The following is a 42,732-nucleotide window of genomic DNA, read 5'->3' on the forward strand; positions in this document are numbered from 1 at the left end:
TCTATTTTTGAAACACCAGCAGCTATCGTGGACTTTATTGCGAAACAACGAAATTAAACGAAACCGACCAAACAAGGACTATAAAAACATACAAGCCTTATAAATATTTTAACAAAAGCAAAAAATTTGTCAACGAAATTGAGAACTTATTGACCGCAACATTTGCGGGCTAGGTTCTGGACACGAGGAGAGAAATTATGATAAGCGATATCATTATTGAAAAACTGGACACATCCCACCTAGCCTATATGAATGGCAAACTGGTAGTAAACTTTAAAGCATTGTTCATGCTAAAAGCCAGCTATACGTATGCTTATTATATCTACTACAATGACCAAATCATCGAGCGCCAGTGGTATCAACCAATCGACAAACAACAAGTGACGGTGAACTACCAACCAATCCGGAGCGGTGCTTATAAAATCCGCTTGTTCTTGAAAAAAGACGATATGGTGATTATTAATAAATTGACCAATATGCTAAACGTCGATGTGACGAATCAACAAACGGTAACGACAACTTTAGAAAAAGAAGAAATCTACTACAACGACAATCCCGTTAAATTCCTATTCCAACGAGCTAGAACTCCCTCGGATAAACTGTTGATTTCCTTCTCTGGCCTACACTCGAATGAATTCTGCGGCGGGGCTCCTGTTTATAACCACTTCCGAACATTATGGCCGTGTGACGTGAATAAACTTTTCATTTTAGACGAATACAAAGGGCAGTTTTGCTATTACATGGGTCACGATTGCCGCTCAGATTACGAACGCTCGGTGATTGCGCTTATCATGACCAAAGCAAATGAACTCGGTATTTCATCACGAAACATCATTGCATCAGGCTCCAGTAAAGGCGGCGCTGCATCTCTATATTTTGCGATGAAATATCATTTCGGAACCGCAATCGTTGGCGCACCACAAGTTTTCATCGCCCAATATTTAAAACAGCTCGCTGTGGATGGGCCTTATGTTCATGTACGTAAAGCGTTGGACAAAATGTTAGGGGAAGATAAGGAGACCGGCGAAAAATATTATGACGAACTAATTATGAACCTTGTCGACACAAATACAACATTCCCAGCATTCACTTTTCACGTCGGGCAGGGTGATTTTCATTACAAACAACACCTACAACCACTTCTGCAAAAACTCGATAAAAAAGGAGTCGCGTACGAGCTAGATTTACAAGATTACAGCGATCACAATCAAACCGGACAGTATTACGCGCCATTTCTGTTCGAAACAGTTTCTAAAATGATTCAAAAATAGGAAGAAGTGAACGAGAAGTGAGAGAAACGGTTCAAATTTTAAAAGAACAGGTTCAACATTTCCATAAAATCACTCGGATTGCTAGGTACGATCAGCGAGCAGCATATCAGAGTCACTATTTGGGAATGGTGTGGGAAGTGCTTAGTCCGACGCTCCAAGTGCTTATTTTATATTTCGTGTTTGGCATTCGGATGAACGGCGCGGGATCGATGGCAGAAGGAGTTCCTTACATTGTTTGGATGCTCGCTGGCGTAATACCTTGGTTTTTCATCAGCGCTATCATCATTTCTGGTGCAAACTCGATTTACAGTAACGTGAGTTTGGTGTCGCGCGTGAAGTTTCCAATGAGCATTTTGCCATCCATTACAATTTTTAAATCCTTATATAGTTACGTGACAATGCTCGTCATACTACTCGGCTTCTTATTTCTCAATCACATTTACCCGACGATTTATTGGACACAGTTTTTCTACTATTTCGCGTGTATGTGCTTGTTCCTATACGCCGTGTCGCTTCTGAATGCAACGATCACGATTCTATTTCGCGATTATCAACTCATGATTGGCTCCGTGATGCGTCTCCTGTTTTTCGTATCGGGTGCCGTCATGGATGTCGCCGCGGATCCCGATTCCCTCATGACTAAAATTTTAAAACTCAATCCGATTGTGTATATCATCGAAGGATTCCGCGATAGCTTTTTCTCACGGCAGTGGTTTTTCCAGGAACCTTGGTGGACCGCCTATTTCTGGGGAATGACACTGTTCGTGCTCGGTGTAGGATCAGTATTACATCTACGCTTTAAAGACCGCTTCGTGGATTATTTATAGAGAGGAAGAACAAAGATGACAGAAAGCATGGTGTCCGTCACGCACGTATCCAAACAATATAGCATGATCACAAGCCCTGCAAAACAGCTCCGTGGTCTATTAAAATCAAACCGCGAGAAGCCAACGTTTCTTGCTTTGCGAGATGTTTCTTTCGAAGTTGGGCCCGGAGAAACGGTCGGCCTCATCGGGCTAAACGGCTCCGGCAAATCGACGCTAACCAATATATTGGCGGGTATCATCCAACCGACGCATGGCAAAGTACACACGCGCGGCGAAGTATCTCTGCTCGCAATCGGAGCTGGCCTCAAACCAACACTTTCTGGCATGGAGAACATTCGAATGAAATGTCTTATGCTCGGCTATTCCAATCAACAAATTGCTGAGATGATTCCAGCTATTACCGATTTTGCCGATTTACACGACTTTATCGATCAACCCATCAAGCGATACTCCAGTGGTATGAAAGCGCGGCTAGGTTTTGCAATCGCCGTTCAAATCGACCCAGATATCCTGATTATAGACGAAGCTTTATCCGTCGGGGATACGACTTTTTACACAAAATGTACCGACAAAATTGAGCAGTTTCAAGAAGAAGGCAAAACGATTTTCTTTGTCAGTCACGCGCTTAGCCAAGTCCGCACTATGTGTGATCGAATCATCTGGCTTCATTACGGTGAAGTAAGGCTCGATGGACCAGCCGAAGAAGTAGGTCTAGAATACAGCAAATTTGTTCACCATTTTAATAAATTATCCAAAGAAGAAAAAACGGAATACCAACAAAACCTCAAGAAACGTCAAAATAATACCAATCAAATAGATACACCGCGCACTTACAAACAAGACAAAGCAAACGGCGGTTTTCGTCAGTCGACAATTGTTTACCTCAGTATTCTCTGGACATTTACCATTTTCAGTGCTATCGCAATGGAATCTGGAATGTTTTTCACGAAATTACAAGAAATAATCGCAAATATTCTCCAATTTGGAGGATAAAGAGCATGAGATACGCAAGCTTATAATAAATGAAGGAGGCAACAAACATGAAAAATCGAGTTTTGGTAACAGGTGGCGCAGGCTTCATCGGTTCCCATATTTGTGAAATGTATATAGAAGAAGGTTACGAGGTGCTTTGTGTCGATAACTTATCTTCTGGTAAGGTAGACAATATTTGTCTCTTGCTTGCCGAAGAACGTTTCACTTTTGTGGAAGCCGATATTAAAGATAGCGCTAAAATGATGGCTATTTTTGAATCATTTCGACCGAATATTATCAATCATCACGCAGCACAAAAATCGGTTGTCAGCTCCATCGAAGACCCCATTTACGACCTAAATATCAATCTTGGCGGCCTACTTGTCCTACTCCGATGCATACAAAAATTTCCAATCGAAAAATTTATTTACGTCTCTTCTGGTGGTGCCTTAAGCAAAGTAATCGAAGGTACTGAAAAATCAAAAGAGAGTGATACCCCACAACTTCTATCCCCATACGCTATTACTAAATACGCAGGCGAAAAATATTTAGACATCTATGCAAGCACTTATGGCTTTGAATATACTGTTTTACGTTATGCTAACATCTATGGACCACGTCAAATTCCAGATGGTGAGTGCGGAGTTGTTCCGATTTTTGTGAATAACATCTTGGCGAATAAGCCGTCTGTGTTAATGACGTATGCTGATATGCCAAAAGGTTGCACACGGGATTACGTATATGTTGGGGATGTGGTAGAAGCGAACCGATTAGTTTCTGAAAAAGCAGTCAATACTGTTCTTAACATCGGAACAGGAGATGAGATTGCGATTTTAGACATTTACAACACGATTTTAGATGTATTTGAAAAAAAATGTTACGATTACGGTGGAAGGGCCACGTGCAGGAGATGTTAAACGCTCTGTTTTAGCTAGTGACCGCGCGAAAGAACTAACGGGATGGACCAATAAAGTGAGCTTGAAAGAAGGACTGATAGCTTTAAAGCAGTCCTTGCTACAGCAACAAGTATAAAAAGAGAAATAGGTTACGTGAAAATTAAAAGGAGGCATTCATTATGCTACAAACATTTGGTGTTGAAATCGACGAAAATTTCCTGGAAATATTACTGTTTTCCAATAAATCATTTGATAAATATTCCAAAAAGAAAGTACTACCAGCTAAAACAGTTATTGATTCCACGGTGACAGATAATCGTTCCTTTATTTATATAGAGAAAGGGTTAACCAAAATTGTGGCAAGTCATAACACGAAAGAAACAACTATTTCATTCTCTGGAGATGGCGAATTTATAGGGTTTGCATCATTATTATCAAGAGGATGCAACCAGTTTGAATTAGAAACGATTTCTGAAACGACGGCATATTTTATCGATCCGTACTTCGTTTTAAATGTTATCGATGAATCAGGTTGGGGGACCTCAATTCTACTAAAAATCATTGAAAATCTAACACAATCCGTGAACTATTATGGCAAATTTAATCTATTACCAGCGAAAGCAAAAGTAGCAGCATCTTTGTTGCACTTGGAATCTAAAAAGTTAGGCAAATCAGAAGGTCATTTACTAAAAGAAATTTGTCAACATCATTTGGCTAGCTATTGCCAAATCACACGCGAGTATGCAACGACGATACTGTCCAAGTTTGAAGAGGAAGGGCTCGTCAAGCTAACGCCTAAACCAATTACAATTTTAGATATACAAGCGCTAAAAGAAATGGTCGGCTTTGAAGTAACTGGATCGCTGCATTAATGGATAAAGAAAATAAAGTTTAGAATACAAGCCCGGAAGCGTAGCCCATTTTCGAGGTACGCTTCTTTTTATAGGAAAGGTGAGTAGTAATGCAGATTTTTGAAAGGAAAGAAAAGAAGTACATCTTAAGTGAGGAGAAATATATCTTGCTGATAGACAGAATTTCTGAGCACATGAAAGAAGATAAGTACGGCTTACACACGATTTGTTCGCTTTATTATGACACAAATAACTACGATTTAATTAAGCGATCGAGTGAAAAGCCGACATTCAAGGAGAAGTTCAGAGTTCGCACATATGGGGTTCCAAGCATTGATCAGATGGTCTATTTAGAAATTAAGAAAAAACTAAAAGGAATTGTCTATAAACGAAGAATTTCGATGCGCCTGAGTCAAGTGGACGCGTATATGAAAAGTAATGAAGAGCAACAATTTGACGACAGACTAAATCAACAAATCAGCAACGAGATTTTTTGGCTAAAGAAAAAAGAGACAATCGCGCCTAAAGTTATCATTTCGTATGATAGAAGAGCTTTTAGCGCATACAAAGAGGACGAGTTTAGAGTAACATTTGATGCGAAAATAAGGTGGCGCAACGACGATCTCCAGTTGGCAAATGGTCACGATGGGGAACTTGTGGCACCAGAAATAGATGTATTAATGGAAGTGAAATCACTACATGCCTATCCTTTATGGTTTGTAAGAATACTTTCAGAATTGGATCTTTATCCATCTAAATTTTCCAAATATGAGCAAGTATATAAACGATATTTAACGAATCAGAAAGTAGGAGTTTTGTAATGTTAGAAGATGTAGTAGAAAGTTCAATGATGAACGTAGATGTGTGGCAAATAATAATGTATAGTGGGGCTTCGGTTCTTTTAGGGGTTTTGGTTGCGTGCGTTCATATGTACCGCAACACGTATTCGCAAAGTTTCATCGTAACGTTGACGATTTTACCAATCTTGGTGCAATCCGTTATCATGCTTGTCAATGGGAATGTTGGTACAGGTATCGCTGTTTTGGGGGCATTCAGCTTAATTCGGTTCCGTTCTGTAGCAGGCGGTGCGCGCGAAATTAGTAGTATTTTTTGGTCTATGGGAATTGGCCTCGCGACTGGAATGGGATATCTTATGTACGCGCTCATTTTCTCTGCCTTTGTTGCGATTGTTCTGATTGTTTTAACACGCACCAAATTCGGTTCAAAAAGTAAAGTGGCTGAGCGAAGCCTTCGTATTTCGATTCCTGAGGATATTGATTACGCGAATCTTTTCGATGATTTATTGCAAAATTACGGGTATGAGATCTCGCTTGAGCAAGTTCGAACAACGAATATGGGGAGTTTGATGGAGTTACGTTATTATATTAAACTGAAAAACATCGAGCAAGAGAAAGAGCTTATCGATGCTATCCGAACTAAAAATGGGAATCTACCAGTTATCTCAGGTCGCGTTTCAAGTATTAAAGCAGAATTATAATTTTATGTAAATGTGAGAGTCTAGGATTATAGCCTAGGCTCTTGTTTTGCAAGAATAGGTGAAAAGATAAATTTGTATATAAAAATCAAATAATTAATGTTTTCTTTCTGTTTTCTATACTTTCTATTTAATTTTCTCAGATAGAATAGAGTTTGTGACAAATAAATAAGAGGAGTTGAAAAAATGTTTTTCAAAAAAAAGTTTATTAGGACTGATGTTACTTTTTGCGGTAACGGCAACGGTGGCGTGCGGTATGGCTGACAAGGATGCGGCAGCTACTAACACCAAAAAAGAGACAAAGCAGGAAACAACAATGGCAAAGGCTAATGCGGAGTTGAAAAAACTAGAGGAGAAGTATGGGGCAACGTTGGGTATTTACGCTGTCAACACGGCGAATAATCAAAAAATCAGCTATAACGACCAAGAACGATTTGCCTACGTGTCTACTTATAAAGCGATTGCTGGGGGATTATTACTTAAAAATTTAACAGCAGAACAGTTGAATAAGCGTGTCTATTTCTCAAAAGAAGATTTAGTCGATTATTCACCAGTCACAGAAAAGCACGTAGAAAGTGGTATGACGGTAAAAGAAATCATTAACGCAGCCATGACATATAGCGATAATACAGCAGGGAATATCTTATTCCACCAATTGAGTGGTCCTAAAGGCTATCAAAAAGAGCTTGCAAAAATTGGAGACAAAACAACGCAGGCAAATCGATTTGAACCGGAATTAAATGAAGCTGTGCCAGGAGATAAGCGTGATACAACGACTCCTGAGGCGATGGCGAAAGTATTATCATTCCTCGTAACAAAAGGGAATATGGCATCTGATCGATTCGATTATTTCAAGCAAACATTGATTGATAATACGACTGGCGATAAATTAATTCGGGCTGGTATTCCAGAAGGTTACGCGGTTGGAGATAAAACTGGTGCTGGGTCATACGGCACAAGGAACGATATCGCGGTCATCTATCCGAAAGACAAGGATGGCAAACCGTTAGTATGGGTTATCTATTCCAAAAAAAGCGGGCAAAGACGATGAATACAACGATCAATTGATAGCAGATGCTGCAAAAGTACTTAGTAACTATTTTTCTTTATAATGCATTTCATCAGATTGAGAAAAAGGAAACGCGTGTTTTGCGGGTTTCCTTTTTTTTTTCTGGCGTCGAGCTAGAAAATTGTTATGCATGAATCTATAACCATTTTGGGATAAAAAAAGAAATCAATGTGGTGCGGTTTAGGACCTTTTTATGGTATTATTAGAGATGAAAATAATAGTGAGAATGAGGATAGCGAAAGGGGATGCGGAATATCATTTACAGTTGCATTTTTCACACTATTTACAATTAGTCGCTGATTGCACATCATCGTAAAAAACATAATAAGGCTAGAACAACTCGTAAATCTTGAAATGATGCTATTTTTGATCAGGAATATTTATTGGAGGGGTTGTAGTCTTTTTTTTTCGGGAATAGATAGAATAGTTGACTGATCGTTACATAAACCACCAAGACACGAATTGTAAGATTACTTTAATAATGCCATTATTTTAAAGATAGAATCACGAATTTGGAAACAGAGTGTGGAGGTAATCAGGATGAAATGGATGGAAAAAGAAATACAAGCCATTTTTACAGCGCTAAATACGAACGCTGACAAGGGGTTAACAGGTGCGGCTGCGTCGACGAAAAAGGCGGAGGTTGGACCGAATAAATTTGAGGAAGGGAAAAAAGAGACGCTACTAGCCAAAATTGGGCATCATTTGCTGGAAGTCACGACGATTATTTTATTGGTGGCCGCGGCGATTTCACTTTACTTGGCGGTTACGACGGGTTATGGTTATCCGAAAGTCATCGTTATTTTGGGAATCGTGGTGCTGAATATGGTGCTGGGAATTTACCAGGAAAACAATGCGGAGCGGGCGCTTGAGGCGCTTCAGAACATGAACGCACACATGACGCTGGTGGTTCGCGATGGCGTGAAGCAAGAAATTGACGCGACGGAATTGGTGCCTGGTGATATTATTGAGCTTGGCGCGGGGGACATGATTCCAGCGGATGCGCGGATTATTGAGAGTAGCAGTTTGCAGGTCGAGGAATCCGCGCTGACCGGGGAAAGTTTACCAGTGGAGAAGGACGCGAACGCGATTGTGAGCGAGAAGTCGCCGCTTGGAGATCGCTTTAACATGCTATTTTCGGGATGTTTGGTGACGGGAGGTCGTGCGCGGGCTGTCGTTGTAGAAACCGGGATGCATACGGAAATGGGGAAAATTGCGAGCCTGATTAATGCAACGAAGAAAACGGAGACACCACTGCAAAAACGCTTGAAGGAACTTGCGAAACGGTTGAGTGTTGTAGCGCTGGTCGCTGGTGTGCTAGTGTTTGGGATCGGATTGTGGCACGGGGAAACGATGATTGAGATGCTGATGATTGCGGTATCGCTTGCGGTTGCTGCGGTTCCAGAGACGCTTCCGGTTATTGTGACGATTACGCTAGCTTATGGCGTGCAGAATATGGTGAAGAAAAACACGATTATTAGACGGATTCCAGCTGTGGAAACGATTGGGAACACGTCGGTGATTTGTTCGGATAAAACGGGAACGTTGACGCAGAATAAGATGCGGATTCAGCAGATTTGGTCGGTGGGCGTGACGCCAAAACCGGTGGAGGAAACGTTTGATGCGTCGGAAAATGAGCTTTTGGAAATGCTTAGTTTGTCGAATAATGCGACTATTGAAATAGCGGATGGTGTGGAGACGATTATCGGGGACCCGACGGAATCTTCTATTATTCGTTTGCTGAATGAGAAGGGCCTGACGAAACGAGATTTGGAGCAGAAATCACCACGGGTATTTGAATTGCCGTTTGACTCGGAACGGAAGTTGATGACGACGATTCATGAAGTGGAAGGTGGATTCCTCTCGATTACGAAGGGAGCTTTTGATCGGATTCCGGTTGCTTTTTCGGAAGGATTGCTGGAGCAGGCGCGTGAGATTCATGATCGGTTTGCGGAGAAGGCGTTGCGTGTTATTTCGGTGGGCTATAAACGCTATGCGAGATGCCAGAGGATTTGACGGCGGAGGCGCTGGAACATGATTTAACTTTTGCGGGAATGGTTGGGATGATTGATCCGCCGCGACCTGAGAGTAAGCGCGCGGTTTCGGAGGCGAAGCAAGCGGGAATAAAAACAGTAATGATTACGGGAGACCATATTGTGACGGCTTCCGCGATTGCTAGGGAAATTGGTATTTTGGAAGAGAGCGACAAATCGATTACTGGCGCGGAACTTGCCGAGATGTCTCAAGAGGAACTGGAACGCACGGTACGCGATTATGCGGTGTATGCGCGCGTGAGCCCTGAGGATAAAATTCGGATCGTGCAAGCGTGGCAGAAAAATGGTGAAGTGGTGACGATGACGGGAGATGGCGTGAATGATGCGCCTGCCTTGAAAGCAGCTGATGTTGGTGCTGCGATGGGAATCACCGGCACCGACGTATCGAAAAATGCGGCCGATATGGTCATCACGGATGATAATTTTGCGACGATTGTGGATGCTGTGTCGGAAGGTCGGACGGCGTATGAGAATATTCGCAAAACGATTTACTTCTTGCTCAGCACGAACTTTTCGCAGATTTTCATTATGTTCATTGCGATTACACTCGGATGGGGCGCGCCAGTTGTAGCTGTACAATTACTACTTATTAACGTGGTCGCCGATGGGATTCCTGGTTTTTGTTTAAGCCGTGAAAAAGCGGATACCAACGTGATGGATCGTCCGCCGATGAAGAAAAACAGTGGTATTTTTGCCAATGGTTTAGGTGTGAAAGTCGCGACGCAAGCGGTTGTGTTCACCGTTGTGACCTTGATTGGATTTTATATTGGAAGATTCGTGGATATTAATTCCGAAATTGGCGCAAGTGCTGAGGTCGGGATGACAATGGCGTTCGTTATTTTAGCTTGGTCGTCCGTATCTCATATTTTCAACGTTCGCAGCGACGAGTCTATTTTCAAAATTGGTTTTTTATCGAATAAGCCACTATTCTTTAGTGCCATGCTATCGATGGTGATTATTTTGCTAATGGTTGTGATTCCGCCAGTTGCTAACATGTTCTACCTTGTGCCGCTAAGCTTGACGCACTGGTTGCTAGCATTCGGACTATCCGTTTTCCCATTAGTATTTGTAGAAATTCAAAAAGCAATCAAAAATCGCAAGCAAAAAGGAGACGAGAAATATGCGTAATGACAAACAAAAAGTGATTTTAATAGGTGCGGGAGATGTTGGAGCAAGTTATGCCTTCGCGTTAACGGCACAAAATATTGCACGTGAAATCGGCATTATTGATTTAAATGTAGGCAAAAAAACAGGCGATGCACTGGATTTATCGCACGGTTTGGCGTACACATCACCGAAACGAATCTACGTTGCGAGCTATGATGACTGTGCGGACGCAGATCTCGTCGTGATTACGGCAGGTGCGGCACAAGCTCCAGGCGAAACACGGCTTGATTTAATTGGAAAAAACTTAAAAATCACGAAAGCCATTGTGGATAGCGTCATGGCAAGTGGGTTTGACGGACTATTTTTAGTGGCATCAAATCCAGTGGACGTCTTGTCGTATGCTGTTTGGAAATATTCTGGTTTACCAAAACACCGCGTCATTGGATCAGGAACATCTCTTGATAGCGCGCGTTTCCAACAAGCACTCGCTGAACTTGTCGGCGTCGATGCCCGCGACGTGCAAGCCTATACACTCGGTGAACACGGCGATAGCCAATTCCCAGTTTGGTCCCACGCCAATATTGGTGGCTTGCAAATTAAAGAATGGATGAAAGATCATCCGGAAATTACGGACGCTGTTCTAGACGAGCTATTCCATAAGGTTCGTGACGCAGCCTACGAAATCATCGAGCATAAAGGTTCGACTTATTACGGTATTGCGATTTCATTGGCCCGCATTACAAAAGCAATTTTTAACGATGAAAATGCTATTTTGCCACTTTCGGTGTATTTAGAAGGGCAATATGGTCACAGCGATATTTATATTGGATCAACAGCGGTCATCAATCGCGAAGGAATCAAGTTTATTATCGAAATGCCGCTGAACGAAAAAGAACAATCAGATATGGACAAATCTGTTGGGGAGATAAAAGCTATGATGCATGACTTCTTCTAATCGCTCCGCGGCTCAGTGGAGCGAGAAACGCTCATCTGCGTCGTTAAAGGCTCCGTTCCGGTGCTCATGTACAAGTCGTACACTCCGCTCCGGTACTCGCCTTTGCCTAGCAGCTAAGCATTTCTCGCTCCACTGAGGTTTGGTGGTGGTGGCAGGAATTAGCGTAGAAACACGATTGCGTCGTTAAAGGCTCCGTTCCGGTGCTCATGTACAAGTCGTACACTCCCGCTCCGGTACTCGCTTTTGCCTAGCAGCTAAGCATTTCTCGCTCCGCTCGAGGTTCGGTGGTGGGGACGGGATTTAGCGGGAGAACACGATTACGTAAGTTAAAGGCTCCGTTCCAGTGCTCATGTACAAGTCGTACACTCCGCTCCGGTACTCGCCTTTGCCTTAGCAGCTAAGCATTTCTCGCTCCGCTCGAGGTTCGGTGGTTGGGACGGAATTTAGCGGGAGAACACGATTACGTAAGTTAAAGGCTTCGTTCCGGTGCTCATGTACAAGTCGTACACTCAGCTCCGGTACTCGCTTTTGCCTAGCAGCTAAGCATTTCTCGCTCCGCTCGAGGTTCGGTGGTGGAGACGGAATTTAGCGGGAGAACACGATGACATAGACCTAGATAGACGGGGGAGTTTTGCATGGAAGAGAAACATGAGGTTGGAGAAAAGTCGAATTTGGAGGGACAGAAGCGGTTTTTGATCAGGTTTTTGTATCTGGCTAGTATTGTTGTCATTATTTTTCTTTTTATTAAATATGTTTTGCCGCTGACGTATCCATTTTTGATTGGGTTCGCCTTGGCGTGGATGTGTATGCCACTCACTCGTATGCTTGCACGCAAAACGAAATGGCGTAATCGCAAGGCCTGGGGATTAATCGTCATGTTGCTGTTCTATGCTGTTCTCAGTGCCTTGCTCATTCTGGGCTTGTTAGAGCTCTTTAAGTTGCTTGGCAGTTCTATCAGCAGCATTCCAGGCTATTATCAGAACGATGTCTTGCCAGCTTTGCAAAAAATAGAGGACTGGGGCGCGGATTGGATCGATAACATTGCGCCAGATCTTGCACAGCAATATCACGATGTTTTTCATGCCGTTATTGCCAAAATTGGTCGTTTCGCACTTTCGCTATCGGGTAGTATCGCTAGTTGGATTGGCTCAGTGACACTTTCATTACCAAGCATCTTCATCTTCTTTTCCTTTAGCATGTTGTTCTCCTTTTTCATCGTTTGGGACTTTGACAAAGTGGGGGCGTTTATGCGGAAGCAACTGCCAGATCGCGTGAATGCGACCGTGCAAAACGTGCATAAACATTTCAAAACAACGACAGTGGAGTACATCAAGGCCTACCTTATTATCGCGGGTATTACGTGTGTTGAGCTTGCCATCGGTCTCACGATTCTAGGCGTCCCGAACGCGATTTGGATTGCTCTAGGGATTTCCGTTTTTGATATGATTCCCGTATTCGGAACCGGCGGTATCATGATTCCTTGGGTTCTCCTCGCATTCATCAACGGCGATTTTGCCTTTGCAATCGAGTTACTTATTTTATACATCGTTATCACCGTTATCAGAAACATCATCGAACCAAAGATTCTCGGTACAAAATTAGGCCTGAATCCAGTTATTGCCCTATTTACGCTCTACATTGGCTTACAACTATTCGGTATTATCGGCCTGATTCTCGCGCCAATCATCACGGTTATCGTCAAAGATTTACACGATGCCGGCAAGTTCAAGCTTTGGAGATATTAATAAGCGTTGCTGCGTTCTGTCACAAGACGCAGCAACTTTTGTATAGAACAGGACAAAAACGTCATTTCCATGTATAATTAGGACAGAAATAAGAAAAGGGAGTCATCATATGCAAAAATTAATCCAGTTTAGTGTCATGTTAGTCTTATTTGCCCTTGTAGCTTGGTTTTTATTCACATGGTCAGGAGCCATCCTCACCTTTGTAACAATCATTGGAGAAATCGGTGCAATTATTATCGCGGTACGCCTAGTTCTATGGGACCAACGAAACACAACATCGAAAATCGCATGGCTAGCAGTCGTTTTTTTCCTGCCAGTTTTCGGCGTTATTCTTTATCTATTTTTCGGTAGAAACCCACAAAATCGGATTTTCACAGCAAACCAAGTGAAAGAAAAAGATAAGCTAATCGAGGCAATACATAATTTGCCAATCCCGCAATCCGAAAAAGAACTACCAGAACTATCAAAAAGTTTATATTCATTAACTGATATTCGGCCGATTAATGGCAACAAAGTAACTGTCCTAACCAATGGCTCGGAAACATTTCCCTCCATTCTAGCAGCGTTGCGAACGGCTACAGATCACATTCATATCCAATACTACATTTATCGCCAAGACGAGATTTCCACTGAAATTCGCGATATTTTGATCGAAAAAGCGAAAGCCGGAGTAACCGTCCGCTTCATGTACGATGGCATGGGCTCGGCGCATTTGAAAGACGAATTTTTAGAACCACTAAAACAAGCGGGAGCAACCGTTTATGCCTACGATCCAGTACGTTCCATCTGGATTGCGCGCACGGCTAACCTCCGAAATCACCGCAAAATGATTATCATTGATAGCAAAATCGGTTTCACTGGTGGTCTCAATGTAGGCGAAGAATATCGTAGTAATACACCAGATTTCGAGGTGTGGCGTGATACGCACATAAAAATCGAAGGAACTGGTGTCCTCGAGTTACAAGAGTCGTTCCTATTTGACTGGGTTTACATGGAAAATCGAGCGGGTGCGTCAGACGAATTTATTAGTGAAGCTGGAATCGCACGCTATTTAAGCGCCGAACCAGCCGAAGACGCAGATGATTGGGTTCAAATCGTATACGGTGGTCCCTACGATAAAGAGAAGTGGGTGCGCGATTCGATGCTTGACCTCATGGATTCCGCGAAGAAGTCAGTCTGGATAGCGAGTCCTTATTTCGTACCAGATGAAGAGTCATTGGCCGTTATCCGCCGCGTATCAATGAGTGGCATAGATGTTCGTGTCATTGTTCCAGGGAAAGGCGACCGCGGCGTTTCTTTTCACGGAAGCAATGCCTACATCCAAACCATGATTGACGCCGGTGCCAAAATGTATTCCTACCGTGATGACTCATTCATCCATGCAAAAGTGATGTTGATAGACGGTGAACGAGCAGCAGTTGGAACCGCGAATTTTGATATCCGAAGCTTCCGCCTAAATCACGAATTAATGGTATTCTTATATGATCGCAGTAATGCCGTTGTGCAATTAGAACGAGATTTCAATGCCGATTTCTTAGAAAGTCATCTATTCACGGAAGCGGAAATGAAGGCGAAATCCAAAACACAACGAATGAAGGAAACATTAGCCAGTTTATTATCACCAATATTATAAATAGAAACTGTCAACCTTTTTGTAGTGAAAACTAGATTGGTTGCCAGTTTTTTATTGAGCACAAAAAATATCAATTATAACTATATTTGTAAAAATACTCCAACGAAATAGGTCAATAAATGGATGACTTAGAACCTTTAAATATGTTATAATCCATATGACTTCTAAATTGTATTAACTGAATTAAAATCAGTCTATTACCTATTAATTATCAGTTAAATATAATTTACATTACTAATGAGTCATGCTTTATCTTGATATATACCGAAAATAAAAAACTGGAGGATACATATGACAACACAAGTGAAAAAGTTAACATTAATAGGCCTGATATTGATGATTTTTACATCGGTATTTGGTTTTGCGAACAGCCCATCGGCATTTTATTTGATGGGATATGGTGCTATCCCTTGGTATATCTTCTCAGCAATCTGTTTTTTCATCCCGTATGCATTGATGATGGCGGAATATGGATCCACGTATAAGAATGAGCAAGGTGGAATCTTCTCTTGGATGAATGATAGTGTTGGGCCACGATTTGCTTTTATTGGAACGTTTATGTGGTTTGCATCGTACGTTATTTGGATGGTGAGCACGTCATCTAAAGTTTGGATTCCACTCTCTACATTCATTTTTGGTGGTGATAAAACACAAGAATGGCGCTTGTTTTCACTGACACCGACACAGACGGTTGGAATATTAGCCATTGTATGGATGATTGTCATCACATTTTTTGCCTCTCGTGGCTTGAAACAAATTTCAAAAGTAACAGCGGTTGGAGGGATTGCGGTTACAGGGTTGAACTTAGTTTTACTTCTTGTTAGTGTCCTGATTATTATTCTCAATGGTGGAGAATTTGCCCAGCCAATCACAGGCTGGTCTTCCTTTGTTGAATCGCCAAATCCGTCGTATCTCACACCACTTGCTACACTTTCCTTTGTCGTATTCGCAATTTTTGCGTATGGTGGTATTGAAGCGGTTGGGGGATTGGTTGACCAAACGAAGAATCCAGAAAAGAACTTCCCGAAAGGCGTTATTATATCTGCGATTATCATCTCTGTTGGCTATGCCCTTGGAATTTTCCTTTGGGGCGTGAGTGCGAACTGGTTACAAGTCCTCAGTGGTAAAACGACAAACCTTGGTAACATCACATATGTATTAATGTACAATTTAGGCTTCGAACTTGGAAATGCCTTTCATTTGACTGTGGCAACAGCAACTTCTATTGGAACATGGTTTGCGCGTATAACCGGTTTATCCATGTTCTTAGCATACACAGGAGCATTTTTCACATTGATTTACTCTCCACTTAAAACATTGATTCAAGGAACGCCCGCAAAAGTATGGCCGAAAAAAATGACACAAATGAACAAAGCGAACATGCCCGAATTTGCAATGTGGACGCAATGTTTAGCGGTAATTATCATTATTTTGCTAGCCTCATTCGGCGGTGACAATGCTTCTGCCTTCTACAATAAACTGACACTAATGGCAAACGTATCAATGACATTACCATACTTATTCTTAGCCTTCGCATTCCCATTCTTCAAAGCGAAGAAAGGACTGAACAGGGAATTCGTTATTTATAAAAAGAAATGGCAGACATATCTTGGTACCGTCGTTGTCCTTATTGTTGTAGGGTTTGCTAATGTCTTTACAATTATCAATCCGTCATTAAGTGGAGATTACAGCAGTACAATTTGGATGATAGCGGGCCCAGTTATTTTTGCACTCGTTGCCTATATTTTATATGAATCTTACGTGAGTAGAATAAAAAAAGATAGATAATAAAAGCGGCGTTACGACTCCAATCTAATTAGAGTTGCAACGTCGCTTTATTTTTTTGAAAAACAAATCACAACTTTTGCTTGGCTAATTCATACATTATTTGTTATAATTGTAAAGCACGATAGATATAGAAAAATGAAAACAAAGGATGGTGCTATTTATATGCAATCACGGGATGCATTGAAAGATGGCGAGCAAGACACAGTATGGGCGGAGTGCTCAGAAGCATTTCAAGTAATCATCGATCGTATGCGGGAGCAAACAGAAGAACAGCAGCAAAGACTCCAAAAAACAATCGATATGTTTAAAGAGAGACAAAGAGAATTACAAGAAGAGATGGATAAGTAATGTTGCATAGTTTATGATGAAAAAGCTGGGATCACTACAAGGTTTCCAGCTTTTTTGCTGTCTAAAAAAGAGCGTAAAAAAATGGGATTGCAGTGAGCTTAGCACTTTGGGCTGTATACACTAAAATAGCCCACATCAATCCATGTGGGCCGTGTAAATACGATATTAATCTAGATTATTTGTTGAAATCGTCGTTTTCTTACCATTATTGATAATCAATGCAGTATGAGCTTGAATATTGCCAGTATTAGATTTGAAGTCTTTATTTGAAAAATTGGCAATCACTTGTAAACCAGGACCGAATTCTGTTTTTTGGACAAGACGGTTTGCATCAAGTGTTTGGAAATTCGTCATTTCATGTCGCAACGCTTCTTGTTGGAACGGTGTCCATTTTTTCATATTGGCAGTAATATCAACTTGATGTAGCTTCCAATTGGCCTCATCTAGATGGAACAATGGCGGTGTGTTATATAAATATTCCTTGAGTCGACGCTCACCAGTTTGTCCCTTGATTTTGTAACTATCCCACTCCCAATGATGCGTTGTGATAACCGAGCGATTATACACCAGTTTGAAAAGTGGAATCGAGTACACTGGACTTGTGTAGATTGGCTTATATTCCTCTTTAATCGGAACAATCTTACTGTATCTCGTCGGAATTGATCCATCCATCGAGGCATATTTCCCGATAAAATAAGGGCTGTCCTCATTCTCACGCATATCAGGATCATCCCATTTAATAACAGGTGTCTCCAAACCGTGCGCAAAAGCAATATTGGAGGCAGCGTAATCATTGCCCCCTTCCGAGCCGATAACAAATCCTTTTTTATTTAAATAATCGAGGCGTTTCATTCGAGCCACCGCATCTTCTTTTTGCGTTGTAGGATGCGCTTTGGCGAAATCATCATGTAGCTCACCCGCAGCATCGACGTCCATAAACCATGAATTAAAAACGATTCCTTCTGCCAAAATCCCATCGACACGTGCTTTGACAGCATCAAAAACGAGCGTTGGGTTCAATTTACGTCCTTTACCGAGAAAACCTGTAAGCTTCTCGCCTTGCTCGTTTTCGACAGTAGCATCCTCATATAGCTTCGGATTTGGAAAGGAAGCCGTGTTCCAATCGATACTCGCGTTTTGTTGAATGGATTGATAAGAATCGTATGGTCCCATGAGATATCCAGCCTTAGCCGCTGTATCTACGGAAGTGGGATTCATCAGGCCGTTCACCCAGTTTGGAAGGCCAATCCACGCTTTTTTAATGCCAGCCTGCTCCATTTCTTGAATGATTTGAGTCGAATTAGATTGACCCCATTCGTCCACAGGTGTAGTTAAGCCGTTGATATGAGCACTTATGAGGTGTTTATTCAAATCATAGCGTTCTTGCTCATTCAGCTTTGTGACACCTTTATCGATGTACTTTTTAGCTGTCGCATCTGGATTTTTAAATATAGTAGGATTGTATAGTTGCGGCATTTGAAGAATGTATTGGAACGAATTCAATATCATATTTTTTTCATATGAATACATTTCGCCATTTTTAATATTCGCTAGGGCCTTTTTATACTCTGCTGACCCGTCTTCACCATACTTATCAAGTAGGTCTGCCATCCACTCAAAAAGCGGATCATCGATGGAAGTCTGCAATTTGTTCCAATGCATATCGTCACTAGTTAGAACACGACTATTCCAAAGATAGGCATGGGGCGCTCCGTATAGTTTCTTTATCTCAGGATTTTTCTTCTCTTTTTCAGCCAGCGTGGTGAATTGATGCTGGTCTTTTATATAATTTTGATAGTTTTTCGCAATCGCTACAGGATTATTATCTGTGATGAAAATACGATAGTTGTAATCCTTCTCTTTGTTTACAGATGAGAATGTATGGTTAATGCTGAATTGAATAGCTGGATCGGTATGGAATAAAATATCATTGTTGAACGTATCAGGCATGATGTAGGATACAGCAAATTTCTCTTTATTCAATGTGAAAAACTTCATCGAAAAATATTCGTTCATCGTTTGCTCGTTATCCGTGGTGAAAAATTTCTTCCAAGCGGGATCGTTTTGGGGAATCTGCTTTCCTTCTGAAATAGGAAGCGTATAAGTAGGTGCATTGACGCGGGGCCACTCTAGGTGAGATGTCTTTGAATTCGTGGAATGGGTTTTAACATCCAGTGATTTTGCTTGTTTTTTGATTGTGACATGAAGCTTGTCAGCGGGATAATCCCAACTGGTTTCTGTCGCTGTTTTTTTTGAGATTGGATACTTTGCGTTTGGCTTGAGGTTCTGCAATTGTTTCGGTGGTACCATCTTTGGTTACTTTTAACGTGAATGTTTCAGGAATGGCCTCATACGTGAAATCACCCTGAGCGTAATCGATTCGTTTATTGTTTTCTTTGTCGATTTGCGATGGTGTTTTAGCATTGGATTTGTGTGAGCAGGCAGTTCCGATTATCAAAAACAGTGCCATACTTACGATCATCATTTTTTTCATATCTCTATTCCTCCTTGAGTTGGTTCGAGGATAACTATAGCATCTGTATGTGACGTTAGTTTGACGATATAAGATTATTTCCCGGGAAATAAGTGATATAATGTGAGGAAAAGGAGTGGTATGAAACTATATCATTATGATGCATTTAGTGATGTTCGGGAAAAAGGGAATCTAGCAGGTGTTGTGTTGGATTTTTGTGGTCATGGAACGTTGGCGGCGATTCATGCATTAATCGAGCATCTTTTTTTGACTGAAAAAGAGGAAATACGGGTAGAGACTAAAGTGGGGATTTCAGATGTGAAAGTTAAGTATTCCGGAGATGGCTAACATTGGTTGACGATGTAGCAAGCACCAGCTTTTTTTTGAAACTTTTAATGGTTCGCGTGCTGATTTAAAGGTAGCCATTTGTTTAAAAGAGAGCGAGTTATCCGACGAGTTACCGATTAAGGAACTAGCGAGTTTTAAAGCAATGAAATCAAATAACGCAAAATTTCCTCGTATTCTAGAAGAGATGCCACCATGGATGCCAGACATTTTTCCTCTCCGTTTTCTGGAACAACAGAAAATCCGGTGACAGGAACGGCGTCAGGTGCTATGGCGGCTACTATGTTAAGTATATCGAATCCAGTTTTAGGAAGCCGCTAGATATTATGATGGAGCAAGGGATGGAAGTTTGGCGTGATGGTAAAGTCATGGTTCCAATTTATAAAAAGAAACTAATTATGCGATTCAAATTACAGGAACGGCTGTTTTGGTGGGGGAAGTAGGAGAATTCTACTAAACTCTGTTATAATGAAAGACGTGTTAGCTATTATATAAGATTGGGAGATGAAAACGATGTTAAAAAAGCTTAAAGGGCTTAGTTTCACACAGTGGGTTGCAATCTTTATTTTTGTCTCAATGGGGATTTCGATGGTTTTTATTACAGTTGAAATTTTTATAGCGCCAGTAGAACAAACGCCGGGGCAACCGAAAGTGACACTGCGAAGCGACTATATTTTCTTACTGTTTGAGTGTGTATTGGGAGTCATGATTTTACTATTACCGACGATTTTATCCCACCGATTTAAATTTGAAATACCAGGTTTGGTCTATATTCTATTCTTAGTTTTTTTTGTACGCGTCCATTTATTTAGGAACGGTTCAAAAATTCTATTCCACAGTTCCTCATTGGGATAAAATTCTGCATACGTTTAGTGGTGCCATGCTTGGTGCTATTGGTTTCTCATTTGTTAACTTGCTCAACAACGACAAGCATGTTGTGATGAAAATGAAGCCAGGATTTATCTCTATATTTGCCTTTTGTTTTGCCGTTACATTGGGTGCTTTTTGGGAGATTTATGAGTATACATTCGATGGTTTAATGAACCTAAATATGCAACGGTATGCGATGTCTAACGGTACACCACTCGTTGGTCGCGCGGCCTTAGCTGACACGATGGGCGATATTATTGTGGATGTCATTGGCTCACTTGCCTTTGTCCTCATTGGTTACTGGTCACTGAAAAAAGGTCGACCATGGATGAAAAATTTTGAGTTTAAAAAGAAGAAACCAAAAGAAGGAGTGGCGAAATGAAGATAGAACACGTAGCAATTTGGGTAGCGGATATTGAGCGAGCGAAGGCTTTCTATACGACCTATTTTGAAGGGGAATCCAACGACAAGTACACGAACGAAGCGAAGGGTTTCTCTTCCTATTTTATTAGCTATCCTACCGGTGCTAGGCTTGAAATTATGCAGCGTACAGATATCGTAGACGCTAAAGAAAAGCCGTTATTAGGTTGGGCTCATATTGCTTTTTGTGTCGGTAGTAAAGAGCGTGTGGATGCCTTGACGAAGCAACTTCAAAACGATGGCTACACATTAGAAAGCGGTCCAAGAACAACGGGAGATGGCTATTATGAAAGTGTTATTTTGGATAGTGAAGGTAATCAAATTGAGATTACAGCTTAATGAAAAAAAGACGAGGCGTGATTTTCTGACGCATCGTCTTTTTTGTTATAGTGTAAGTGGTTCATCATCGAAGACTAGTTGTCCTGCTTCCATCCATTCACTGCAAAGCGTATTAAATGTTCTGATGCTTAAATTGGCGTAATTAGCGAGCAGTGTCTTGGAGAAATAGTTAGGAATGAATAAAATACCATCATGATATTCACCAAAGAGACGAGCCACATCTTTTAATAGAACTAACAAACGGTGATTCGCCGTTTCTTGTAGTAGCAATGTTTTACTAAATAGCATTTCTTCTTTTTTATGATTGTTTGCATATAGAAATAGCCAGCCCTCTTGGAAACTGAGCAAGGTTGTTAGCATATTGGCGCGGTCGAACTCATAGACAGTAGTAGGTTGAAGGACTTTTATCGTATAGTAAGAGTCATCATTCGTATAAGGATTAGAGAGACCTACTATATTTTTCTGCCCTAAAAAACCAACGATGTTTTATCTTTATTACATGAAAGCGCACCACTCTTGATGAAATAAATATGTTTAAAAGGCTGGTTTTCTATAGAGAGAGTCGTATTTCTTTTCAAGGTGCGTCTCCTATAGGGGACACGATGCGTGAGTAAGAATTCTAAAAAATGATCGTAATCGAATTTTCCTTTTTCTATGTTTTCTAGGTGAATTTCTTTTAAACTCTTGATTTTTTCTTCCATTTATTCAGCCACCTTTCTTGATATCCTTATTATAACACCACGTTATCAGGCGTTTATTTAGTGAAATGGTTATCTAGGAGAACAAACACAACGATAAAATAAATCTAGAGTTACAAATCTAGAGGGTATTCTTTTGCAAAGTGTTCTTTGTGACAGATATATATTATTTTTGGATGGATCAGGGGGGGATTTTTTATTCTATTAACGCTATATATGGTGAGGAAATGTAGTTTTATGAGAATAAAGAGGGAATCTACTTATTTTTTTCTTGTGTTCTATGTGTGTTATAATGTGTTCATTGATGAGCAATCAGAGGGGAGAGAATAAATTTGGCAAGAATAACAAAAAAACCAAAAAATCTACTTCTACACTCGATATGTATTACGAGGAACATATAGATAGCTTCGTCGATTTGAAAACATATTTATCTGAGGTAGAGGTTCATTGTATCAAAAAAATGATTGAGAAAAATAATGGAAATATGACCCAGGCTGCGACTCAACTAGGTATTCATCGTTCGATATTGTACCGAAAACTAAACGGGTACGAAAAGAAAGAATAAACACTTACTAATTGTAAGCATGAGAATGGACTTTTGATGGGGAATATGTTGTAATGTTATTAGTTACAACGAAAGGGTGACCTATATGGAGATTGGAAAAGTTGTTTTAAAAAACGAAAAGCAGGCATACGTTGGCGGCATTTTATAAAGAAATAATAGGATTGAAAGTGATAACAGATGAGGACGACAAAATAGAACTAGGAGTCGACGGAAAAGTACTTTTGGAACTGGTAGAAGTGAAACGAGGAAAAGCGCCGAAACAGGCGAAAACAGGCTTGTATCATACGGCTTTTCTGTTGCCCAGTAGACAAGAACTAGGCAGCTTTTTACATCATTTATTGGCAAGTAACTACCCGATAGATGGTGCTGGGGATCATATTTATAGTGAAGCATTGTATTTCCGTGATCCTGATGGTAACGGTATTGAGGTATACGCAGATCGGCCTAGAAATGAATGGGAACGAGATGAACTAGGGAATCTACCAATGGCGACAAATGAAGTTGATGGTGATGGGATATTGATGGCGGGTGCTGAACTCGAATGGAATGGAGCCCCACGTGATACGACAATCGGACATATCCATTTACAAGTCAGTAATTTGGAGGAAACGCGACAATTTTACCAGACGATTTTAGGATTCAAAGTGACAACAGAGATTCCATCTGCTCTATTTTTCGCGGCGGGAGATTACCATCATCATATTGGTACCAATGTTTGGGCTGGACGCGATCTACTTGAGTTGGAAGAGTTGGAGACAGGCCTTGCTTATTTCACGATCCAGTCGGAGGAACTAGGGAGACTGGAGAATCAGTTGATGGAGAAAGAGATAGCATTTCAAAAAGGGTCTCAAAATGTTCTTACGCTAGAAGATCCAAATGGAATTACAATAAAAATTGTGTCTAATACAAAAAGCTAAGCATCGAAATATGATGCTTAGCTTTTCTTTATAGCCAAAATTTTGCTATAATTGATTTAAGAATGCTTCCAGTTCTTTTGGCGCGTTGTTGTTTTCTTTAGTAGCCAGTGTGCAAGCCCAAGTGCAACTTGAATGAGTACGAAAGCTAAGATACCTAGATTCAGATAGAATAGAGCGGTTTGGGCTTCTGGGGGAAAAGCTCGTTGGACGAATAAAAAAGCCAAGAAAAAAACCAGCGTTTGCTCCAAGTGAGACCCAGTAAACAGAGATTTTCCCAAGCTTACTAATGACAAATGATAGCGCAAAGAAAAAGATAGCGAAACAAAAACCAATCCATATCATTTGTACGGACACCATGACGCTCACCTCGCATTGTTACAGATTTAATATTATTAATAATAATTGTAACACAAATGAAATATTTTGTAAAGGTTGCATAGAGAATTGTTAATTGGTAGGGGGAGAACACGAGGATGATTGAATATTATAAAACGCAAGAAAATGATGAAGTACGTCAGATTGACGGTTACCAAGTAGGATGTTGGGTTCATGTTGTGGCACCGACCCCAGATGAAATTGACTATTTATCGAAAAAATTAGAAATACCAAAGGATCATATTTTAGACCCGCTGGATAAAGAGGAGCGCTCACGAATTGAATTAAAGCATGTGGAGGAGAACTTCAAGCATTCTCTAGTTATTGTGGATTGTCCGATTGAGACGAAGGATGAGATGGACTATCTTGAGTTTAAGACGATACCAATTGGGATTATTACCACAAAAGAGGTTGTCGTAACGGTGGTGTTGAAACAATTGCCGATTTTGGAGGATATTATGGATAGGCGTATGGAGCAGTATAATACAGCGAATCACATCCAGTTTATGCTGCAAATTTTGTATGCGGTATCCTACTACTTTTTGAAATACCTCAACAGCTTGATTGAACATATGCATACTCTCGAAAAGAATATTCGCCAGTCTATGCAAAATGAAGAGTTATATGCTTTTATGGCGACCCAACGGAGCTTAGTTTTTTTTTGCAACGGCACTTCAATCCAACAAGGCTGTTTTGGATAAAATGGTGCAAGCGGAACACTATACGAATAACGAGGAGAACAAAGAATTATTGCAGGATGTCATTATCGAAAACAAGCAAGCGATTGCAATGACGGATACATATACGCAAATTGTTAGTGGGATGTCTGACACTTTTTCGTCTGTGATTGCGAATAATTTAAATGGGGTGATGAAATTTTTGACGTCGTTTACAATTATTTTATCGCTACCAACGATTGTGGCGAGCATTTACGGGATGAATGTGAAGCTACCGTTTTCAGATCAGAAATATGCATTTGGACTAATTATGGTTGGGACATTAATTATTACAATTCTTACGACGATTATATTCTGGCGGAAAAAGTACTTCTAAATGGGGACTTCGAGAGGAACTGATCTTTATGGAAAAACAAAACTATGAGAAAAAAGCTTATGAAACAATGAAGGAGAAGATTTTGAATGGGCAGTTGCGAACCGGGGATCGTGTGCCTGAAAATACGATTGCTAAAGAGCTCGGCATCAGTCGGACACCGGTGCGTCGTGCTCTAGTCATGCTGGAAACGGAGGGCTTTTTAACGATTGAGAGTAATCGGGGTGCCTTTGTTTGTGAAAGTAAGGTAACGGTGGGTAAGTTCATCGAGATGTTGGAAATGTTGGAGGTTCTGACAATTAAGACGATGGATAAAATCGAGACGAAGGGAATTTCTTTTGATCCGCAACACTTGTATAGGCGTTTGTCTGTCATGGAAGGGCATTTGAAAACGGAGAATAGCAACGGATTTGTGGAAGAAGGCTGGCAAACTGTTTTCGATTTTATTGCTTATATGGGCAATTCTTACGCTGATATTGCGGTTAGAAAAATGGGAATCGATTTTTTGACGAAAGCACCGAAAGAAATTATTTTAATTCCGTTTCATAATGGCGCTTATTTAATTGAGCAGTTTCTTAGAATGAATGAACTGCTGAGAATGAAGAATTTTGATAAAGCAGAGACGATTGTTCGTGAGTTAGTCAATTATTTTATTATAAAGACGTTCCGATAGGTGATTTTTTTTGGAAGTATGTGCTACAATGTTCATAATTTAAGATAGGGGTGTCGAAAACATTGAAAAGTAAACGAGAGTATAAGACGCTAGACCGAATGGTATATTTTAGTATTATCGAAAAGATAAAAACGGGAGAATTAAAACCGAATGAGCATTTAACGGAGGAACGATTGGCGAAGGAGTTAAATGTAAGTAGGTCGCCGATTCGTAAAGCAATCACGGCGCTTGTATCAGAAGGTATTCTTGACTATCGTACATACAGTGGGGTTGTTGTTCGAGATTCGATGATTGACCCCTCGAAATATGCGTACCTTTTAGAAGTGATCGAGGTATTTATCGATGCGGCTATTCAGAAAATGAAGAAAAGCAATACACGGATGGATATAGCGGCATTGAGGAATTACATTGCATCGATGGATCGATCTTCTTATTTGCAAAATATGGAGGATTATATTTTCAATCAGCATCAATTTTTCTTCCGCATTTTAAAGCATGACCCTAATCCATATTATTATGAAAATGTGAAGCGAGTCTTTTTTTACGATTAACAATTTCTCGATGGAAACGGTTGTGAAGCAAGGCTCTGAGGATAAACGTGAATTAACGGTGAAGAAATTTGCTGCGATTGCGGATGCATTTGAAGAAAATGAGTATGATTTAGCGAACGAGCGTATTCAAGCTTTGTTTAACGATTTTGCGCTCAGTGCTTTTCGGTAAATAAAAGAACGTAGGACAATACCCTACGTTCTTTTTTCATATAGGCAAAAGCCGTCGACGATTGCTAATTGTATGAAACCAACATTCTGATAGAGTGCATTTAATTTTTGATTACCAGCAATGCAGTCGAGTCGCAGATATTGGTAATGGCTCTGTGCGGATTCTGTGCTTGCCCAGTCGAGAATTGCTTGGCTTAAGTTTTGACCGGCGAAGTCTCTGGCAATCATTAATCGATGCAAGTATCGTGCGGGAGTTTGATAGCCATGATCACGCCACAAACGTTCGTCCCATTCACTTGCTGTTTTCCGCAGAATGAAGGCTGCTGCAACTTGGTCTGACGCGCGGACTAAAAAGACTTCACCATCTTGAATACGATTCTTTAGCCCATGAACATCTTTTCCCTCTAAAATGTCGGCCCATTGAGAGGAACCGCGACTTTTTAACCAGGATGCGGTATCTATCATAAGTTGCTGTAAAGAGGCTGTATCGGAAACAGAAGCCTCGTGTACAGTGAAAATAGATTTGCCTAATAGAAAATTATTTTTGTTCGTCGTCATTCTTTTGTTCCGTTGTTTCTTCGTGATCTGCTGGTTGAGATGGACGAACAGCTTCACTGATTGTATCGGTGTGTGTTTCTTCTTCTGGTGTCGTCTTGGGTTCAGGTGTCACATCAGGAGCGACAGGAGAAACCATCGAGTCAGAACCCCACGTTTTATTCTCGAAATGTGGCGATTCAGGCTCTTCTGGTGGCGCCGGATCAATTGGTGGAAGCGCACCGAATGTTGTGTCATCTTCTGGAACTGTCGTTTTATATGCCGATGTATCCGTGTCGCCACCGAACGTGCCAGTGCTTGCGTATAAATCGTCATAGAACACGGCGCAAGCTACAAGAACTTGCGGATAAATCCAAATAGCTAAACCAAATAGTACGGCAAGCATCAAAAAGTAACCGAGTATAAACACAATCGCAAATACAGGGCTCATATCCGGCACACTGCTATAATAATCATAAGAATACGCGTTATAACCATAATCAAACATCGCCGTTGTAGCCATTGCAATGATTCCAAGCACCATCATAATGATGACAGGAATAAAGAACACCCAGATGTAAGAGAGCACAAGTCCAAATAAACGACCTTTATGCCCATTCATACGGTGACGACTTTCCGTAATTGCATCGAGCGGTGAAATAGTGGGATCATCACGTAAAATCATAAATGTTTGCGAGTACGAGAAGGATTTAATAATACCAGGAATAAGGAATAGTAAACTCCATAAAAACGTGAAAATAAATACAAGTACTGCTGCAAGTAAATTACGACCAAATGTTTTAAAACCGCTAAATAAATAACCTATTTCAGGCTTTTCTTGACGGGTAATGGCAAGGAAGAACCAAGTTGCACCAATCATAAATGGGCCGGCGAAAACATAGTAAGCAATCGTTCCAAGCACTGGAATGAAATTGATTATGGAAACAGCCATCAAAATCACATAAGCAAGTGCCATACCTCCAATTGCGAGTCCCCAATTACCCTTCAAGGATTGCTTTGTCATTTTTCTAATTTCTGAAATACTCATCATAAAAATTTTATCCCCTTTCTATTGTGAAAATACATATAAATTTAAAAGTACCATATAATCAGTCAAAATGGTAGTAATAATAGAAATTTTTATTAAATGATTGACTTTTCAAGTAAAGGGGAATAGGCTATAGGTAAAATAGAAGTGAAATTTGTCGTTGGAGGTGAAAATAGATGGCTTATGAAAAGCAAGATTTGGAAGAGCGTCTTATTGAATTACGTCGTCAACATCAAGAGTTGCTAGGAGAAACGGATCAATTTAACGATACTAACTTGGTGAATGGCACGATTTCAGCTACAGAACTAAGAATGAACGCCCTTGAAAAAGAAATCAAATCCGTAGAGAAAAAATTAAATAAACTTTAAAATGATCTTGATAGATATCAGGTCAGCCTTTCGAAGTTTGGCCGCACTATTTAGCCTGAGCTTCAGAGGTATTACATATGAGGTGAGGACAATGGATTATATTTTTGCAGTGGGTGATATTCATGGCGAGATAGAGGCTTTCGAGAAGCTTTTGACACATTGGAATCCGGATAAAGAGCGTTTATTGTCGGTAGGGGATTTAATCGATCGAGGAACGGATCCGGGTGCTGTTATTCGCAAAGCTATGCTTCTGGAGGCAAAATACGATGCTATTTTTCTGCGTGGAAATCATGAGAATATGTTGCTCGATTGGCTCGCAGAACCGAGAAGGAAAATGATGTACTATATCAGTCAAGGCGGAATGGAGACGATTGATAGCTTAGTAAGGTATACAAACACAGCGAAAATAATGCCAGAAGAGCTAGCGCAGCGTATTGAGAATGAGGCGGCCGCGGAGCTTGCATTCATTAGAAACAGGCCGTATTATATAGAATGGAATCAATTCGTATTTGTACATGCAGGGGTTGATTTAGAATTATCCGACTGGAAGCAGACATCAGAGCATGACATGGTTTGGATTCGCGAGCCGTTCCAACAAGGTATGAATCGTACTGGCAAGACATTCGTGGTAGGCCATACACCAACAGAAAGTTTGAATCCAGACGGTTCGGCAGATATTTGGTACTCACCAGATCGTTCGATTATTGATATTGACGGTGGCGCAGTGTTTGGCGGAGCTCTGCACGGTATTGTTTTGTCACAAACTAGTGTGGAGAAAATATACAGTATTGCGAACAAAAAAGAAGTTTAGACGGGGACTCTAAACTTCTTTTTTTGTCGAAAAATTATCGAATCTACTGCCAAATATCAAAGAGTAGTTGGTAGCTTTTTTGTTTGAGGGCAGGATCATAGATGTTGGAGGCAACGATTAGCTCGTCTGGTTGATGCACAGCCATGAATTGTTGCAATTCTTTTTTTACTTTTGTCTGGTCGCCGATGAAAGAATATTTTAATTGATGTTGCAACGCGTGTTTTTCGTACTCGGACCAACGTTGATCCATATCCGAAACAGGTTTTGGAAGTGGGGTAGGGGCGCCTCGTGTCAGATTTAAGAACGAGAGATAGCCTGATGTTGCTAGAAAATTGGCATCCTCAACCGTGTCGCTAATAATTGTACTCACCGTTACCATGGCGTATGGTTCGTCCAAAACATCTGATGGTTCAAAACGACTGCGATAAAGTTCCAATGCGTTCTCTAATTCATCGGGTGCAAAATGGCTAGCAAAGGCAAAAGGTAGACCGAATTTAGCAGCCAGCTTAGCACTATAGGTACTAGATCCGAGTAAGTAAAGTGGTACGTGAAGCCCACGACCAGGAATCGCAACAATACCATTATTACCCTCATCTGAAAAATAGTTACCAAGTTCCATTACTGAATTAGGAAAGGCTTCCACGGTTTCATGTAAATCCCGACGAAGTGCCCGCGCTGTTTTGAAATCCGTACCTGGTGCGCGACCAAGGCCGAGATCAATCCGACCTGGGTACATTGTTGTAAGCGTTCCAAACTGCTCGGCAATGATAAGTGGGGAATGGTTTGGAAGCATAACGCCGCCAGAACCAACACGAATTTTTTCCGTATGCCCAGCGAGAAAGCCTATCAAAACGGCTGTCGCTGAACTGGCAACACCAGCAATACCATGATGCTCGGCCACCCAATAGCGATGAAATCCTGTTTTTTCAGCAAACTGAACGAGAGATTTACTATTTTGAAAAGCATCTGCTTCATTAAAATCTTCACGAATTGTTGCTAAATCAAGAATCGATAAGGGAACATGCCCAAATTTATTGTTTGTCATAAAATCACTGCCCTTCTTTGACTAATAGTATATGCTTCTTCCCCACCGTAGTCAAAAAAAAAGAAACCACTCGCTATTAAGAACGAGTGAGTCCAATTCATCAATCATTTAAAAAAATCTTGTAAAGCCTTCGCGTTTGCTGCAACATCAATATCTAATACGGAGCCATGTGAGTTGCGGACATTTTTATACGTACCATCAACGGGTAGACGGAAATCTTCCATATCTTTGGCATTGCCTAGTACGAAATCTTTCCCAATCGAAATCATCATACTTGTCGTCACATTCGTATTCGTATAACCTTGCATCGTGCCAATCAAACTTGGAAGCTTCGTCACGGTACCAATACTTTGCGCTTGATCTTTCAAAGCACTTAGCACTTGTTGCTGGCGACGAACCCGACCAAAATCACTCTCAGCATCATGACGGAAACGGGCGTATTGCAGCAATGTTTCGCCATCCATTTTTTGCTTACCAGCTTTGATGTTGGCATCGATATTTTTCGACATATCTTTTTCGGCATCAATCTCGATTCCGTTAGGCGCGAGTGTATCGACAATTTTTGGGAAGCCTTCGAAATTGGCAACCACGTAATACTCAATATTAACGCCAAAATTCTCTTTGATTGTTTGGCGAACCAGCTCTGGACCACCGAAGGAATAAGCCGCATTAATTTTGTTCAAACCGTAACCAGGAATATCGACATATGTATCACGCATAATCGAGACTAATTTCGGTGATTTTGACTTGGTATCATAGTGAGCGATAAGCAAGGAATCTGAACGGCCTTGATCTTTCCCACGCGAGTCACTTCCGATTAGAAGCACGTTGAGATCATTCACATCTTCGGCTTTTTGCCCATTAAATTCAAACTCTTTCATGTTATTATCAGCCTCAGCTGCAGTTAGACTCGATTTATACTGATAAAAACCGAATCCAGCAATGGCTAATATAATGACTAAAATTACTGCAAAAATAGTCCTGCCTTTTCGTATTTTTTTCTTCGTTGGTTGATTGCGATCTTGGCGAGTGGCCATATCTTTCACCTCGTTCATTAATTTGAAGCTAACAACAAAACGATGCTCCCAGAATAATTATAGCTAACCAATGTTACATGAATGTGGCGAAACTTAATAATAAGGCGCCATAAACAGGTAAACAAGTACACCTGTCAAACTTACATACAGCCAAATTGGCATTGTCCAACGCACGATTTTTTTATGTTTTTGGATTTGGTTTGTCCAGCCCCATACGAGTGCGAAGAGCGCTAAAGGCACAACGACAGCAGCTAGGAAGCTATGTGTAATCAGGATAAAGAAGTAGATTGGACGAACAATTCCCTCGCCGCCAAATGTCGATGTTTCTGCGGACATGTAATGGAACGTCAAATAGCTAACTAGGAAAAATAACGTCGATGTGAACGCGGCTAAAATGAAACCACGATGCATCTTGATGTTTTTCTTCGCAATAATGGCCCACAAAGCAATCAATAGAAAGACAAACGTAAAGCTATTAAAAATCGCATTGAGGCGCGGGAAAATAGATAAGTCATAGTCGACTTTTCCTTGATAGCCAATTGGTGAGAAGAATAGCAGTAAAATAACGACTACCGCTACGAACGATAAAATCATAATGGGCCAGAAATAGTTTTTTTCAGATGACGCTTTATTTATCGCATCTTTTTTTTTGTGTCATGAATTTAAATCCCCCTAAAATAAGTTTCGCTATCATTATAACATGTTCGAAGGATGAAAGGGTATGAAAAGTGATTCACATACATTAAAAGCCCCGTATCAGCGCTCACATACTCTGGTATGCAAGCGCTGATACGGGGCTTTTGTGGGATTTCAGATATTTATCTATTTTCAGCGTTGTTGTAGGCGCCGTGCCATACTGGGCCGATAAATTTATTTAATGCAAAACCGCCTTTTATCGCTGCTGTTACGAAGTCTTTCGCTTTGTGCACCGATTCTTCTACGGTTAAACCTTTGGCAAGGCCAGCCGTGATTGCAGCTGCGAATGTACAGCCTGCGCCGTGATTGAAGTTGGTGTCGATTTTTGGTGTTTCAAGGACGGTGAATGTTGTTCCATCGTATAATAGGTCGATGGCTTTGTCGCTTTGCAATGCTTTTCCGCCTTTGATAACGACATATTTGACGCCGAGTGCGACAATTTTTTCAGCAGCGGCTTTCATATCGTCGAGCGTTGTTAGTTTGCCGAGACCTGAAAGTTGGCCAGCTTCGAATAGGTTTGGTGTTGTGATCAATGCGCGAGGCAACAATAAATCGCGGATAGCGTCGGCATTTTCTGGTTGGATAAGTTCGTCTTCGCCTTTACAAACCATCACGGGATCAATCACGACATTTTGCAATTGGTATTCGTCGATAGCGTCGCGCGTTGCTTCAATGATTTCAACAGAACCGAGCATTCCTGTTTTCATGGCGTCAACTGGGCCACCAGAAAGGATTGTTTTCAATTGGGCACGCAACAAATCAGCATCAAGCGGGGTTACACCATGGCTCCAATTATTATCTGGATCCATCGTCACAATGGTTGTAATCGCTGAAAATCCGAATGTACCGTACTCTTCAAATGTTTTTAAATCGGCTTGGAGTCCAGCGCCACCACTAGAATCCGAGCCTGCAACGGTTAATGTTTTTTTGATTGTCATGATAAATTCCCTCCAGTTACCTTAATTATTTGAATCAAGCATTTTGTGTATAGCAGTTGCAACGCCATGTTCATCGTTAGAATCTGTGACGTGTTTCGCGAGTTTTTTGACAGCCGGTTCTGCGTTACCCATTGCGACGCTGTAACCCGCCATTTTGAGCATCGACACATCATTGAAATTATCACCAATCGCAAACGTTTCGTCCATCGTCACGCCCATTTTTTCGACGTAAAATTGCAAAGAAAGTCCTTTTTGAGCATCAATATGTGTAATTTCGATGTTGTCGGAAAAGGAAGAGCTGACCGCAAGATTTCCTTTTGACTCAAGCTCGTCCTTGGCTTTTTTGAGTACCGCCTGATCAGAAGAAAAGGCGATGAATTTCAAAATCGTGATATCCTCATTTTGGAAAAGGCGCTCTGGATCGTCAATAACATGCACGTCTTTACTTTCAAAACGCTCCTCAACATAGTGGCGAACTTCATCCGCAGTTAAATCTGGATGCACCTTGTGTTGAATTTCTTTCATGAGTTCCATACCTTTATCTTTATTCGGTGAAATCGGACCAATATCGGTGAAAAATTCACAATACATCCCCAAATCCGTTAAAACTTGATACGTATATCGTGCTGAGGTCTTATCGATTGGGATCTGTTTCAAAATCTTGCCGTGTTCGTCGCGAATTTCCGCACCATTCATGCAAATCGCTGGTGCATAAAGGTTTGCATGGTTGATGAGTTGCATCGCGTCATCGTACATCCGTCCTGTACACAAGACGAAATGAATGCCTTTTGCCCGAGCCTGTTCGATTGCTTTCACGCCTTCATCGTCCACTTGGATTTTTGAGTTAAGCAGTGTGCCGTCCATATCTGAAGCAATTACTTTTATCATATAATAGAATCCTCCCATTTTCGTACCTACAACACTAGGATATCATTTTTTCAGCAAAATTGCAGTAAGTAAAATCGAGGAATCAGGGGTCATAAAGCCGAGATTTAATAAAAATTTAATACCCAGTTAAGCAGTGGGATATATTTTTTTGGCATAATAAATCGTACTACACAGATAAAGGAGATTATAAAAATGAATAAATATGGTATTTTAATTGTTCGAATTTTACTTGGAGGACTGATGTTCCTGCATGGCTTACAGAAGTTTACGAATGGGATTGACGGCACGGTGCAGTTTTTTGATAGTTTAGGAATTCCTGGATTTATGGCTTACATCGTTGCGATCATTGAATTAGTTGGTGGCTTGGCGCTTGTTTTCGGTGTGTTAGTACCTTACGTTTCGGCGTTATTCGTGGTTGTTTTGGCCGTTGCGATTGTGACAGTGAAATTCTCAAGTGGGTTCTTAGGCGGCTATGAGCCAGAATTCGTCCTACTCGTACTATCCGTTGTAACCCTAATAACAGGTTCATTCAAGCAAGTGTTTCAATTTCTACCAACAAATGAAAAAATAGAAAAATAATGCGCATCAGCCAGTTCCGAAATATTTTCGAATTGGGCTTTTTGCTGGAAAAACGGTATAATGAAAGGAGAAGTTAAACAAAGAGAGGTGGCCAACGAAATGATGACAGAACGTGAAAAGATGATTAGTGGCGAAATGTATCGACCAGGGGATGCGGAACTTGTGGCGGACCGGGTAAGGGCGCGGGAATTATGCGCGAAGATTAATAGCGTTGTGAGCGATAGTGACGAGCGCGAAGTACATATTCGTGAATTAGTAGGCATGGCAGGGAAAGCGGTTTATATGGAGCCGAATGTACGCCTTGATTACGGCTATAATTTGGAAGTCGGCGATTACTTCTACGCGAATTTTGATTGTGTCTTCTTAGATTGCGCACCGATTAAAATTGGTGACAATTGTATGTTTGCGCCTGGTGTGCATGTTTATACAGCATACCATCCACTGGACGCGACGGAACGCAATAGCGGGCAGGAACTTGCGAAAAGCGTCACGATTGGTAACAACGTCTGGGTTGGCGGGCGCAGTGTGATCAATCCAGGCATCACGATTGGTGACAATGCCGTTATTGGCTCCGGTTCGGTCGTAACAAAAGACGTATCAGCAAATACCGTTGTTGCAGGAAATCCAGCCCGCGTGATTCGTCAGTTAAACCAGCAGGAGGAAAATGCGTGATGACCGTATCTAATCAAGCCCTTTTTGCGAAAATGGAACAGGAGTTAAACCTCGCGAAGGCAGCTTCATCCGAACAAGATAAACAATTGCATTTGCACGGATTAGCTGTACTGATTGATGTGATGCGTGACCAAGAAACATCCTCCGCAAAACCAGCAAGCTTCAGCTCAAGCATGGAGTACCAAGCGATGACAGGCGAATTACCAATAGCGAAACCCGCAACACTTGGCGGCGGCAAAATAGAAACAGAAGATGGATCCAACGGCGATTCATTGTTAGATTTTTAGGAGGTTCAAGGAAGAAATGAGAAAAATGTTAATACTAGGCGCGATATTTGCAGGTTTAGCCGTAGGAATAGGCGCATTCGGAGCACACGCGTTGAAAGAAACACTCGGAAGCTACCTCACGACTTTCGAAACAGGGGTACAATATCAAATGTTTCATGCCACAGCGATTCTAATCGTAGGTTTACTCCTCGGAAAAATAGATAGCGGTTTGCTACGAACTGCCGGCTATTTGTTCGCAGCCGGAATCGTCCTATTTTCAGGAAGTCTATACGTGCTTAGCATCACAAAAGTATCTGTTCTAGGCGCGATTACACCACTCGGCGGCGTAGCATTTATTGCTGGATGGATTTGTTTCATTGTCGCCGTGGCAAAAGATAAACCAGCTCTGTAATATAGAGAGTGTTGTCTAAGAAGGGATTTCACTATATCACCCGAACGGTGGTAATTATTGTTACCTAACCTTAATAAAAAAAAGTTAAAAAAAAGGATTACATTCCAAATTAGCGGGGTATTATACATGTAAGCAACGACATCTTAATTACTTTTTCTCCCTTTTTAGTAATTGAGAGTCTTTCTTACCTTAAACTCCCTTTTAATCGCTAAACCTGCTGACATTGCCGGATTAGCGATATTTTTTTGCGATTGTATATGAAAAAAAAACGCCCGCTAAAAAGAGGACGTTACATCACGCATATTCTTATTTCCGCCAAAATGTCTCACAGTCTGCCTTATCCGTTATATTAAACGCAATCATATCTTTCAACAAATCATAATTCACTGGTTTATCCCAAGGAAAGCGTACTAAATTCGCTGTATGTGTATAGCCGGCTGTTTTGATAGCCTCCGAAAAACGAGCAACGACTACTGCTTCAGGTGAAACGGCAAAGTTGTTCTTGGCGATGCTGAATCCGATAATAAACGTATCGTGATCGGTGAACATCGGTTGATTCCACGCGATTTTTGACTTTAAGTCAGGGAATTCTTCCTTCGTCCAATTAAAAACATCTTCCATCTGCGCACGGTGTTCAGGGTTATCGATCTTTGCTAAATAATCTGATATAGTTTCCATCTTTGTTCCTCCAGTCAATTTTAAAAGTTATATGTCTATTTTAGCGTAAACGGGTGAAAATACAAGTAAACAAGAAAGAAGTATGGCGTACCAGTCAACAAAATCGGTACGCCATACTTCTTATTTTGTGGTTATTTCTTTTTTCCCATGACGATATTTGTGTAGGTGTTGACTGTCAGGAAGTAGTAAATAATGAACATCGCTGTGTAGATTCCAGTACTGATGAGAACTGGTAATGTGAGGTCCATCTGCAACATGTTGGAAAGCATGGAAAGAGCGATGGAACTATGAGCAATACCAAGCACGAGCGGTATAAGGAAAACCACGAGTACTTGCTTGGCGATTGTTTTACGAATTTCTTTGCGATCCAAACCGATTTTCTTCAAGATATCATAGGTTGGGACATCGTTGTAAGCCTCGGTTAGTTGCTTGAAGTAGATGATACTACCCGTTGCTGCAAGGAAGACGAGACCGATAAACATACCGATGAAAAGGAGTACGCCAGTGATACTCATTGCGTTTTCATAGTTTGTTGGATAGCTTATCAAATTAGCGTTTTCAGGTAGTACTTTCTCTATTTGTTCACTTAGTGGAATCGCGTCTTTTGGATTATCGACCATGATGGATTGGATATTTTGTGTTTTTTGAGTCGAAATCGTTTTAGCTACATCATCTGAAATGATGAGTAAGCTGTATAGGCTAGCCACGGGTGAGCTTTTTAGTGTTTCTGTTAGAGTTACTTTTTGTTTCGTACTATTTTCCAAGGTGAAACTTTGATTTTCAAGCGTTTTTGTGGCTTTTTCCTTCATAGAGAGAACCTGGTGCAATCAGAATCGCTTCATCGTTGTTTAAGTCGGCTTTTGTTGTCTCTGTATTGTTTTGCAACGCTAGAAGTTTATTGTAAGCCGTTTGACTAATGAATGCAAAGCCAGTTTCAGGATCATATTCGAATGGCATTTCGCGGTCACTGGTAGCTTTGATATGGTTCACAGCCGTTTCTTGATGGCCAGTCATCGGCGTTTTTGTATTGTTTTCAGCTAGTTTCAAAGCTTCTTGGTTACTTTTTTGATCGACAATCGTATATTCAAAAGTAGAAGGGAAGGAATTCGCTGATTCTTTGTTTACGTTGTAGTAAAGGCTACCAATGGCGCCGATAGCTGTCAGTGTTGTAGCACTCAAAATCGCGATAATAGCAAGGGTTCTCGCATTCGATCCAATTCGAAAAGCGAGCTGGGAATTACTAATAATATTCGTGCCTTTATAGAAAATCCGTTTGTTTTTGCGAATCTGGTTGAGTAGGAACGGTAAGAAATTGCTAAGAAGTAGCGCTGTTCCGATGATAACGGAGAATAGAATCGTCAACATGCCATATAATGGCCCCATTTTTACTAGAAAATTACTGTCATTAAGCGGTTGGAGAGCAAGGAAGTAGCCTCCTCCAATTAATAATATCGAGAGAATTGCTAGAAATGGATTGTTTTTCGGTGTTTTTTCACGTTTACTTTCCGAATGAAAAAGATCGAGAAGTGTCGTGCGATAAATAATACGATAACCGGTTAACGATGTAATCAGCGTGATGATGATGAAAATAACGACTGTATTAATCACGGCATCCAATGAAAAGACGAAATTACTCACACCGCCAAAATTCATGACTTTGAGCAGTATCGTGACGAATAGTTTGGATAGTAACGTTCCAAGGCCAATCCCGATAACAAGTGCGGCCACGCCCATCAAGAAGTTTTCATAGAAAAGCATGCGGCCAATTTCTTTTTTACGAAGACCAAGTAGGGAATAAAGACCGATTTCCTTTTTGCGTTTCCGTGTGAAAAAGTGATTAGAGTATAAAATAAAGATGGCAACAAAGATAATCAGGACAATCGATGAGGCATTGAATACTGCGGAAAGTTTGGCGCTCTTATCAATACGCTCAATAACCGCCGGATCTTTCGCTAGTGAGACGAATGTATAATAAATCATAATCGAGAAAATCATCGACGCAAAATAAAGGAAGTAATGGACAAAATTATGTTTGATATTCTTTTTTGCTAGGTCAAATAACGTCATTCATGTCCCCTCCTAGTTGTGCCAACACATCGAGAATTTTTTGGAAGAACTCCTTACGTGTTTTTGTACCACGATAAATTTCAGTATAAATCGCGCCATCTTTAATGAATAAAATACGCTTACAAAAGCTCGCCGCATAAGCATCATGTGTTACCATCATAATTGTCGAATGTTCCTGTTCATTGAGGTCCTTCAAACTTTCGAGCAAATCGGTAGCTGACTTCGAATCAAGCGCCCCAGTTGGTTCATCCGCGAAAATCAAACTAGGATTCGCGATAATCGCACGACTTGCCGCGGTCCGTTGTTTTTGCCCACCAGAAATTTCATTCGGGTACTTATCTAAAATATCCCGAATCCCAAACGTATCAGCAACTTTGTCAAGACTCGTTTCCATTTCCTTCACAGGACGTTTTGCAAGTGCGAGTGGTAAGATGATATTTTCACGAACACTCAACGTATCCAACAAGTTATAATCTTGAAAAATAAAACCTAACTGATCGCGGCGGAACGAGGACATTTGCTGTTCGTTCATTGTTTCAAGTTCCTGACCAGAAATCTGAATTTCACCAGAAGTCGGCTTATCGATGGTGGAAAAGACGTTGAGTAATGTCGATTTACCAGCACCACTCGGCCCCATGATACCGACGAAATCCCCTTTTGCAATTTCCAAACTAATATTATCTAAAGCTGTGTACACATTACCTTTAATGCCATAAACCTTACGAACATTTTTTGCCTGTAGAACTATTTCCATGTAAACTCCTCCTAAATAAATAACTATACCTTTAGTTTAACGGTAAAATGAGAGCTATTCCAGTGTCTAAGATGACATTATGGGAGAGGAGACTTACAATTTTGTAATAATGGAAAGCTGAAACGGCCCGTTAGACCTGAAAAAATTTGTTAGGGGCCGTAGTGAAAACCCGCACTTGGTTTTTGCGGAGGGCACGAAAATTTCGAGGGTCTGGCCGTTGAAGCTGGATCGAATGGAAAGCTGAAACGGCCGGTTCAGCTCCGACAAAAACTGGAGCGGCCGCAGGAAAAAGCCGTACTTGCTTTTTGTGGAGGGCGTGAAGTTTTCGAGGAGTTGGCCGTTGAAGCTGGATCTGGAAACGATGATACGTCAAAAATCGGAGCCTTCCCACAACCGTGATTGCTAGGTTATGAATGATCACCGAATTATTATTAGTCCGCTCTTCGGCTACGAAAATTTCGAGAGTCTGGCTAAATGGAAGGCAGTCTCATTACATTCCACTGCATATTGAGGTTAGATTGGAGGCGTGAAACATGACGCTGCGCATGATTGGGTGTTTTAAAACATGGCGTTTCAATACTTGAGTTGTGATGGTTCGGGGCTTGGCGTAGAAGAGCCACTGGTGGATTACATGCTCACTGCGTTCGCATGCATATTGAGGCTCTAATTCAGCAAGGGATGCTTCATAAAACCCTCAACAACAAAACCCAGCCCCTCATCACAAGGGGCTGGGCTCTAAATCTTATTTTGTCATCATTAAATCCTAAAAAAATTCGACAACTCATCCGCGGCTACATAATTCCCAATCAAAAACGAACCAAACTCTGCAAATCGGGCACTGGATTCATCAAATCGCATCTCCGTCACAATGCGTTTGAAATCAAGCGCATCATCTGCAAAAAGTGTTACGCCCCATTCGAAATCGTCTAAACCAATCGATCCACCAATGATCTGCTTAATCTTCCCAGCGTACGTACGGCCAATCGCACCATGGTCACGAATCATCGCTTGGCGTTCTTCCATCGGGACCATGTACCAGTTATCGGATAGATTCCGTCTTTTCGTCATCGGATAAAAACAAATGTGCTTACGTGCTGGCAATTCAGGATACAAACGCTCGCGCACATGCTTATTCTCGTAAGGATCTTCCCCTTTTGCCATATGATTCGCCAAATAATTGCTAAGCTCCACAACGGAAACATAAGAATAAGCTGGCAGTAAGTAGTCTGCAATCCGTAGTTTATTCAATTGATTCTCGACTTCATTCAAGCCCTCAAGTGTCGGTCGCAGCGTGAAAAATAACAAATCCGCTTTTTGCCCAACAATCGAATAAACCGTGTGCTCGCCTTCGCCCATTTTTTTCGTAATATCCATGTCGCCTAAGAAATTTTGTAATTCATTGAGCATAGAGTCGCGGTCAGCAGGAGAAACTTCTCTTAATGCAGGCCAGTCAATCGATCTGAAGTCATGCAACGAAAACCAACCATCTAATGTTTTAACAGCTTCATTCATAATAAAGCACTTCCTTCCCTATGTAATACTTGAATTGTAACACAGAATCGTAAAAATTGTCTGTACCCCTGTTTGTGAAAAAAAGCCTCCACACAAAGATGCGAAGGCTAGTTAAAAAATTATTTTGCGGGTGTGGAGACAATGCAGCTCACGTTACCGTCAATAGTCCAGTTCTTACATGTGGACGGTAAAATAAAGTGGTCTGCTTTTTTGATAGGTGTGGTTTCGCCGTCGATAGTTAGCGTCGCTTCACCAGACAAGACACTGACTAATGTGTAGGGAGCGGATGCCTCGAAATCTGCTTTTCCATCGATGTCCCATTTGTACACTGCGAAAAATTCACTTTCCACAAAAGTGGTTTCTGTCAGTGCGCCGGTTGTTTTTGTTGTGATATTTAAAACGGCGTCATGATGGGGAACGGTCGTCACGTCAATGGATTTCTCCAAGTGAAGTTCGCGCTTATTTCCATCCTTATCAACACGATCGTAATCGTATACGCGGTAAGTCGTATCAGAACTTTGCTGCGTTTCAAGAACGAGCGTCCCAGTACAAAGCGCGTGAATCGTACCACTTGGCACATAGAAAAAATCGCCGGGCTTAATCGCTACTTTACGAAGCAAATCGCTCCATTTCCCGTCGCGCGTCCATTCGATTAATTGCTGTTTTGACGTGGCATTATGACCATAAACAAGTTCAGCTCCAGGCTCACAATCGATAATATACCAACATTCTGTCTTGCCGAGTTCACCGTTCTCGTGTTCTTTCGCATAGGCATCATTTGGATGAACTTGCACAGATAAATCCGTATTCGCGTCCAAAATTTTTGTCAACAATGGGAATACCGGTTCTTTTGGGTTGCCGAACAAAGCAGGTTGCTCTGCCCATAATTCAATCAAGGTTTTGCCAGCAAACTCGCCGTTTTTGACAGTAGAAGGACCGTGCGGATGCGCCGAAATAGCCCAATACTCGCCAGTTGTTTCTGTTGGAATCGTGTAGCCGAAGAAATCACGTAATTTCGTGCCACCCCATATGCGATCTTGAAAAACCGAATCTAAAAATAAAGCTTTTGTCATTGTCATTGCCTCCTAATTTTTATACATCTTTCATCAAAAAACCTTGTTGCTTCAATGTTTCTGCAATCGAAGGGTAGTAATCCTTATCATAAAACGCGGAAACGCGCGCTGACCAAGAAATGCCGCCTTCTCGTGCTGAAAAAGGAATAATCGTTTTGTCATAATCCGCCATCAACTCCGCAACATCGGTTTGATAAGTTTCCTCAAAGTAAACAGCTTCTTTCGGAAAGCGCGGTTTAATCGGCATTTCCACATCAGGATAACCGATGCAAAGTCCGACCACTGGGAAAACGTGTTTTGGTAGCTTCAGAAAATCGATGACTTCTGCCATGTTGCGACGAATTCCACCGATGCAAACAACGCCTAAATCAAAGGATTCTGCAGCGATAATCGCATTTTCACATGCAAGCCCAACATCTGTCGCCCCGACGAGTAAAGCGTCCACATTTTGAACGGCGGAATGAGAGCCATGGTGTTGTTCACTCGCCAAATGTGTCCGGTAGAAATCAGCGACGAACACCAGAAAAACCGAACTTTCTGCTATGTAAGGTTGATTACCACAGAGCTCCGCTATTTTGGCCTTGCGCTCCGGATTTTGGATAGCGATAATCGAATACTGCTGTCCGTTAATCCAAGAAGGGGCACTTTGAGCAGAACGAATAATACTGTCTAATTGCGCCTTTGGAATCGTTTTATCCGTTTGATATTTACGAAAAGAACGATGATTCCGCAGATGGTCTATGATTGGATTCATATGAAATACCTCCATTTCAATACTCTTAACAGACTAAGTATAGCCTTTTTTTAGAATTAGATGAAGCTATTTTTAGGCTAAGAGTTGAAAAAAAGCATCTGATATCCAGTAAAATTAACGATAGAAAGCAGGTGAGCGGGCATGG

45 protein-coding genes and 3 pseudogenes are annotated in these 42,732 nt (G+C 41.1%); 31 read left to right on the top strand and 17 right to left on the bottom strand.

Going from position 1 to position 42,732, the window contains the following annotated elements:
• Positions 1-197: 197 nt before the first annotated feature.
• From PCORN_RS11130 to PCORN_RS11195, 14 genes and pseudogenes are all read left to right on the top strand, one after another.
• Positions 198-1,271, top strand: a complete 1,074-nt coding sequence (locus tag PCORN_RS11130; RefSeq protein WP_036080489.1) for an accessory Sec system protein Asp2 — start codon at positions 198-200, stop codon at positions 1,269-1,271.
• A gap of 17 nt (positions 1,272-1,288) precedes the next feature.
• Positions 1,289-2,098, top strand: a complete 810-nt coding sequence (locus PCORN_RS11135; protein WP_036080491.1) for an ABC transporter permease — start codon at positions 1,289-1,291, stop codon at positions 2,096-2,098.
• 15 nt (positions 2,099-2,113) lie between these two features.
• The gene (locus PCORN_RS11140; RefSeq protein WP_051999406.1) at positions 2,114-3,091 is read left to right on the top strand and encodes an ABC transporter ATP-binding protein; all 978 of its coding nucleotides are present in this window, start codon (positions 2,114-2,116) and stop codon (positions 3,089-3,091) included.
• Positions 3,092-3,138: 47 nt separating this feature from the next.
• Positions 3,139-3,987: an SDR family NAD(P)-dependent oxidoreductase gene (locus tag PCORN_RS11145; protein ID WP_241433165.1), complete on the top strand. Its 849-nt coding sequence runs from the start codon at positions 3,139-3,141 to the stop codon at positions 3,985-3,987.
• A gap of 158 nt (positions 3,988-4,145) precedes the next feature.
• On the top strand, positions 4,146-4,838 hold the full coding sequence (locus tag PCORN_RS11150; protein WP_036080494.1) for a Crp/Fnr family transcriptional regulator: 693 nt from the start codon (positions 4,146-4,148) through the stop codon (positions 4,836-4,838).
• Positions 4,839-4,927: 89 nt separating this feature from the next.
• A complete protein-coding gene (locus tag PCORN_RS11155) occupies positions 4,928-5,638 on the top strand; it encodes a polyphosphate polymerase domain-containing protein (RefSeq protein WP_036080497.1) in 711 nt (236 codons plus the stop codon).
• Positions 5,638-6,315 (top strand): DUF4956 domain-containing protein, encoded by a 678-nt coding sequence (locus PCORN_RS11160; protein WP_036080500.1) that lies wholly within the window; start codon positions 5,638-5,640, stop codon positions 6,313-6,315. The genes PCORN_RS11155 and PCORN_RS11160 overlap by 1 nt, the downstream gene beginning before the upstream one ends.
• 214 nt (positions 6,316-6,529) lie before the next feature.
• On the top strand, positions 6,530-7,363 hold the full coding sequence (gene bla, locus PCORN_RS11165; RefSeq protein ID WP_149024328.1) for a class A beta-lactamase: 834 nt from the start codon (positions 6,530-6,532) through the stop codon (positions 7,361-7,363).
• Between the two features lie 558 nt (positions 7,364-7,921).
• Positions 7,922-10,563: pseudogene (locus PCORN_RS11170) on the top strand (cation-translocating P-type ATPase).
• Positions 10,556-11,497, top strand: a complete 942-nt coding sequence (locus tag PCORN_RS11175; RefSeq protein WP_036080503.1) for an L-lactate dehydrogenase — start codon at positions 10,556-10,558, stop codon at positions 11,495-11,497. Before PCORN_RS11170 ends, PCORN_RS11175 begins: the two are co-directional and overlap by 8 nt.
• Positions 11,498-12,132: 635 nt before the next feature.
• Positions 12,133-13,242 (top strand): sporulation integral membrane protein YtvI, encoded by a 1,110-nt coding sequence (gene ytvI / locus PCORN_RS11180; RefSeq protein ID WP_036080506.1) that lies wholly within the window; start codon positions 12,133-12,135, stop codon positions 13,240-13,242.
• 109 nt (positions 13,243-13,351) lie between these two features.
• A complete protein-coding gene (cls, locus tag PCORN_RS11185) occupies positions 13,352-14,875 on the top strand; it encodes a cardiolipin synthase (RefSeq protein ID WP_036080509.1) in 1,524 nt (507 codons plus the stop codon).
• 291 nt (positions 14,876-15,166) lie between these two features.
• The gene (yjeM, locus tag PCORN_RS11190) at positions 15,167-16,663 is read left to right on the top strand and encodes a glutamate/gamma-aminobutyrate family transporter YjeM (protein WP_036080512.1); all 1,497 of its coding nucleotides are present in this window, start codon (positions 15,167-15,169) and stop codon (positions 16,661-16,663) included.
• A gap of 162 nt (positions 16,664-16,825) precedes the next feature.
• Complete coding sequence (locus tag PCORN_RS11195) at positions 16,826-17,011, top strand: hypothetical protein (RefSeq protein ID WP_149024329.1); 186 nt, start codon at positions 16,826-16,828, stop codon at positions 17,009-17,011.
• 165 nt (positions 17,012-17,176) lie between these two features.
• Here the strand turns inward: PCORN_RS11195 and PCORN_RS11200 are convergent, their stop codons facing one another.
• A complete protein-coding gene (locus tag PCORN_RS11200) occupies positions 17,177-18,994 on the bottom strand; it encodes a glycoside hydrolase (RefSeq protein ID WP_206537444.1) in 1,818 nt (605 codons plus the stop codon).
• A gap of 229 nt (positions 18,995-19,223) precedes the next feature.
• Positions 19,224-19,505, bottom strand: coding sequence for a hypothetical protein (locus tag PCORN_RS19835; protein ID WP_206537445.1), 282 nt, complete (start codon positions 19,503-19,505; stop codon positions 19,224-19,226).
• 120 nt (positions 19,506-19,625) lie between these two features.
• On the opposite strand from PCORN_RS19835, the gene PCORN_RS20365 reads away from it, so the two are divergent.
• The 4 genes and pseudogenes from PCORN_RS20365 to PCORN_RS11215 all read left to right on the top strand — a co-directional run bounded on the left by PCORN_RS20365 (position 19,626) and on the right by PCORN_RS11215 (position 21,458).
• The gene (locus PCORN_RS20365; RefSeq protein WP_036080518.1) at positions 19,626-19,832 is read left to right on the top strand and encodes a PhzF family phenazine biosynthesis protein; all 207 of its coding nucleotides are present in this window, start codon (positions 19,626-19,628) and stop codon (positions 19,830-19,832) included.
• Positions 19,833-20,024: 192 nt separating this feature from the next.
• On the top strand, positions 20,025-20,150 hold the full coding sequence (locus tag PCORN_RS20370; protein ID WP_241433167.1) for a PhzF family phenazine biosynthesis protein: 126 nt from the start codon (positions 20,025-20,027) through the stop codon (positions 20,148-20,150).
• Positions 20,151-20,342: 192 nt separating this feature from the next.
• Positions 20,343-21,081: pseudogene (locus tag PCORN_RS11210) on the top strand (DUF2238 domain-containing protein).
• On the top strand, positions 21,078-21,458 hold the full coding sequence (locus tag PCORN_RS11215) for a VOC family protein (protein WP_036080519.1): 381 nt from the start codon (positions 21,078-21,080) through the stop codon (positions 21,456-21,458). The pseudogene PCORN_RS11210 and the gene PCORN_RS11215 overlap by 4 nt, the downstream one beginning before the upstream one ends.
• 45 nt (positions 21,459-21,503) lie before the next feature.
• Here the strand turns inward: PCORN_RS11215 and PCORN_RS11220 are convergent, their stop codons facing one another.
• Positions 21,504-21,746, bottom strand: coding sequence for a hypothetical protein (locus PCORN_RS11220; RefSeq protein ID WP_149024330.1), 243 nt, complete (start codon positions 21,744-21,746; stop codon positions 21,504-21,506).
• Between the two features lie 179 nt (positions 21,747-21,925).
• Positions 21,926-22,159: a hypothetical protein gene (locus tag PCORN_RS11225; RefSeq protein WP_036080526.1), complete on the bottom strand. Its 234-nt coding sequence runs from the start codon at positions 22,157-22,159 to the stop codon at positions 21,926-21,928.
• A 376-nt stretch (positions 22,160-22,535) separates the two neighbouring features.
• Between PCORN_RS11225 and PCORN_RS21325 the strand changes: the two genes are divergently transcribed.
• From PCORN_RS21325 to PCORN_RS19365, 7 genes are all read left to right on the top strand, one after another.
• Positions 22,536-22,721: a helix-turn-helix domain-containing protein gene (locus PCORN_RS21325; protein ID WP_420912031.1), complete on the top strand. Its 186-nt coding sequence runs from the start codon at positions 22,536-22,538 to the stop codon at positions 22,719-22,721.
• A gap of 131 nt (positions 22,722-22,852) precedes the next feature.
• Entirely contained in the window at positions 22,853-23,638 is a 786-nt protein-coding gene (locus PCORN_RS11235; protein ID WP_051999407.1) for a VOC family protein, read from the top strand.
• A 473-nt stretch (positions 23,639-24,111) separates the two neighbouring features.
• Positions 24,112-24,714: a magnesium transporter CorA family protein gene (locus PCORN_RS20880; protein ID WP_277620195.1), complete on the top strand. Its 603-nt coding sequence runs from the start codon at positions 24,112-24,114 to the stop codon at positions 24,712-24,714.
• A 1-nt stretch (position 24,715) separates the two neighbouring features.
• Entirely contained in the window at positions 24,716-25,066 is a 351-nt protein-coding gene (locus PCORN_RS20885; RefSeq protein WP_277620196.1) for a magnesium transporter CorA family protein, read from the top strand.
• Positions 25,067-25,094: 28 nt separating this feature from the next.
• Positions 25,095-25,736 carry a GntR family transcriptional regulator gene (locus tag PCORN_RS11245; protein ID WP_036080532.1) on the top strand — a complete coding sequence of 214 codons (642 nt, stop codon included), beginning with the start codon at positions 25,095-25,097 and terminating at the stop codon, positions 25,734-25,736.
• Between the two features lie 62 nt (positions 25,737-25,798).
• Positions 25,799-26,287: a GntR family transcriptional regulator gene (locus PCORN_RS11250; protein ID WP_149024331.1), complete on the top strand. Its 489-nt coding sequence runs from the start codon at positions 25,799-25,801 to the stop codon at positions 26,285-26,287.
• Between the two features lie 22 nt (positions 26,288-26,309).
• The gene (locus tag PCORN_RS19365; protein ID WP_159102575.1) at positions 26,310-26,456 is read left to right on the top strand and encodes a hypothetical protein; all 147 of its coding nucleotides are present in this window, start codon (positions 26,310-26,312) and stop codon (positions 26,454-26,456) included.
• 23 nt (positions 26,457-26,479) lie between these two features.
• On the opposite strand, the gene PCORN_RS11255 is transcribed toward PCORN_RS19365, so the two are convergent.
• Positions 26,480-27,013 (bottom strand): GNAT family N-acetyltransferase, encoded by a 534-nt coding sequence (locus PCORN_RS11255; protein WP_036080534.1) that lies wholly within the window; start codon positions 27,011-27,013, stop codon positions 26,480-26,482.
• Complete coding sequence (locus tag PCORN_RS11260) at positions 26,994-28,040, bottom strand: DUF975 family protein (protein ID WP_051999408.1); 1,047 nt, start codon at positions 28,038-28,040, stop codon at positions 26,994-26,996. The genes PCORN_RS11255 and PCORN_RS11260 overlap by 20 nt, the downstream gene beginning before the upstream one ends.
• 173 nt (positions 28,041-28,213) lie before the next feature.
• On the opposite strand from PCORN_RS11260, the gene PCORN_RS11265 reads away from it, so the two are divergent.
• Both PCORN_RS11265 and PCORN_RS11270 read left to right on the top strand, forming a co-directional pair.
• Positions 28,214-28,405 carry an Lmo0654 family protein gene (locus PCORN_RS11265; protein ID WP_036080536.1) on the top strand — a complete coding sequence of 64 codons (192 nt, stop codon included), beginning with the start codon at positions 28,214-28,216 and terminating at the stop codon, positions 28,403-28,405.
• A gap of 91 nt (positions 28,406-28,496) precedes the next feature.
• Complete coding sequence (locus tag PCORN_RS11270) at positions 28,497-29,216, top strand: metallophosphoesterase (RefSeq protein ID WP_036080538.1); 720 nt, start codon at positions 28,497-28,499, stop codon at positions 29,214-29,216.
• 43 nt (positions 29,217-29,259) lie between these two features.
• Here PCORN_RS11270 and PCORN_RS11275 read toward each other — a convergent pair whose 3' ends face one another.
• The 5 genes from PCORN_RS11275 to PCORN_RS11295 form a co-directional block, all read right to left on the bottom strand.
• Positions 29,260-30,261: an LLM class flavin-dependent oxidoreductase gene (locus PCORN_RS11275; RefSeq protein ID WP_036080540.1), complete on the bottom strand. Its 1,002-nt coding sequence runs from the start codon at positions 30,259-30,261 to the stop codon at positions 29,260-29,262.
• Positions 30,262-30,365: 104 nt separating this feature from the next.
• Positions 30,366-31,298 (bottom strand): LCP family protein, encoded by a 933-nt coding sequence (locus tag PCORN_RS11280; RefSeq protein ID WP_036080570.1) that lies wholly within the window; start codon positions 31,296-31,298, stop codon positions 30,366-30,368.
• A 93-nt stretch (positions 31,299-31,391) separates the two neighbouring features.
• Positions 31,392-31,892, bottom strand: a complete 501-nt coding sequence (locus PCORN_RS11285; protein WP_077913880.1) for a DUF420 domain-containing protein — start codon at positions 31,890-31,892, stop codon at positions 31,392-31,394.
• 224 nt (positions 31,893-32,116) lie between these two features.
• Complete coding sequence (gene pdxK / locus PCORN_RS11290) at positions 32,117-32,932, bottom strand: pyridoxine/pyridoxal/pyridoxamine kinase (RefSeq protein ID WP_036080544.1); 816 nt, start codon at positions 32,930-32,932, stop codon at positions 32,117-32,119.
• A gap of 21 nt (positions 32,933-32,953) precedes the next feature.
• Positions 32,954-33,820 (bottom strand): Cof-type HAD-IIB family hydrolase, encoded by an 867-nt coding sequence (locus PCORN_RS11295; RefSeq protein WP_036080545.1) that lies wholly within the window; start codon positions 33,818-33,820, stop codon positions 32,954-32,956.
• Positions 33,821-34,012: 192 nt separating this feature from the next.
• Here PCORN_RS11295 and PCORN_RS11300 point away from each other — a divergent pair, with 192 nt between their 5' ends.
• The 4 genes from PCORN_RS11300 to PCORN_RS11315 all read left to right on the top strand — a co-directional run bounded on the left by PCORN_RS11300 (position 34,013) and on the right by PCORN_RS11315 (position 35,749).
• On the top strand, positions 34,013-34,399 hold the full coding sequence (locus PCORN_RS11300; protein WP_036080547.1) for a DoxX family protein: 387 nt from the start codon (positions 34,013-34,015) through the stop codon (positions 34,397-34,399).
• Between the two features lie 99 nt (positions 34,400-34,498).
• Positions 34,499-35,071 (top strand): maltose acetyltransferase domain-containing protein, encoded by a 573-nt coding sequence (locus PCORN_RS11305; RefSeq protein WP_036080549.1) that lies wholly within the window; start codon positions 34,499-34,501, stop codon positions 35,069-35,071.
• Positions 35,071-35,358, top strand: coding sequence for a YwdI family protein (locus tag PCORN_RS11310; RefSeq protein ID WP_051999409.1), 288 nt, complete (start codon positions 35,071-35,073; stop codon positions 35,356-35,358). The genes PCORN_RS11305 and PCORN_RS11310 overlap by 1 nt, the downstream gene beginning before the upstream one ends.
• 16 nt (positions 35,359-35,374) lie before the next feature.
• Positions 35,375-35,749, top strand: a complete 375-nt coding sequence (locus PCORN_RS11315) for a DUF423 domain-containing protein (protein ID WP_036080552.1) — start codon at positions 35,375-35,377, stop codon at positions 35,747-35,749.
• A gap of 306 nt (positions 35,750-36,055) precedes the next feature.
• On the opposite strand, the gene PCORN_RS11320 is transcribed toward PCORN_RS11315, so the two are convergent.
• From PCORN_RS11320 to PCORN_RS11345, 6 genes and pseudogenes are all read right to left on the bottom strand, one after another.
• Positions 36,056-36,427: an iron chaperone gene (locus PCORN_RS11320; protein ID WP_036080554.1), complete on the bottom strand. Its 372-nt coding sequence runs from the start codon at positions 36,425-36,427 to the stop codon at positions 36,056-36,058.
• 131 nt (positions 36,428-36,558) lie between these two features.
• Positions 36,559-38,494: pseudogene (locus PCORN_RS11325) on the bottom strand (ABC transporter permease).
• Complete coding sequence (locus tag PCORN_RS11330) at positions 38,481-39,248, bottom strand: ABC transporter ATP-binding protein (RefSeq protein WP_036080556.1); 768 nt, start codon at positions 39,246-39,248, stop codon at positions 38,481-38,483. Before PCORN_RS11330 ends, PCORN_RS11325 begins: the two are co-directional and overlap by 14 nt.
• Before the next feature lie 756 nt (positions 39,249-40,004).
• Positions 40,005-40,760 carry a hydrogen peroxide-dependent heme synthase gene (gene hemQ / locus PCORN_RS11335; protein ID WP_036080559.1) on the bottom strand — a complete coding sequence of 252 codons (756 nt, stop codon included), beginning with the start codon at positions 40,758-40,760 and terminating at the stop codon, positions 40,005-40,007.
• A 119-nt stretch (positions 40,761-40,879) separates the two neighbouring features.
• Entirely contained in the window at positions 40,880-41,833 is a 954-nt protein-coding gene (manA, locus tag PCORN_RS11340) for a mannose-6-phosphate isomerase, class I (RefSeq protein WP_036080561.1), read from the bottom strand.
• Between the two features lie 19 nt (positions 41,834-41,852).
• On the bottom strand, positions 41,853-42,587 hold the full coding sequence (locus tag PCORN_RS11345; protein WP_036080564.1) for an NADPH-dependent oxidoreductase: 735 nt from the start codon (positions 42,585-42,587) through the stop codon (positions 41,853-41,855).
• Positions 42,588-42,732 lie beyond the last annotated feature (145 nt).

Source organism: Listeria cornellensis FSL F6-0969 (assembly GCF_000525855.1).
In the GTDB taxonomy this organism is placed as follows: Bacteria; Bacillota; Bacilli; order Lactobacillales; family Listeriaceae; genus Listeria_A; species Listeria_A cornellensis.

Bases quoted from the DNA above. Each gene is read 5' to 3' on its own strand.
- PCORN_RS11130 (WP_036080489.1), top strand. From the start codon at position 198: ATGATAAGCGATATCATTATTGAAAAACTGGACACATCCCACCTAGCC.
- PCORN_RS11140 (WP_051999406.1), top strand. From the start codon at position 2,114: ATGACAGAAAGCATGGTGTCCGTCACGCACGTATCCAAACAATATAGC.
- PCORN_RS11145 (WP_241433165.1), top strand. From the start codon at position 3,139: ATGAAAAATCGAGTTTTGGTAACAGGTGGCGCAGGCTTCATCGGTTCC.
- PCORN_RS11150 (WP_036080494.1), top strand. From the start codon at position 4,146: ATGCTACAAACATTTGGTGTTGAAATCGACGAAAATTTCCTGGAAATA.
- PCORN_RS11155 (WP_036080497.1), top strand. From the start codon at position 4,928: ATGCAGATTTTTGAAAGGAAAGAAAAGAAGTACATCTTAAGTGAGGAG.
- PCORN_RS11160 (WP_036080500.1), top strand. From the start codon at position 5,638: ATGTTAGAAGATGTAGTAGAAAGTTCAATGATGAACGTAGATGTGTGG.
- bla (WP_149024328.1), top strand. From the start codon at position 6,530: ATGTTACTTTTTGCGGTAACGGCAACGGTGGCGTGCGGTATGGCTGAC.
- PCORN_RS11175 (WP_036080503.1), top strand. From the start codon at position 10,556: ATGCGTAATGACAAACAAAAAGTGATTTTAATAGGTGCGGGAGATGTT.
- ytvI (WP_036080506.1), top strand. From the start codon at position 12,133: ATGGAAGAGAAACATGAGGTTGGAGAAAAGTCGAATTTGGAGGGACAG.
- cls (WP_036080509.1), top strand. From the start codon at position 13,352: ATGCAAAAATTAATCCAGTTTAGTGTCATGTTAGTCTTATTTGCCCTT.
- yjeM (WP_036080512.1), top strand. From the start codon at position 15,167: ATGACAACACAAGTGAAAAAGTTAACATTAATAGGCCTGATATTGATG.
- PCORN_RS11195 (WP_149024329.1), top strand. From the start codon at position 16,826: ATGCAATCACGGGATGCATTGAAAGATGGCGAGCAAGACACAGTATGG.
- PCORN_RS19835 (WP_206537445.1), bottom strand. From the start codon at position 19,505: ATGAAAAAAATGATGATCGTAAGTATGGCACTGTTTTTGATAATCGGA.
- PCORN_RS20365 (WP_036080518.1), top strand. From the start codon at position 19,626: ATGAAACTATATCATTATGATGCATTTAGTGATGTTCGGGAAAAAGGG.
- PCORN_RS20370 (WP_241433167.1), top strand. From the start codon at position 20,025: ATGGATGCCAGACATTTTTCCTCTCCGTTTTCTGGAACAACAGAAAAT.
- PCORN_RS11215 (WP_036080519.1), top strand. From the start codon at position 21,078: ATGAAGATAGAACACGTAGCAATTTGGGTAGCGGATATTGAGCGAGCG.
- PCORN_RS11220 (WP_149024330.1), bottom strand. From the start codon at position 21,746: ATGCTATTTAGTAAAACATTGCTACTACAAGAAACGGCGAATCACCGT.
- PCORN_RS11225 (WP_036080526.1), bottom strand. From the start codon at position 22,159: ATGGAAGAAAAAATCAAGAGTTTAAAAGAAATTCACCTAGAAAACATA.
- PCORN_RS21325 (WP_420912031.1), top strand. From the start codon at position 22,536: ATGTATTACGAGGAACATATAGATAGCTTCGTCGATTTGAAAACATAT.
- PCORN_RS20880 (WP_277620195.1), top strand. From the start codon at position 24,112: ATGATTGAATATTATAAAACGCAAGAAAATGATGAAGTACGTCAGATT.
- PCORN_RS20885 (WP_277620196.1), top strand. From the start codon at position 24,716: ATGGTGCAAGCGGAACACTATACGAATAACGAGGAGAACAAAGAATTA.
- PCORN_RS11245 (WP_036080532.1), top strand. From the start codon at position 25,095: ATGGAAAAACAAAACTATGAGAAAAAAGCTTATGAAACAATGAAGGAG.
- PCORN_RS11255 (WP_036080534.1), bottom strand. From the start codon at position 27,013: ATGACGACGAACAAAAATAATTTTCTATTAGGCAAATCTATTTTCACT.
- PCORN_RS11260 (WP_051999408.1), bottom strand. From the start codon at position 28,040: ATGATGAGTATTTCAGAAATTAGAAAAATGACAAAGCAATCCTTGAAG.
- PCORN_RS11265 (WP_036080536.1), top strand. From the start codon at position 28,214: ATGGCTTATGAAAAGCAAGATTTGGAAGAGCGTCTTATTGAATTACGT.
- PCORN_RS11270 (WP_036080538.1), top strand. From the start codon at position 28,497: ATGGATTATATTTTTGCAGTGGGTGATATTCATGGCGAGATAGAGGCT.
- PCORN_RS11275 (WP_036080540.1), bottom strand. From the start codon at position 30,261: ATGACAAACAATAAATTTGGGCATGTTCCCTTATCGATTCTTGATTTA.
- PCORN_RS11280 (WP_036080570.1), bottom strand. From the start codon at position 31,298: ATGGCCACTCGCCAAGATCGCAATCAACCAACGAAGAAAAAAATACGA.
- PCORN_RS11285 (WP_077913880.1), bottom strand. From the start codon at position 31,892: ATGATTTTATCGTTCGTAGCGGTAGTCGTTATTTTACTGCTATTCTTC.
- pdxK (WP_036080544.1), bottom strand. From the start codon at position 32,932: ATGACAATCAAAAAAACATTAACCGTTGCAGGCTCGGATTCTAGTGGT.
- PCORN_RS11295 (WP_036080545.1), bottom strand. From the start codon at position 33,820: ATGATAAAAGTAATTGCTTCAGATATGGACGGCACACTGCTTAACTCA.
- PCORN_RS11300 (WP_036080547.1), top strand. From the start codon at position 34,013: ATGAATAAATATGGTATTTTAATTGTTCGAATTTTACTTGGAGGACTG.
- PCORN_RS11305 (WP_036080549.1), top strand. From the start codon at position 34,499: ATGATGACAGAACGTGAAAAGATGATTAGTGGCGAAATGTATCGACCA.
- PCORN_RS11310 (WP_051999409.1), top strand. From the start codon at position 35,071: ATGACCGTATCTAATCAAGCCCTTTTTGCGAAAATGGAACAGGAGTTA.
- PCORN_RS11315 (WP_036080552.1), top strand. From the start codon at position 35,375: ATGAGAAAAATGTTAATACTAGGCGCGATATTTGCAGGTTTAGCCGTA.
- PCORN_RS11320 (WP_036080554.1), bottom strand. From the start codon at position 36,427: ATGGAAACTATATCAGATTATTTAGCAAAGATCGATAACCCTGAACAC.
- PCORN_RS11330 (WP_036080556.1), bottom strand. From the start codon at position 39,248: ATGGAAATAGTTCTACAGGCAAAAAATGTTCGTAAGGTTTATGGCATT.
- hemQ (WP_036080559.1), bottom strand. From the start codon at position 40,760: ATGAATGAAGCTGTTAAAACATTAGATGGTTGGTTTTCGTTGCATGAC.
- manA (WP_036080561.1), bottom strand. From the start codon at position 41,833: ATGACAAAAGCTTTATTTTTAGATTCGGTTTTTCAAGATCGCATATGG.
- PCORN_RS11345 (WP_036080564.1), bottom strand. From the start codon at position 42,587: ATGAATCCAATCATAGACCATCTGCGGAATCATCGTTCTTTTCGTAAA.